The sequence below is a fragment of the Micromonospora sp. NPDC018662 genome, assembly GCF_044391475.1.
Classification (GTDB): domain Bacteria; phylum Actinomycetota; class Actinomycetes; order Mycobacteriales; family Micromonosporaceae; genus Micromonospora.
In genome coordinates this window covers 57,672-115,342 of record NZ_JBISAC010000003.1, presented here as the reverse complement: position 1 = coordinate 115,342, position 57,671 = coordinate 57,672, and the positions used below count along the sequence as shown (strand labels likewise).

44 protein-coding genes and 1 pseudogene (2 of these 45 cut by a window edge) are annotated in these 57,671 nt (G+C 73.7%); 29 read left to right on the top strand and 16 right to left on the bottom strand.

Annotated features, from left to right (window positions below):
• The 6 genes from ACH495_RS10395 to ACH495_RS10370 all read right to left on the bottom strand — a co-directional run.
• Positions 1–7,222, bottom strand: the 5' end (the start) of a protein-coding gene (locus ACH495_RS10395; RefSeq protein ID WP_396857423.1) for an amino acid adenylation domain-containing protein. It extends 7,364 nt beyond the left edge of the window; only the first 7,222 of its 14,586 coding nucleotides appear in the window; the start codon lies at positions 7,220–7,222; the stop codon falls past the left edge of the window.
• Positions 7,219–9,252 (bottom strand): thiamine pyrophosphate-dependent enzyme, encoded by a 2,034-nt coding sequence (locus ACH495_RS10390; RefSeq protein WP_396857422.1) that lies wholly within the window; start codon positions 9,250–9,252, stop codon positions 7,219–7,221. The genes ACH495_RS10395 and ACH495_RS10390 overlap by 4 nt, the downstream gene beginning before the upstream one ends.
• Positions 9,253–9,594: 342 nt before the next feature.
• Positions 9,595–10,425, bottom strand: a complete 831-nt coding sequence (locus tag ACH495_RS10385; RefSeq protein WP_396857421.1) for a BTAD domain-containing putative transcriptional regulator — start codon at positions 10,423–10,425, stop codon at positions 9,595–9,597.
• A 787-nt stretch (positions 10,426–11,212) separates the two neighbouring features.
• Complete coding sequence (locus tag ACH495_RS10380; protein ID WP_396857420.1) at positions 11,213–12,421, bottom strand: cytochrome P450; 1,209 nt, start codon at positions 12,419–12,421, stop codon at positions 11,213–11,215.
• Between the two features lie 467 nt (positions 12,422–12,888).
• Positions 12,889–13,491, bottom strand: coding sequence for a response regulator (locus ACH495_RS10375; protein ID WP_396857419.1), 603 nt, complete (start codon positions 13,489–13,491; stop codon positions 12,889–12,891).
• Entirely contained in the window at positions 13,488–14,642 is a 1,155-nt protein-coding gene (locus ACH495_RS10370; protein WP_396857418.1) for a sensor histidine kinase, read from the bottom strand. The genes ACH495_RS10375 and ACH495_RS10370 overlap by 4 nt, the downstream gene beginning before the upstream one ends.
• A gap of 107 nt (positions 14,643–14,749) precedes the next feature.
• Between ACH495_RS10370 and ACH495_RS10365 the strand changes: the two genes are divergently transcribed.
• From ACH495_RS10365 to ACH495_RS10340, 6 genes are all read left to right on the top strand, one after another.
• The gene (locus ACH495_RS10365; protein WP_396857417.1) at positions 14,750–15,631 is read left to right on the top strand and encodes an ABC transporter ATP-binding protein; all 882 of its coding nucleotides are present in this window, start codon (positions 14,750–14,752) and stop codon (positions 15,629–15,631) included.
• 25 nt (positions 15,632–15,656) lie between these two features.
• On the top strand, positions 15,657–16,376 hold the full coding sequence (locus ACH495_RS10360) for an ABC transporter permease (RefSeq protein ID WP_396857416.1): 720 nt from the start codon (positions 15,657–15,659) through the stop codon (positions 16,374–16,376).
• On the top strand, positions 16,373–17,053 hold the full coding sequence (locus tag ACH495_RS10355; protein ID WP_396857415.1) for a GPP34 family phosphoprotein: 681 nt from the start codon (positions 16,373–16,375) through the stop codon (positions 17,051–17,053). Before ACH495_RS10360 ends, ACH495_RS10355 begins: the two co-directional genes overlap by 4 nt.
• A 72-nt stretch (positions 17,054–17,125) precedes the next feature.
• Positions 17,126–17,494 carry a MerR family transcriptional regulator gene (locus tag ACH495_RS10350; RefSeq protein WP_396858030.1) on the top strand — a complete coding sequence of 123 codons (369 nt, stop codon included), beginning with the start codon at positions 17,126–17,128 and terminating at the stop codon, positions 17,492–17,494.
• Positions 17,495–17,530: 36 nt separating this feature from the next.
• Positions 17,531–17,692, top strand: a complete 162-nt coding sequence (locus ACH495_RS10345) for an SDR family oxidoreductase (RefSeq protein ID WP_396858029.1) — start codon at positions 17,531–17,533, stop codon at positions 17,690–17,692.
• 70 nt (positions 17,693–17,762) lie between these two features.
• On the top strand, positions 17,763–18,854 hold the full coding sequence (locus tag ACH495_RS10340) for an alkene reductase (protein WP_396857414.1): 1,092 nt from the start codon (positions 17,763–17,765) through the stop codon (positions 18,852–18,854).
• 11 nt (positions 18,855–18,865) lie between these two features.
• On the opposite strand, the gene ACH495_RS10335 is transcribed toward ACH495_RS10340, so the two are convergent.
• Positions 18,866–19,378, bottom strand: coding sequence for a MarR family winged helix-turn-helix transcriptional regulator (locus ACH495_RS10335; RefSeq protein ID WP_396857413.1), 513 nt, complete (start codon positions 19,376–19,378; stop codon positions 18,866–18,868).
• Positions 19,379–19,470: 92 nt separating this feature from the next.
• Here ACH495_RS10335 and ACH495_RS10330 point away from each other — a divergent pair, with 92 nt between their 5' ends.
• Complete coding sequence (locus ACH495_RS10330) at positions 19,471–19,890, top strand: Rid family hydrolase (RefSeq protein WP_396857412.1); 420 nt, start codon at positions 19,471–19,473, stop codon at positions 19,888–19,890.
• 357 nt (positions 19,891–20,247) lie between these two features.
• Here the strand turns inward: ACH495_RS10330 and ACH495_RS10325 are convergent.
• Both ACH495_RS10325 and ACH495_RS10320 read right to left on the bottom strand, forming a co-directional pair.
• A pseudogene (locus ACH495_RS10325) lies at positions 20,248–21,273 on the bottom strand (ABC transporter substrate-binding protein); the annotation flags it as partial.
• Between the two features lie 12 nt (positions 21,274–21,285).
• The gene (locus tag ACH495_RS10320) at positions 21,286–21,546 is read right to left on the bottom strand and encodes a hypothetical protein (protein WP_396857411.1); all 261 of its coding nucleotides are present in this window, start codon (positions 21,544–21,546) and stop codon (positions 21,286–21,288) included.
• Positions 21,547–21,803: 257 nt separating this feature from the next.
• Here ACH495_RS10320 and ACH495_RS10315 point away from each other — a divergent pair, with 257 nt between their 5' ends.
• The 4 genes from ACH495_RS10315 to ACH495_RS10300 all read left to right on the top strand — a co-directional run bounded on the left by ACH495_RS10315 (position 21,804) and on the right by ACH495_RS10300 (position 25,496).
• The gene (locus ACH495_RS10315; protein WP_396857410.1) at positions 21,804–22,916 is read left to right on the top strand and encodes a uroporphyrinogen-III synthase; all 1,113 of its coding nucleotides are present in this window, start codon (positions 21,804–21,806) and stop codon (positions 22,914–22,916) included.
• Positions 22,917–22,988: 72 nt separating this feature from the next.
• Positions 22,989–24,011 carry an RICIN domain-containing protein gene (locus ACH495_RS10310; RefSeq protein WP_396857409.1) on the top strand — a complete coding sequence of 341 codons (1,023 nt, stop codon included), beginning with the start codon at positions 22,989–22,991 and terminating at the stop codon, positions 24,009–24,011.
• A 90-nt stretch (positions 24,012–24,101) separates the two neighbouring features.
• A complete protein-coding gene (locus tag ACH495_RS10305; protein ID WP_396857408.1) occupies positions 24,102–24,956 on the top strand; it encodes a chitosanase in 855 nt (284 codons plus the stop codon).
• Positions 24,957–25,181: 225 nt separating this feature from the next.
• Complete coding sequence (locus ACH495_RS10300; protein ID WP_396857407.1) at positions 25,182–25,496, top strand: hypothetical protein; 315 nt, start codon at positions 25,182–25,184, stop codon at positions 25,494–25,496.
• A gap of 53 nt (positions 25,497–25,549) precedes the next feature.
• Here the strand turns inward: ACH495_RS10300 and ACH495_RS10295 are convergent, their stop codons facing one another.
• Positions 25,550–28,393 (bottom strand): AAA family ATPase, encoded by a 2,844-nt coding sequence (locus ACH495_RS10295; RefSeq protein ID WP_396857406.1) that lies wholly within the window; start codon positions 28,391–28,393, stop codon positions 25,550–25,552.
• A gap of 252 nt (positions 28,394–28,645) precedes the next feature.
• On the opposite strand from ACH495_RS10295, the gene ACH495_RS10290 reads away from it, so the two are divergent.
• Together ACH495_RS10290 and ACH495_RS10285 are read left to right on the top strand one after the other, a co-directional pair.
• A complete protein-coding gene (locus tag ACH495_RS10290; RefSeq protein ID WP_396857405.1) occupies positions 28,646–30,148 on the top strand; it encodes a chitosanase in 1,503 nt (500 codons plus the stop codon).
• Between the two features lie 94 nt (positions 30,149–30,242).
• A complete protein-coding gene (locus ACH495_RS10285) occupies positions 30,243–30,767 on the top strand; it encodes a hypothetical protein (protein ID WP_396857404.1) in 525 nt (174 codons plus the stop codon).
• A 20-nt stretch (positions 30,768–30,787) separates the two neighbouring features.
• Here ACH495_RS10285 and ACH495_RS10280 read toward each other — a convergent pair whose 3' ends face one another.
• Together ACH495_RS10280 and ACH495_RS10275 are read right to left on the bottom strand one after the other, a co-directional pair.
• Positions 30,788–31,459: a winged helix-turn-helix domain-containing protein gene (locus ACH495_RS10280; protein WP_396857403.1), complete on the bottom strand. Its 672-nt coding sequence runs from the start codon at positions 31,457–31,459 to the stop codon at positions 30,788–30,790.
• Between the two features lie 116 nt (positions 31,460–31,575).
• Positions 31,576–31,884 carry a hypothetical protein gene (locus ACH495_RS10275; RefSeq protein WP_396857402.1) on the bottom strand — a complete coding sequence of 103 codons (309 nt, stop codon included), beginning with the start codon at positions 31,882–31,884 and terminating at the stop codon, positions 31,576–31,578.
• A gap of 234 nt (positions 31,885–32,118) precedes the next feature.
• On the opposite strand from ACH495_RS10275, the gene ACH495_RS10270 reads away from it, so the two are divergent.
• Both ACH495_RS10270 and ACH495_RS10265 read left to right on the top strand, forming a co-directional pair.
• Positions 32,119–32,829: a zf-HC2 domain-containing protein gene (locus tag ACH495_RS10270; protein ID WP_396857401.1), complete on the top strand. Its 711-nt coding sequence runs from the start codon at positions 32,119–32,121 to the stop codon at positions 32,827–32,829.
• 77 nt (positions 32,830–32,906) lie between these two features.
• Entirely contained in the window at positions 32,907–35,483 is a 2,577-nt protein-coding gene (locus ACH495_RS10265) for a LuxR C-terminal-related transcriptional regulator (protein ID WP_396857400.1), read from the top strand.
• On the opposite strand, the gene ACH495_RS10260 is transcribed toward ACH495_RS10265, so the two are convergent.
• Positions 35,449–38,295 carry an AAA family ATPase gene (locus tag ACH495_RS10260; protein ID WP_396857399.1) on the bottom strand — a complete coding sequence of 949 codons (2,847 nt, stop codon included), beginning with the start codon at positions 38,293–38,295 and terminating at the stop codon, positions 35,449–35,451. The two genes, ACH495_RS10265 and ACH495_RS10260, sit on opposite strands and share 35 nt — an antisense overlap.
• Before the next feature lie 123 nt (positions 38,296–38,418).
• Here ACH495_RS10260 and ACH495_RS10255 point away from each other — a divergent pair, with 123 nt between their 5' ends.
• From ACH495_RS10255 to ACH495_RS10245, 3 genes are all read left to right on the top strand, one after another.
• Positions 38,419–39,357, top strand: coding sequence for an RICIN domain-containing protein (locus tag ACH495_RS10255; RefSeq protein WP_396857398.1), 939 nt, complete (start codon positions 38,419–38,421; stop codon positions 39,355–39,357).
• 100 nt (positions 39,358–39,457) lie between these two features.
• Positions 39,458–39,856 (top strand): WhiB family transcriptional regulator, encoded by a 399-nt coding sequence (locus tag ACH495_RS10250; RefSeq protein ID WP_396857397.1) that lies wholly within the window; start codon positions 39,458–39,460, stop codon positions 39,854–39,856.
• A gap of 103 nt (positions 39,857–39,959) precedes the next feature.
• Entirely contained in the window at positions 39,960–40,934 is a 975-nt protein-coding gene (locus tag ACH495_RS10245; RefSeq protein WP_396857396.1) for an RICIN domain-containing protein, read from the top strand.
• Between the two features lie 42 nt (positions 40,935–40,976).
• Here the strand turns inward: ACH495_RS10245 and ACH495_RS10240 are convergent, their stop codons facing one another.
• The gene (locus tag ACH495_RS10240) at positions 40,977–43,340 is read right to left on the bottom strand and encodes a hypothetical protein (RefSeq protein ID WP_396857395.1); all 2,364 of its coding nucleotides are present in this window, start codon (positions 43,338–43,340) and stop codon (positions 40,977–40,979) included.
• Between the two features lie 16 nt (positions 43,341–43,356).
• Entirely contained in the window at positions 43,357–44,397 is a 1,041-nt protein-coding gene (locus ACH495_RS10235) for a hypothetical protein (protein WP_396857394.1), read from the bottom strand.
• 158 nt (positions 44,398–44,555) lie between these two features.
• On the opposite strand from ACH495_RS10235, the gene ACH495_RS10230 reads away from it, so the two are divergent.
• Entirely contained in the window at positions 44,556–45,152 is a 597-nt protein-coding gene (locus ACH495_RS10230) for a sigma-70 family RNA polymerase sigma factor (RefSeq protein WP_396857393.1), read from the top strand.
• Between the two features lie 9 nt (positions 45,153–45,161).
• Positions 45,162–46,379 carry a S8 family serine peptidase gene (locus ACH495_RS10225; protein ID WP_396857392.1) on the top strand — a complete coding sequence of 406 codons (1,218 nt, stop codon included), beginning with the start codon at positions 45,162–45,164 and terminating at the stop codon, positions 46,377–46,379.
• Here the strand turns inward: ACH495_RS10225 and eccCa are convergent.
• A complete protein-coding gene (gene eccCa / locus ACH495_RS10220) occupies positions 46,376–50,365 on the bottom strand; it encodes a type VII secretion protein EccCa (protein ID WP_396857391.1) in 3,990 nt (1,329 codons plus the stop codon). The genes ACH495_RS10225 and eccCa overlap by 4 nt on opposite strands.
• A 134-nt stretch (positions 50,366–50,499) precedes the next feature.
• On the opposite strand from eccCa, the gene eccD reads away from it, so the two are divergent.
• From eccD to ACH495_RS10175, 9 genes are all read left to right on the top strand, one after another.
• Positions 50,500–51,897, top strand: coding sequence for a type VII secretion integral membrane protein EccD (eccD, locus tag ACH495_RS10215; protein ID WP_396857390.1), 1,398 nt, complete (start codon positions 50,500–50,502; stop codon positions 51,895–51,897).
• A gap of 5 nt (positions 51,898–51,902) precedes the next feature.
• The gene (gene eccB / locus ACH495_RS10210; RefSeq protein WP_396857389.1) at positions 51,903–53,294 is read left to right on the top strand and encodes a type VII secretion protein EccB; all 1,392 of its coding nucleotides are present in this window, start codon (positions 51,903–51,905) and stop codon (positions 53,292–53,294) included.
• 65 nt (positions 53,295–53,359) lie between these two features.
• Positions 53,360–53,659, top strand: coding sequence for a WXG100 family type VII secretion target (locus tag ACH495_RS10205; RefSeq protein ID WP_396857388.1), 300 nt, complete (start codon positions 53,360–53,362; stop codon positions 53,657–53,659).
• A 15-nt stretch (positions 53,660–53,674) separates the two neighbouring features.
• Positions 53,675–53,971 (top strand): WXG100 family type VII secretion target, encoded by a 297-nt coding sequence (locus ACH495_RS10200; protein WP_396857387.1) that lies wholly within the window; start codon positions 53,675–53,677, stop codon positions 53,969–53,971.
• A gap of 11 nt (positions 53,972–53,982) precedes the next feature.
• On the top strand, positions 53,983–54,330 hold the full coding sequence (locus tag ACH495_RS10195; protein WP_396857386.1) for a hypothetical protein: 348 nt from the start codon (positions 53,983–53,985) through the stop codon (positions 54,328–54,330).
• 115 nt (positions 54,331–54,445) lie between these two features.
• Positions 54,446–56,635: a hypothetical protein gene (locus ACH495_RS10190; RefSeq protein ID WP_396857385.1), complete on the top strand. Its 2,190-nt coding sequence runs from the start codon at positions 54,446–54,448 to the stop codon at positions 56,633–56,635.
• Positions 56,636–56,656: 21 nt separating this feature from the next.
• On the top strand, positions 56,657–57,073 hold the full coding sequence (locus ACH495_RS10185; RefSeq protein ID WP_396857384.1) for a YbaB/EbfC family nucleoid-associated protein: 417 nt from the start codon (positions 56,657–56,659) through the stop codon (positions 57,071–57,073).
• A gap of 5 nt (positions 57,074–57,078) precedes the next feature.
• Positions 57,079–57,405 carry a hypothetical protein gene (locus ACH495_RS10180; protein WP_396857383.1) on the top strand — a complete coding sequence of 109 codons (327 nt, stop codon included), beginning with the start codon at positions 57,079–57,081 and terminating at the stop codon, positions 57,403–57,405.
• 48 nt (positions 57,406–57,453) lie between these two features.
• Positions 57,454–57,671, top strand: partial view of a hypothetical protein gene (locus ACH495_RS10175; RefSeq protein WP_396857382.1) — the beginning only. The gene runs 28,732 nt beyond the window's last position; only the first 218 of its 28,950 coding nucleotides appear in the window; its start codon is at positions 57,454–57,456; the stop codon falls past the right edge of the window.

Genomic DNA, 57,671 nt, shown 5'->3' with positions numbered 1-57,671 from the left:
GCGGTCCGGTCCCGGCGCGGCCCGGGATCCACCCGGCGTATCCGGCGGTCTCCAGCGCCTGCCACGCGATTTCGAGGAAGAGCCGCTCCTGCGGGTCCATGAGGGCGGCGTCCCGGGGGGTGATCCGGAACAGCGCCGGGTCGAACCGGTCCCAGTCGTCCAGGAAGCAGCCCCACCGGGCGTAGCCGCCGCCGAGGGTGCGGGCGGCACGCCAGTCCCAGCGGTCGGCCGGCACCTCGCTGACCGGCGTCGTCCCGGCGGAGAGCAGTCGCCAGAAGGCGTCGACGTCGCGGGCCCCGGGGTAACGGCCGGCCAGGCCGATCACGGCGATCGCCGGGCGGGCGCCCGGGTCGCCGTCGACCGGGCGGGGCGACCCGGCCGACGGACCCGTCGGCCTCGCCGTCGCCGCCGCCGGGGCGGCCGTCGCACTCGGTCCGGCCGTCGCCGCCGGCAGCGTGGGTCGGGGCTGGTCGACGGCCGCGGGTTCCGCAGAGCGCCGCGGTTGCGTCTCCGCCAGCCACCGTGCCAGCCGCCGCGGGGTGGGGCACTCGAACAGCACCGTGGACGGGACCTCCCGGGCCGGGAAGCGAGTACGCAGGATCGCGGTGAACTCCACGGTGAGCAGGGAGTCCACCCCCAGGGCGGGAAAGTCGGTGTCCGGGTCGAGCTGCTCCGGTCGCTGCCCCGTCAGGTCCGCCACCAGCGCGGTCAGCTCCGGCAGCAGGTCGGCCGGATCGGCCGCCACGGCGACGCCGTCCGGCGTTTCCGCCGGCTGCGGCGGCTGCCGCCGGTCGTCGGCCGGTGACCGGCAGTCCAGCAGGGCCACGCACCCCGGCGCGTCCCGCTCACCGGTGGTCGCGGCGAGCTCCCAGCCGTGCTCGGTCAACAGCGCCCGCCAGCGCGGCACGTCGAGCAGCGGCCCTCGCGGCAACCGGCGTTCGGCGTCGATGTGGCGCCACCACCCGTCGGTCAGTCCGAAGGTGATCGTGTAGACGGCCGCCGGCGCGACCATCTCGACCAGGAACAGGCGGCCGGCGGGCACCAGCAGCTCGGCCACGTGGGCGAGCGTCTCGGCCAGGTCGCGGGTGGCGTGGAGCACGTTGCTGGCGACCACCAGGTCGTAGTGGTGCGGCGTAAAGCCCTGGGCCTGTGGGCGCTGTTCGATGTTCAACAGGCGGGGCTGCACCCGGTCGGCGAAGCGACGCCGGGCATGGTGCAGGAAGGCCTGGGAGATGTCGGTGTACGTGTACTCCACGTCCGGCCGGCCGTGCCGCTCGATCGCGTCGAGGACCGCAGCGGTGGTGCCGCCCACACCCGCGCCGATCTCGAGGATCCGGGGTGGACGACCGGTCGCGGCTCGGATCTGGACGGCCGCCTCGGCCACCGCCTCGGCGGCCGCGCCGTTCGCCGGGTCGAAGAGCCGGTTTCCCCGGTAGACGGCCTCGACGGCGTCGACCGCACCGCCGGGAAAGAGCACCCCGGTGGCGGGGGTCTCGCCGCGCAGGACCGGACCGTACGCGGCGAGCGCCCGGTCCAGCAGCTCCACGTGACCGCGGAGGTCGGGATAGGCGGTGAGCAGGTGGGCGCGCAGGCCGGTCACCTGGTCGGGGTCGCGCACGGTGCGCCGGTCGTCGGCCGGCAAATCCAGCAGGGCCGCCAGCAGCGGGCGGTGCCCCGGCGCCACACCGAGCGTTGCGGCGGCGGCCGACGGGTCGGCCCCGGCCGGATCGACGCCCAACTCGACCAGCCGCCGGGCCAGCGCCGCACGCGCGTACCGATCGAGGTCGTACGCCGCGTCCCCGTCCGGCACCGTCCGGGTGAACGGCCGCAGCGGCTCGGGATCGCCGCTGACCGCGACGACGTGCGGGGCGCCGCCGGAAACACCCGCCTCCAGGGCCCTCAGCCCCTGCGCGGGAGCGAAGTCGGTCAGGCCGGGATACTGCCGGCGGACGTGCGGGGCGTAGCGCCGGGCGAGGCCGGTGTCGCGCCACAGTCCCCAGTCGAAGGCCCGGACGACCAGACCGTCGTTCCCGTCGGTCGCGGCGGCGTAGTGACCGAGGAACGCGTTGGCCGCCGCGTAGTTGAGGCCGCCCACGCTGCCGAAGAGGCCAGCGACGGACGAGAACAGGACGAGCAGGGCACCGGACCGGCCCCGCAACGCGTCACGCAGGTGCAGCAGGGCGTTCACCTTGGTGTCGAGCAACCGGTCGAGGTCGGCTTCGGTCAGCTCGTGCAGCGGTGCGTCGCTCACCGAGCCGACGCTGTGCAGCACGCCGTCGGGCTCGCCGAAGGCCGCCCGGCACTCGGCCAGCACCGCCCGTACCGCGTCCTCGTCGGCGACGTCCGCGCTGGCGTATCGCGCCCGCGCACCGGCCGTCCGTAGCTCCTCCAGGAAGCCTCTGATCGGGTCGTCCTCCGCCGACCGCCCGACCAGCAGCAGCGCCGCGCGGTACCGGACCGCCAGGTGGCGGGCCACCTCGGCACCGATTCCGGCCGCGCCGCCGAACAGCACGTAGACGCCGCCGGTGCGGAATCCGGGGGTGTCGTCGGCGGGGCCGGACTCGGTGAACACCTGGCGGTAGCGGCGCCCGTCGCGCAGGGCCACGAGCGGGGCGGCCACACCGCAGGGCTCGCTCGCGGCCGCCGCCAGCGCGTCACCGGCCGTCTCCGGCCCGATCGGACCGTCGACGGTCGCGTCGTCCGGCAGGTCGACCGCCGCGACCGTGACCGCCGGAGTCTCTCTCGGCACCGAGCGCAGGGCCCCGAGAAGCGCCCCCTGGAGGGCCGCGCCGGGCGACGGCGCTCCGGCCGGCGGCGCGGTCAGCCCGGTGGTGACCACCCGCAACTCGGCGGGGACCGCGGCCCGGTGCAGGGTCTGTGCCACGGTCAGCAGTGCGGCCAGCCAGCGGCGCAGGCTCGACGCGCCGGACCGGTCCTCGGCCCACCGGGCGCCACCGACGAGGAGCAGCACCGACACCGGGCGGTGTCCGGCGTTCGCCACCGCGTCGGCGAGCCGGCGCCGGTCGAGGCCGCCGGGACCGACCAGGACGCCGTTGCCCGCATCGACGAACGGAGCCGCGAGCGCGGCGGTGTACGGATCGTAGAGCACCACGGTCGGCCTGGGCGGATGGGCCGGCGGCGCGGCCGGGGACGGTGCCACCCACCGCGGCGAGAACAGGCATACCGGTGCGTCGGCGCCGGCCGGCGGCCCCTCGGGCAGAGGCAGCAGACGGAGCCCCCGTACCCGCAGGACATGGCGGCCCCGGTCGTCGACGGCGTCGAGGTCCACGGTGAGGCCCTCGCCGGCGGATTCCGTCCGACGCAGCACGAGGTCCGCCGTGTCGGGCACGGCCCCACTCCAGGACAGCCGTCCGACGATCGCCGCGACGTGCGGGCCGTCGGCGTCGAGCAGGACGCAGGAGGTCTGCAGGGCCGCGTCCAGCCAGCCGACCCGCCGGGTCCGCGCGTCGCCGGCCGGGGCGCCGATCGTGGCGGACGCCGTCGTCCCGGTACGCCGGGCGCCGGTCACCACCCGGTAGGCCGGGCCGACCTCGACACCGTTCCGGGCCAACACCAGTGCGAGGTCCACCGGCCGGCCGGCGTCGCGGTCGAGCGGATCGACGGGCAGGACGGCGGGCGGCTCGGGGTCGACAGCGCCCCGGGCGCACACCCGTCCGTCGTGGGTCACGGTCACGGTGCCGTCGACGTCGGCGACGTGCCGGTCCAGCCGGAGCGGCCCGTCGATCGGCACGCGGTTCGGCAGCCGGATGTCGCGCAGCGCCATCGCTCCGCCGCCGGCCATCGCGTCCAGCAGCAGGGCACCCGCGGCGGTCGTCCGTCCCCCGACCCGGTGCTCGGTGAGGGGGTGCCGCGCGGGTAGCGCCACCTCGTCGGCCGCCGCCGGGTCCGGTCCGGCGGCGGCGTCGGGCCGCGGTGGCGCCGGCAACCAGAAGGCCTCGCCCCGGAACGGGTACGGCGCCAGCGGGATGCGACGGGGCGGCACGCCCGGCCACCGCGCACCCCAGTCCACGACTCCGCCGCGCAGCCACTCCCGCAGGGGCTCGCGTTCCGCCGGATCCGACAGCCGGTCCAGCGCGGCCGGACGCTCCGCGGTCGCCACCGCGGCATCCGGCCGGTCGGCCGCGACGGAACGGGCGGCGGCCACCAGTTCCGTAGTGGTCCGCGAGACGATCAGCATCCGGTGGGGCAGATGCCGACGGCCGTGCTGAAGCGACCAGCCCACCTGCGCGAGGTCCGGCCGGTCCCGCTCGACGACGTCGGCGAGGCCGGTCGCCAGCCGCGCCAACGCCTCGGGGGTCGCCGCGGAGAGCGGGACGATCACCGGGCCGGCTCCGACCCCGGCCGGACCTGGGTCGGGGACGGGTGCCTCCTCCAGCACCGCGTGGGCGTTGCTGCCGCCGAACCCGAACGCGCTCACCGCCGCGCGCCGGGGCGGGGATCCGGGGGCGCGTCGCCAGTCGACGGTGCGGTCCGCGACCGTGAGCGGGGTGCCGGCCAGGTCGATGTGCGGGTTGAGATCCGTGAAGCCCGGGGTGGCCGGTATCCGCCCGTGCCGGAGCACCTGCACCGTCTTGATCAGGCCGGCCATCCCGGCCGCGGCCTCCAGGTGGCCGATGTTGGCCTTGGCCGACCCGATCCAGAGTCGGTCCTGCGGCCCGGCCGCCCGGTCCGGGGCACCGTCGGGCTCGGTGGTCAGCACCTCGCGTAGGGCGTTCAGCTCGATCGGGTCGCCCAGCGGCGTCCCCGTGCCGTGTGCCTCCACGAAGCCGAGGTCGGCGACGCGGATGCCGGCCCGGTCCAGAGCCGTGCGCACCAGGCCCGTCTGCGCGACGGGATTCGGTGCGGTCAGCGCCGCGGCGCGTCCCCCGTGGTTGACCGCGGTGCCGCGGAGAACGGCCAGCACCGGTGTGCCGGCCGCGACCGCGCGGTGAAGCGGGGTGAGCACCACCCAACCGGCGCCCTCGCCCCGGACGAAACCGTCGGCAGCCTGGTCGAAGACGCGACTGCCACCCTGCGGGGACAGCATCCCGGCCCGGTGGAAGGCGGAGTTGTTGAACCCGTTGCTCAACAGGTTCACCGCGCCGACGAGGGCGACCTCGCAGTCACCCGCGCGGATCGCCGACTCGGCGAGCGCGAGGGCCGTCAGCGCCCCGGAGCAGGCCGTGTCGACCGTGATGCTGGGGCCGGTGAAGTCGTAGAAGTGCGAGATCCGGTTGGCCAGGAAGGCGGGGAATGTGCCCACTGTGGCGTACCCGTCGGCGACGTCCCGGGTGACGAGTTGTTCGCGGTAGTCGTAGCTGCACGCCGCGGCGTACACCCCGACCGGCGTCGAGGCCAGCTCGTCGGGGTTCAGTGCCGCGCTCTCCAGCGCCTGCCAACTCAGTTCGAGCAGGATGCGCTGCTGCGGGTCCATCGAGATGGCCTGCCGAGGGGTGATCCCGAAGAAGTCGGCGTCGAAGCGGTCGATCCGGTCCAGGAAACCTCCCCGGAAGCCATCCGGTACCCCGGTGGGGAAACGTCCCGACGGCGCCCCGGTGATCCGGCATCCGGCATCGCGCAGCAGCGCCCAGTACGTCTCCGGGTCGTCCGCACCGGGGAACCGGCACGACATCCCGATGATGGCGAGGGCGTCGTCCGCGGTGGTGTCGCCGGTCGGGGCGGCCGGCCGGGCCGTCGGCGTCACCTCGTCCGTACGGGTGGACGCCGGCAGGAGGCTGAGCATCGCGGTCAGGGTGGGGTGACGCCAGACCGCGGTGGCCGGCACCGCGACCCCGAACTCGTCGCCCACCTCGCGGGCCAGTCGGAGCGCGGCGGCGGAGTGGAAGCCCTGCTCTCCGAGGGGGCGATCCGGATCCACCGGATGTCCCACTATCGACATGGCGATCTCGGCCAACCGGGGCAGCTCCGCCGCGACGCCGTGCGGGCGGGGTCGGGCCGGTGGCGGCGCCCCGGTGCCCGGTGCCGGGTCCGCCGCCGAGAGCGCGTCGCGCAGACCGTCGAGGAACCGGGCGGCCTCCCGTCCGTTCAGGACGGTGTGGTCGAAGGCGAGGACCATCCGGCGCACCGGCTCCGGACGGGTGAGGTCCGGGGCGCCGAGGAAGAGCGTGGCGACGGCCGGCGACACCACCACCGGGACGGCGAACGTCGTCGCCTCGTCTCCGAGGTGGGAGACCATGAGGGTGACTTCTCCGTCCGCCTGCGACTGTCCGGCCAGCGCGCGTTCGACCGCCTCGACGTAGCAGCGGTCGAACTCGGCGTCGTCGAGCTGGTCCGCCTCGCGCACCACGCCGATCGTCAGGTCGTCGTCCTCGGTGGAGCAGGCGATCCCCAGGTTCACGCGGTCGTACACGCGCAGCCGGTCGCCGCCCAACCGGCGGGCGCGCAGCCGGGGGAAGTCCGCGGCCACCCGGGCCGCCAGCCGCGCGAAGAGCTGGAAGGCTGTACTGAAGCCGTCGCTGCCCGGTCGGTGCCGGACCGCCCGGTCGACCAGGTCGGCGGCGACCTCGGTGGCGACGACCGCGGGCACCACGTCACCGCTTCCGGCTCGCAGGGCATGGTTGAGCCGACGCTGCCGGTCGCTCACCGACACGTCGGTGAAGGCCGCCGCCCCCGTGCGGGCCGGCGCCTCACGGTCACCGGTGGCGGCGTCGGCCGAGGGCTCCACGGCTCGCCGCGCCCCGGTCACGTACCGGTCGACGTCGGCGGGTAGCAGGGTGCTGCCGGCCACCGGGATCGACGCCAGCACGGTGTCGTCCAGTCCGAGCCGGCGGGCGTACGCACGGGTTCGGGGCGGGATCCGCACGTCGGCCCCGGCGCCCACGGCGTCCGGCCGGTCGGTGGCGGCGTCCGGCGCCGACCGCGTCGACGCGGGACGGTCGGCGTCCGGCCCGGGGTCGGTCGTGCCCACCGGGTCGTCGGACGAGTCGTCCCCGGCCGGATCCCCGGCGGCCCCGCTCGGCTGGAGTTCGGCGACCGCGCCGCCGATCGGCACGGTCTGTCCCTCCTCGACCAACCAGGCGACCAGCCGTCCGGCCACCGGTGACTCGATCTCCAGCGCCGCCTTGTCGTGCTCCATCTCGTAGAGCAGTTCGTCCTTGGCCACGGTGTCGCCCGGCTGCTTCAGCAGGCACAGGATCCGCACCTCGACGATGCCCTCACCGAGCTGCGGAACGGTCAGCGTGGTCGTCGGGATCCTGGTCATCGCAGCACCGATCGGACGGCCTCGACCACGTCGTCGACCGCGGGCAGCACGGCGCGCTCCAGGTCGGGATGGAAGGGGACGTGCACGTCGTCGCGGGAGACCAGCCGGGGCGGGGCCAGCAGCGAGTAGAAGTCGTCGTCGTGGCCGAGCAGCTCGGCCACGAGGCTGGCGCCGAAGCTGCTGGTCTTGTTGTCCTCCTGGACGACCACCAGCCGACCGGTGCGACGCAGGGAGGCGGAGACCGCCGCGCGGTCCAGTGGCACCAGCCACCGCAGGTCGACCACCTCGACGGCGACCCCGTCGACGGCGAGGACGTCGGCGGCCGCCATCCCGAGTTCCGTGCCGTTGCCCCAGGTGACGACCGTGACATCGGCACCGGTACGCACCAGACGGGCACCGTGGACGGCGACCGGCGCCGACTGCGGCTCGACCGAACGGCGCATCAGGTGCTTCGGCAGCAGCAGCAATGTGGGGTCGGGTGCCTGGAGCGCCTCCAGGAAGATCGCTTCCGTGTCCTCCGGCGTGGCGAGCACCACCACCCGAAGGCCGGGAAGGTGGGTGAAGAGGCTCTCGTTGCTCTGGCTGTGCCAGATGCCGCCTCCGGGCAGGTAGCCACCCCAGGGGGCGTACATCACCACCGGACACCGCCACGCCGAGGCCGTGCGCCACCGCAGCGTGGTCAGTTGCGCGGCGATCTGGTTCCACGCGGGGCCGGCGAAGTCAATGAACTGCAACTCCACCACGGGTCGCATGCCGCTCGCGGCGAGACCGACGGCGGTGCCCACGACCGTGGCCTCCGCCAGCGGTGAGTTGGACAGCCTCCGGCCAGCCAGCGCGCCGAGACCCTTGGTGAAGCCGAAGACACCGCCCTTCGGATCCTCGATGTCCTCCCCGAACAGGACCATCTCGGGAAACCGCTCGAGTCCCGTACGGAGCGCCCGGTTGACCGCTTCGACCATCGTGCCGCCACACGGCTGCGGGGGCGGCGGCGCCGGCCGTTCCGCGGGCCCGGCGAAGAGATGGTCCACCGGGTCCTGGTGATCGCCGGTGGGCTCCGTGGCCACCCGGTCGAAGATCTCCTCGACGCTGCCGGCCAGGCGTTTCCGGGTCCGCTCCACCCAGGCCTCGTCGATCACACCCTGGGCCAGCAGCCGCCGGGTGAAGATCTCGACCGGGTCGCGCAGGGCGGCCAGTTCCTCCGGTGACCGGTAGACACGTTGGTCGTCGGAGGACGTGTGCGAGTCGAGCCGGTCCAGGACGCACCACAGCACCACCGGTCCGTCGCCTCCCCGCACAGCCGGGAACACGCTCCGGGCCGCCGCGTGGACGGCATCCGGATCGGACCCGTCCACCACCCGCGTGATCTTCTCCGGCAGCAGGCCCAGCCGCCAGGCGGAGAGGTGTTCGGTGGAGGTGCTGATGCCGTACCGGTTGTCGGAGACCAGGAACACGACGGGCAGGCACCGCTCAACCGCGAACGCCACCGCTTCGAAGAACTCGCCCTGCCGGGTGGCGGCGTCCCCGACCGAGCACACCACCAACCGCTGCTCACCCCGCATCACCGCCGCCCAGGCGGCGCCGGCGGCCGGTAGGCACTGGCTTCCGGTGGGACTGGCCAGCGAGAAGACGTTGCCCGCGCGATGGCTGAAGTGGGAACTCATGTTGCGGCCGGCCGAATGCGAATCGCGCTTGGCCATCAGGTCGCGGGCCTGACCCTCGACGTCCAGGCCGCGTGCCAGCATCAGCGCCCGATCCCGGTAGTGGGGGAAGAGCAGATCGTCGGGGTCCATCCACTCGCAGACCGCGGCCAGCCCTTCGTGCCCGGCCGAGGAGATGTGGAACCACGCCTTTCCCTGTCGAAGGACTATTCCCGCCCTCCGGTCGCACTCCCGAGAGATCATCATTTGTTCCAGGAATGCGACGCGGCGGTCCTCGGAGACACCCCCGTCGAGGATTTCCGGAGACTCTCCGGTCATCTCGTCCACGCCTTCCGACGTGTGCGTCACGCCCACCGGATCGGCCTCGGACACAATCAGCCTCCACGATCGTCGGAACGTTCGACAGAACTGCCGCCACCCGCAACTCTCGACAACCGGGAAGGATTTCTCAATCGCTCGCGATGACGCTTTTCGAGATGCTGTACCGACTCCGTGGAGGCAGCGTTTCCGCCCGCGCGGAGCGTACGGACCACGTGCCGGGGCGACGGTCTAGTCCCTACGGACGACGGCGATCCGCCACCCTCCTCCCAGGGGGGAGAGCACGGCGACCACCCCTGCCTCCGGCGGAGGACATGCCCACCGAGGAATCGTGCGGGCTGGGGGCGGGCCCGGCTCGGCGTGGCCGCCGGTGGGGAGGGACCGGGGTGTGGACGGTCAGTTCGACGACATCGACCAGTCCACGGTGGCTCGTCCGGGGTCGGCGACCAGGATCGAGTGCTGGAGTCGGCGCAACCGGACCGACGGCTCCAGGCCCAACTCCTGGACGAGGGTGCTGCGCAGCCGCTGGTAGACGCCGAGCGCCTCACCGCGCCGACCTGAATGGTGCAGCGCCACCATGAGTTGCGCGTGCAGCGACTCGTGTGTGCGGTAGCGGTTCACCAGAGCGGTCAGCTCACCGAGCAGTTCCCGGTATCGACCGAGGCGCAGGTCGGCATCGATCCGCTGGTCGACGGCGGAGAGCTTGGCCTCCTCCAGACGCTGCCGTTCGATCGTCAGCAGGCGGCCCGTACGCACGTCGGAGAACGCTGGCCCCTTCCACAACGAGAGCGCACCGCGCAGTCGTCGGGAAGCCCCGGAGAAGTCTCCGGCCGCGACCGCCCGGTAACCGGAGGCGGCACGACGTTCGAACTCCTCGGCGTCCACGGCCCTCTCCCCGACCTGGAACTGGTAGCCACCCGGCAGCGTGGCCAGGATCTTCTTCGCCTCTTGCTGTTCGCCGTGCTTGCGCTGCGCGGCTGTGATCAACTCGCGCAACTGCAGGACGTAGGTCTGGAGGGTGTTGCGTGCACTGCGAGGAGGTTTGGCGCCCCAGAGTTCCTCGATCAGCGTCGACGGCGACACCACCTGGTTGCCGCGCATGGCCAGCAGCGCGAAGACCTGTCGGGGTTTGGGTGCTGTCGGCAGGATGGAGATCCCGGCCATCTGCACGTCGAGCGCGCCCAGCACGCACACGTCGATCGGCGGCTCTTCCGCGCACGTCTCCACTAAATACTCCTCATCAATTCTTCGATTCCCCAGCACATTTCTCAACCGGCCGGCAGACCCGGCGACAATCGGGTGCCGGCAGACATCGACAGGCGGATCGCAGCCCTCGCCCGGCGCACTCGTGCGGTGGCGGTCGCGGATGCGATCGCCACGCGAATGGACGATGACAAGGGGACAATCCGGCCGTGTCTCCCGGTTCGAGCGGGCAAGGCACGGGATTCCCGTCAGAGCAATTATTTCCACGGGACGAACCATAATGGACAATGCGACGATCGCCTGTCACGGCATGTTCCGACCAGTGGCATCACTACCTAACCGACATGACCTTCACCCTTGGCGAAGAGGCGAAGACCGAACCTCGCTCGACGCCGGCCCCGGGCATGCCGGGCCACCGCCCGCCACTACCGCACGAGGCCATCCGACCACTCCGCGCAAAGTCTATCGAACCTCGTCGTGCCCTGCAGCGGCCACGAACGACGGCCGGACGGACCGGACGGTCAGCGCCACGGCACCGACACCCGGGCGGCCGGCACGCAACGGCGACCGCTGCCGTCGAGGTCACCGACGTTGCACACCGGTGGCACCACCGGCCCGGAAGCGTCACATGGCGGTCGGCGGGCACCACCGGTGAACACCGCGGGGCGCGCCCTGATCGACTGGACGGCCCCTGCTCTGACCTGCGCAGACCCCGCGATCATCGTCGGAGCGTGGCATCTTGAGGACAGAAAGTTGCAGCCTGGATGGAGATTGTGGCAAGAAGTTGCCACCCGAGGGGGTCGACGTGGGATCAGTGCCGTCGCACCGTCACCGGCATCCGCCGCGCACCGAAGAGCCCGTCCGGGTGGTACTCGATCCGCGCACCGGGCGTGATCCGCAGGTCAGCGAAGTTGTCGAGCACCGCCTCCAGCGCGATCCGGCCCTCCAACCGGGCCAGCGGGCCGCCCAGGCAGTAGTGGATGCCATGACCGAAGGCGATCTGCTGCTGAAGGCGGCGACGCGGATCGAAGCGTTCAGGGTTCGGGAACTGCCGTTCGTCGTGGTTGGCGGAGACGATCGACCCCATCACCATCCGGTTGGCCGGCACGGTGACGCCACCGATGGCAGTCTCCCGGGTGGTCACCCGGGCCATCACCATGATCGGCGGGCGGTAGCGCAGGACCTCCTCGATCACCTGGGGGATCCGCGAGCGGTCGGCGCGCACCTCGGACCCGATCCGCGGGTTCTCCTCGATGCAGAGCACCGTGTTGCTGAGCAGCAGCGAGGTCGAGATGTGGCCGGCCATCAGCAGCAACCCGCCGAACTCAGTGATCTGGCGGTCGGTCAACCGGTCGCCATCCACCTCCGCGTCGACCAGGCGCGAGATCAGGTCCTCACCGCGCCGCTTCCTACGGTCCTCGACGTGCTGCTGCAGATAGTCGTGCATCTCGCGAAGCGGCGTCCGGACCATCTGCTGGAACTCGTCGCCGGACTCGTCGCCGAACTGCCGCTCCACCGCGTCGTCGACCTGCACCGACAGCATCCGCTCGGACCAACTGCGGAACAGCGACTGGTCCTCGGCGGGAACACCCAGCAGTTCGGCGATCACCACGACGGGAAGCTGGAACGCGAAATCCCGCACCAGGTCGAACTCGTCGCCCGGCACGTCGCGAAGCATCTGGCCGGCGAGTTCCACGATGCGCGGTTCCAATCCGGCCACGGTGCGCGGGGTGAATGCCTGACTGACCAGGCTGCGCAGCTTACGGTGCATCGGCGGATCGATGACCGACAGGATCTCCTCGCTCAACGGGCTGGAATCCGGCCGCAGCCGGCCGAGCTCGGAGGAGAAGACCGTGGGGTCGGAGGCCACCGCCAGCACGTCGGCGTACCGGTAGACGTGCACCACCCCGTAGGCGTCCTCCCGCACCGGCCGCTCGTCGCGCATGGTTCGCAGCCAGGCGAACAGCCGATGTCCACCGTCGACCAGGCTCGGTGGAGTGTCGAGTGCGTCCTGCGTCATCGTCGGCTCCTTCAGCCTGGGCGGACCGCCCGTCGGATCCAGCCGGTGGGCGACCTTGGGGTCGAGTCGGGGACTCGCGGGCTCCGCGACGGCACGACACTCTCCGACAACAGCATCGCCGTCGATCGCGGCACGAGGTGGATCCTGGCCGCTCCGGCTGACACGATGCTGATCGCCACCTGAGGGGACACCCGCGCCGGCGCCGCCCGCATCACCGGCGGACGACGGGAGCCACGGAACGATCAGCCCCGGCCTTCGTCGACGTACACCTGGTGGCGAGCCTCAGCGAACACCACCTCGGCCACGGCGTGGAGAGTCCCACGTCGGTCGTGCTCGGCGCGGCCGAGCTGGTCGGCGCGATCGTCGCCGGATACCTCTGCCTGCCACCAGTCCGAAGGAATACCGCGGTCGGAGCACGGACTGGCCGGATGACGGACCATCTCGTCAGGGCGAGAGGTCGCCGGACGTCAAAGCCAGTCGTGTTCGCGGGCGTACCGGGCCGCGTCGTGGCGGGTCCGGGTCTGGGTCTTGCGCATGGCGTTGGAGAGGTAGTTGCGCACGGTGCCCGGAGCGAGGTGCAGCCGAGCGGCGATGTCGGCGACCGAGTAGCCCTCACCGGTGACCCGCAGCACGTCGACCTCACGGTCGGTCAGCGGGCAGTCCTCGGTGACGGCGAGCGCGGACACGTCCGGGTCGATCCAGCGTCTGCCCGCGTGCAGGGTGGCGATGACCGCTGTGATGTGGGCCGGCTCGGCGGACTTGCTGACGAAGCCCTGCACGCCGAGCCGCAGCGCCTTGCGCAGCACGCCCGGCCGGGCGTGCCGGGTCAGCATGAGGATCACCTGCTCCGGCCGCACGCGGCGGATCTCCGCGACCGCGTCCAGGCCGTCCACGCCCGGCATCTCCAGGTCGATGACCAGCACGTCGGGCTGGTGTCGCAGGGTCGCGGCGATCGCCGTCTCGCCGTCGGTGGCCTCGGCGAGCACGGTGATGTCGCCCTCCATCGGCAGCAGCGCGGCCAGGGCCATCCGCAGCAACGCCTCGTCGTCGGCGAGCACGATGCTCGTCATCGGCCGTCCTCCCTCGCCACCGTGGCGGCCGCGTCGGCGCGGGCGGGCGCGAAGACCGCAGCCGTACGGAACCGCCCGTCCCGCTGTTCCACGGACAGCTCGCCACCGTCGCCCGCCACCCGTTGCCGCAACGCCGCCAGTCCCCGCAGCTCGGGAAGACCCGTGGCGGTCACACCGTCGTTGACGATCGTGATGCCGGTCTCGGCGAGCGTGATCTGCACCTGGGCGGCCTGCGCGTGGCGCAGGATGTTGGTGGTGGTCTCCCGCAGCACCTGGCCGAGCAGTTCGCTGACGCGGGCGTCGACCTCGGCCTCCCGGGTCACCCGGACCCGGATGCCGGCGGCCTCGAAGAGGTTCTTCGCGTTCTCGATCTCCGCGGTGAGGTTGAGCCGCCGCTGGGCGTACGCGAGTTCCTTGGTCTGCGCGATGGTGTCGCTGACCAGCGCGTACGTCTCCCGCAGCTCCTTGGCCGCCCGGGCGGTGTCGCGGTCCAGCAGCCGCTGCGCCAGGGCGATCTTGAGCTTGACCACGTGCAGGGTGTGGCCCTGGATGTCGTGCAGGTCGCTGGCGAACCGGACCCGCTCCCGGACCACGGCCAGCTCCGCCTCGCGCTCCCGGGTCTGTTCGAGTTCCCGGATGAGGTCGTAGAACCGCTCCCCCAGCACCGTCAGGGCCGTCACGACGACGGTGAGGACGGTCGGGATGAGCACGTAGGTCACCAGGACGTCGACGAGGTCGTCCCGCTGCACCAGCAACCGCGTCGCGCCGATCACGGCGACGAAGCAGAACAGCCCGGCCATCACCAGGGCCCGTCGCCGCCGCACCTCGCGCAGCGCGAGCGAACCCACGGCGCAGATCCCCCAGTACGCGTTGGGACTGCCGGTCACCAGCACCCCCAGCGGCCACACCGCTCCCGCGACGACCGCGCAGGGCAGCACGAACCGGGCGAGGCCGCCCGCCGTCCACCGCTCGAAGGCCACCAGGGCCGCCACCGCCCCGGGCGCCAGGACGGCGACGTGCCACCAGGTACGCGCGTCGATGTAGACCAGGATCACGGCGGCGAACACCACCGGCGGCAGCGAGGCCGCGAGGTTGAGCCGGCGCAGCCTCCTCTGCGTCGACGCGGTGAAGCGCGGCGATGGTGCGGTCACCGTCCCAGTATCCGGCTGCTCGCCGTCCCGACCAGTGACACCACGTCACATCCGGTCGTGACACGGCGCCACTGCCACGCCGGGCCCACCCGGGCTGTGATGGGTGCATGTCCACCACACCCGTCATCGAAGTCGACCGGCTGAACCTCACCTACGGTGACTTCCACGCCGTCAAGGACCTCTCCTTCGAGGTACGCCCCGGGGAGCTCTACGCGCTGCTGGGCACCAACGGGGCCGGCAAGACCTCGACGCTGGAGGTCGTCGAGGGACACCGGAGGCAGACCTCCGGCACCGTACTCGTCTTCGGACATCGCCCCGGTGATCGGCGGGCGGTTCGTCCCCGCACGGGTGTGATGCTCCAGGAGAGCGGCTTCTCCCCCGACCTCACGGTCCGCGAGTCCGTCGGTCTGATCGGGCGGCTCAGCGGGCGCCGCGACGACGTCGACCGGGTGCTCGACCTGGTCGACCTCACCGACCGGGCTTCCCGGAAGGTCTCCCAACTGTCCGGCGGCGAGAAGCGGCGGTTGGACTTCGCCACCGCCGTCTACGGCACGCCGGAGCTGATCGTCCTGGACGAGCCGACCACCGGTCTGGACATTCAGTCCCGCGACGCCGTCTGGGCGACCGTCGACCGGCTGCGCGAGGACGGCACCACCATCGTGCTCACCACGCACTACCTGGAGGAGGCGCAGCAGCGCGCCGACCGGATCGGGCTGATGCACCAGGGCACCCTCCACCGCGAGGGCACCGTCTCCGAGCTGACCCGCAGCCTGCCGGCCGTGATCCGCTTCTCCCTCACGGAGCCGGCGCCGATGCTGCCGGTGCAGGCCGCCGTCGACGCCGACGGGAAGGTCGTGATCGAGACCTTCGCCCTGCAGAAGGACCTGCACGCCCTGCTCGGGTGGGCCCAGGACCACGCGGTGGAGCTGCGCGACCTGCACGCCGGGGCGACCCGGCTCGACGACGTCTTCCGCGCCGTCACCCGCTGAACCTTTTCTCGAACCGGAGCGTCCCATGTTGTCCATCGCGTCCAGCGAGCTGATCCAGATCTTCCGGAACCGGCTGGTGCTGATCACCAGCCTGATCATCCCGGTCATTGTCTCCGCCGTCTTCGTCCGCCAGCACGAGATCTTCGCCGACATCGGCAGCCTCGGCTACATCGCGGCGATCGTGCTGTTCACCGTTGCCGCGTTCGGGCTCTACGCCACCGCCGTCACCACGTTGGCCTCCCGACGCCAGAACCTCTTCCTGAAGCGCCTGCGCTCCACCGCCGTCGCCGACTCCACCATCCTGGCCGGCCTGCTGCTGCCGCCCACCGCGATCGCGGTGGTGCAGGTGGCCGCGATCCTGACCGCGCTGGCCATCGTCGCCGGCGGGCCGGCCAACGTCGCCCTGCTGGTGCTGGCGGTCCTGGCGACCCTGGCCATGATGATCGGCCTGGCCCTGGCCACCGCCGGACTGACCAACTCTCCCGAACACGCCCAGGTCACCACCCTGCCGGTCACCCTCGGCGTGATCGCCGTGGCCACCTGGGTGGGCATCTCCGGCACCGAGAACCTCGCCTGGCTCAAGCGGCTGCTGCCCGGCGGCGCCGCCACCGAACTGGCCAGGAACGCCTGGAACGGTGGCGTCGCCGTGACCGACTCCCTGCTCCTGCTCGCGCCCACCCTGGGCTGGGTCGTCGTCGCCGTCGCCCTGGCCACCCGACTCTTCCGCTGGGAGCCCCGCCGATGACCACCGCACCCCGCACGGACCCATCGACTCTGGTGGAGGATCTCCTGCTGCTGCTGTTCCAGCCCCGGTCCGGGACCATCGCGGGCGAGAACACGCTCTTCTACGTCCTCGGTGGTGCCGTCCTCGCGGACCTCACCCTCGGCGAACACGTGACGACGGAGGCCCGGGGCCGGATCAGGAGTGTGGCGGGTAACCCACCGTCGGACGACCTCCTGCGCCCGGCGTGGGACTACCTCTTCGCGAAGCCGAGGGGCGCGCAGACCGCCCTCGCGGCGATCGGCCCCCCGCTGCGCGAGCCGGTGCTGGACAGGCTGATCGCGCGAGGCGACATCGACCAGGAGCCGCGCAAGACACTCGGTCTGTTCCGCACGACAGCCCTCCGGGAGGGTGAGACCGGACGCCGGGCGGGTCTGCTCGCCGACGTCCGACGAGCCCTCTCGGAGGGCGGGCCGCCACCGGCCCGCATCGCCGCGCTCGCGGCACTGCTCTCGGCGAGCGGCACTCTCCCGCAGTTCCACCGCGAGATCCCGTGGACGTCATCGGTGATCACTCGGGCCAAGGAACTCGAGCGCGGCGACTGGGGAGCCGACGCCGCGGCGCAGGCCGTGACCCGCACCATGACGGCCACGGTCGTCAACAGCGTCATCGCGGCCGTCGTCGTGCTTCCGCGCGGCTGATGCGACCGAGCCGATAGGCTGGATCTCACCGGGAGGGTGAGGTAGGAGCAGGGGGCAGCAATGACCGTCACCATCCGGATCGGTGAACTCGCCGCCCGCACCGGGGTCAGCGTGCGCTCCCTGCGCTACTACGAGGAGCAAGGGCTGCTCACCAGCCAACGCAGCCCGAGCGGGCACCGCCGCTACGTCGAGGGTCAGGTCGAGCGGATCCGGTTCATCCAGCGGCTGTTCTCCGCCGGCCTGAGCAGTCGGACGATCGTCGACCTGCTGCCCTGCGTCGAGTCCCCGAATGCGGACACCTCCGAGGCCGCCTTCGAGCGCATGAGCCAGGAGCGGGACCGGCTCGACCGGCACATCGAGGATCTGATCACGACCCGTGCGGCACTGGACGAGCTGATCGCCGCCAATCGCGCGCACCGCACGGAACTCACCAACGCGTGAGCCGCGTCGGCAGCGCGATCGCCAGGCGGCTCGCCGCTGTCGGCCCTGCGGCGGGTCGGCACGCCGGAGGAGGTCGCGGACGTGGTGGCCTTCCTCGCCTCCCCGGCCGGCCGCTGGGTCACCGGTCAGGTGATCGACGCGTCCGGTGGCGCGCATCTCGGCTTCGCCGTCGGCCAGGGGCCGCCGGACGTGACGTGACCGTGTCGTCCGCCACGTCACACCCACAAGGCTTGTATCTCACATCAATGTCAGATTCTACGGTGAGGGCATGGCATCACTCTTCGACAATGTCCTTCTCGGTCGCCTCCGGCTTCCCAACCGGATCGTGATGGCCCCGATGTCGCGGGTACGGTCCAACCCCGAGGGGCTCGCGACCGCGTCGATGGCGACGTACTACGCGCAACGGGCCAGCGCCGGCCTGATCATCACCGAGGGCGTGCACCCCAGCCCGGTCGGACAGTCCAACCCGCGCACGCCGGGGCTGCACACCCCGGCCCAGGTCGACTCCTGGCGACAGGTCACCGCCGCGGTGCACACCAACGGGGGCCGGATCTTCGCGCAGATCATGCACGCGGGTCGGGTCAGCCACCCGGACACGACCGGCCACCAACCGGTCGCGCCCTCCGCGGTCGCCGCCCGCGAGACGTACGTGTTCACCCCGACCGGACCGCAGCTCGTGCCGACGCCGCGGGCGCTGTCGACAGCCGAGGTACCGGGCGAGGTGGAGTCCATCGCGGCAGCGGCACGGAACGCGATCCAGGCCGGCTTCGACGGCGTGGAACTGCACGGCGCGAACGGATACCTGATCGGACAGTTCCTCTCCGGCAACGCCAACCTCCGCACCGACCGCTACGGCGGTTCCGTCTCCGGGCGCATCCGGTTCGCCGTGGAGGCGGTCGCGGCCACCATCGACGCGGTCGGCGCGCACCGCGTCGGGTTGCGGTTGTCGCCCGGCGCCGGCATCGCCGACGCCATCGACACCGACATCGCCGAGGTGTACGGCGCGCTGCTCGCCGAACTCGTCCCGCTCGGACCGGCGTACGTGCACCTGACCGGCACCGACGAGCAGGTGCTGCGCGGACTGCGCCGCGCATGGCCCGGCACGCTCGTCGTCAACCCCTCGGCGGCGAACAATCCGGTGGCGGCGACCCGGGACGACGCCGAGCGTTCGCTGGCCCACGGGGCGGACCTGATCTCGCTCGGCCGCGCGTACCTCGCCAACCCCGACCTGGTCGAGCGGTTCCGGGCGGACCTGCCGCTGGCGGTCGCCGACCCGGACACCTACTACGTCGGCGGCGACGACGGCTACCTCACCTATCCGCCGTACGCCCACCCACGCCCGACCACGACGTCGGTCTGACGTGGCTGCCGCTAGGGACCGGTCGTCTCCTCGGCGAGGTCGACCGGCCGCGCCCTGAGCTTGGTGGCGATCCGCATCAGCGCGCGCCGGTCGGCGGGGGTGAGCGGGTCGAGCACGTACCGCCGTACCGAGCGCACATGTGCGGGCGCGGCGGCGACCACCACCTCGTAGCCGGCGTCGGTGAGGGCGGCGATGGTGTAGCGGCGGTCCGCCGGGTCGGGGAAGCGTTCGACCCAGCCGCGCTGCTCGAACCGCTTGACGACGTTGGAGAGGCGGGACAGCGAGCCGTTGGCCAGGTAGGCGAGTTCACTCATCCGCAGACGTCGGTCGGGCGCGTCGGACATGTGGCTGAGGGTGAGGTAGTCGAAGAGGGTCAGGCCAGCCGCCTGCTGCAGGGGTGCCTCCAGCCGGCCGGGCAGCAGCAGGACCAGCGAGGCCAGGCCGGTCCAGGCGTCCTTCTCCTCCGGCGAGAGCCAGCGTGCCTGGTCGGCGTGGTCGGGACCAGGGGTGGCGGTGGTTGCCATGCCGACACGATACCCAGCAGGCAGCACTTCATGGTTGAAGTTATTTCGTGCTACCTTCACTTCAAGCGTGAAGTCACAGACAGGAGAGGCACATGACTGAGCCCCAGTTCTTCGCCACGCCCGGCTACGGCCCGTGGATGCTGGAGAACCGGCACTACCACCAGGCCGTCCGGATCGGCGACCGGGTCGACATCTCCGGCCAGGGCGGCTGGGACGACCAACTGGCCTTCCCCGAGTCGATCGAGGAGGAGATCGTCCGGGCCTTCGACAACGTCGAGCGCACCCTGGCCACGGCCGGGGCCACCTGGCGGGACGTCGTGTCCGTGGACTCCTTCCACGTCTCGGACTCCCCCGACGTCCTCGGCGAGGTGCACGCCCCGGTCATGATCGAGCAGTTCCGCAAGCGGATGGGTGACCGATCGCCCATCTGGACCATGCTCGGCGTCGCGACACTGGCCGCGCCGAACATGCACGTCGAGATCAAGGTGACCGCCGTCGTCGGCCGCACCTGACCGGTCCCGAGCGACAGGCGACGACGCGGACCGGGTGCGCCGGGCCGGCCAACCGCCGGCCCGGCGCACCATCCAAACGGGCCTCAGCGCTCCTTGACGGCACGGAAGTTCTGCCAGCGGATGCGCGCCGAGGACGCGGCGGTGGCGGTCAGCCAGTACAGCTCGACGTTGTCGAGCATCTCGTCGCGGCTCAGCAGCTTCTCCGGGTCCCCGTCGTGGCCGGTCCACTGCTCGTACTACTCGTAGAACCACGCCGCAAGCTCCCGGCGGAACGGCCCGCGACCAGGAAGCACGCCGAACGGCACGGACCGGCGGGTCGGGCCGGGCGGGAGGCGTCGGCCGAGGAACCTGGGTCCGCTACCCGCTGCCGTACACCTTCTTCGCCGCGTCCTCCAGGCGCTGCGCCACCACCCGTGCGTCCAGCCCCTTGGCGAGGAACTCCTGGAGCAGCACCCAGAGGGCCGCGTTGCTGCCGCCGCCGAAGCGCTGCGGGGTCAGATCGGACAGGTCGAACCGGAGCACGCCGGCGTCGACCACGGCGGCGGCCATCGCCCGGGTGGTCGGATCGGGATAGGCGAGCGGGTCGAGTTTGGCGTTGGCCGAGATGAACCCGCCCTTGCCCACCATCAGCGCGGCGGCCTCCGGTGACGCCAGGAACGTCATCACGGCTCGCGCCCCCGGGGTGTCCTTCAGCTGTACCGCCTGGTCGCCGGCGACGACGACCGCCGGCGCCGAGTCCTTGATCGACGGCCACGGAAAGACCTTCGCGGTCTCCCCCACGTTCGACCGACCGAGCCGGGTGATGTCGGCGGCGACGAAGTCGCCCTCGAAGAGCATGGCGGCCTTGGGCGCGGCGCCGAACACGTCCGCGATCGACTGGGTGAAGGTGATCCGCAGTGCGCCGGCGGGTCCGCCGAGGATCGTCCGCGGCGTGCGCCAGTACGCGCCCAGCAGCGTCAACGTCTCGACGACGGCCGGGTCGGTCCAGGGAATCTCGTGGCGGGCGAGTCGGTCGTACTTCTCCGCCCCGCCGATGCGCAGGAAGGCGTTCTCGAACCAGTCGGTCAGCACCCAGCCGTCACCACCCGCGGCGACCATCGGGGTGGCGCCCGACCGGACCAGGGCGCGCGACACCGCCCTGAGGTCGTCCCAGGTCACCGGCGGCGCCACGTCGGCGGCCCGGAAGGACTCCGTGCGATACCAGATCACCGACTTGTTGGCGACCTTGAAGTAGAAGCCGTACCGGGTGCCGGCGACCGAGCCGAGCCGCTGCCACGCGTCGTTGTAGTTCGCCGTGACGGCGTCCGCGGCCCGGCCGGTGAGGGGCACGAGCGCACCCCGACCGGCGAGCGCGGCGACCACACCCGGCTGGGGGACGAGCGCGACGTCGGGTGGTCACCCGCTCGCGATACGGCTGTTGAGCAGCACCGGCAGGTCGTTGCCGCCGGCCGTGTACCGGACGGTCGCACCGGTCCGCGCGGCGAAGGCGTCCAGCACCGCCTGGAAGTTCTCCCGTTCGGTGCCGGACCAGGTCGCCGCGACCTCGACGGTCGTACCGGCCAGGTCGGGGTCCCGGCGGGGCGGGCCGACGATGTCGTCGCAGGATGCCAGGAGGACCACGATCGCGACGGCGACGAGGACCGATCTTCGTGCCATGGGGGTCTCCAACGCTCCGCGGGTTGCCGGTCCTCCGATCGGGGGGTCACGCACAGACTTGAACGCGGTCGTGCTTCCGGCCAGCGACGCGCCTGTGACGTGATGCAAACGACGAGAACCTCACAAGATCTTCGACGGCGTGAACGCCGACCCGTCACCAGCCGTTGGTCAGGTCGGGATCCGCCGACGTTCCGGGCCGTCCGCCCGAGGCGCGTCACCGGAGCGGGACGTCCGAGTCGTGGTGCGGGGAGGCACGGATGCGGGACCTGGCCGGCTACACGATCGCGGTCGCCGCCGAGCAGCCCGGCAGGTGCGAGTTGGCCGCGCGCCTGCGGGCGGTCGGGGCGCGGCTCGTCGACGTCCGGCCCGTCCGCGCGGTCGGGCCGGCCGATCCCGACGCCGTGGCGGAGGCGACCCGTCGGGCGGTCGCGCGACCCGTGCACGACATCGTCGTGTTCTCCGCCCCCGGGCTTCGGACCTGGCTGCGTGTCGCTCCGGAGTCAGGTCATGGTGACCAGGTCGCGGCGGTGTTCCGCGAGGCCCGGCTCCTCGCGCGCGATGACCGGGCCGCCGGCGTCCTTCGCGAGCTGGGCCTCGCCACGCCCCGGCCGGCCGCCGACCACCCCACCCGGGATCCCGACCGGTGGCTGCTCGATCAGCCGATGGACGGCCGCCGGGTCGTCGCCGTCGTCGGGTCGAATCATCATCGCGAGTGGTGTGCCGCGCTGGGCACGCGCGGCGCCGACGTCGTCGAGGTGGCGACCAGCCGGATCCTGCCGCCCCCGCGCGCCGACGAGCTGCGCCGGTTGCGGACGGGGATCGTCCGCGGCCAGGTCGACGCGGTCGCGTTTACCGATCCGGCCACCGCGGCGAACCTGCTGCACCGGGCCGACGCCGACGGCGTGCTGGACCAGGTGCTCGACGCGATGGCCGACCGCGTGCTGGTGGCCTGCCTCGGCCCGCTCACGGCGGCGCCGCTGCGCGAGCGGGGCCTCACCCCGATGGTCGCGGCGGTTCCGTGTCTGGACAGCCTGCTGGCGGTGTTGGCGGAGCGGGTGCCCGGTCGAGGGCCGACGCTGGACGTCAACGGTCACCGGATGCAGATCCGCAGTCGGTCGGTCGCGATCGACGGCCTCGTGGTGCCCGTGCAGGCCGGACCCATGACGGTCCTGCGGGTGCTCGCCCGCTCGCCCGGGCGGGTGACGTCCTCCGCCGAGATCCGCGGCGCCTCGCCGGCCTGGGCCGGGGTGAACGACCATGCGGTCGAGATGGCGGTGTCGCGGCTGCGGCGCGCGTTCGACGGCACCCCGTTGGCCGGCGTCGACCTGGTGCAGACCGTGGTTCGCGGTGGATACCGGCTGGTCGTCTGACCGGGACCGGCGGGGTTCCCGACGGCGTCGCACGGCCATCGAACCGGGCGCGGGTCTGTCCGTTGTAAAGACATGGACTCGACACGAAGCGGCACGCCGCTCGGCCCCGACGGCTGGCCGGCGGACGGCGCCCTGTTCGGCAATCGGCCACCCGTCCGGTCCCACCGCCGGCCCCGGGACCGGCGCCGGCGACGGCCCCTACGGGTCCTGGTCGGCGGCGCGATGGTCGGCACCATGGTCTGGTCGGCGACGGGTTGGACGACCGACCTGCCGCAACGCCGCGACGGCCTGGCCGCCGTCCAGGATCCGCCGGTCCGCGACCGCGACGCCGGTGCGCCCCCCGAGGCGCCGGATTCGACCGGAGGCGGTTCGCCCGCCGCGGCGCCCCCCGTCGCGCCCCGACCGGCCGGGGGCGGTCCCACCGCGCGGTCGACCCCACCGCCGGTGGTGGCGCCGACCCGTCCGCCGCTGCGCACGGTGGCCGCGGCAGCCGGCGGCACCGCGGCGCCCGCGCCGCCACGGAGCAGGTCCGATGCGCGGCCCGCGCCGGCCGCGCCGACACCGACGACGCGACGGCCGGAACCGCCGGTGGCGACCCGGACCAGCACGCCCGCACCCACCGCGACACCGGCGGCCCCCACCGCCGTGGCGCCGTCGAACGGCAGCACGGTACGGCTGATGAACCCGACGAGCGGACAGTTCGTCGGCGTACGGGACGGCTCGACGTCCAACGGCGCCGGCATCGTCCAGCTCACCGTCACCGGCGAGGCGGCCCGGTGGAAGCTGCTCGCGACCTCCGGCGGGTGCTACCAGCTGGTCAACCTGCGTTCCGGGAAGGCCCTGGACAACCCCGACGGCAGTCACGACGACGGCGCGCCCATGCAGCAGTGGGAGAGGGAGAGCGCCAACCCCAACCAGAGCTGGTGCTTCCGATCGGTCGGCTCGAAGCGGTACTCGATCCGGAATGTGGCCAGCGGCTCCCTGCTCGACCTGCGGGACGGGCGCACCGGAAGCGGGGTGCCGATCCAGCAGTGGGGCGCCGACCCGGCGGCCCCCAACAGCAAGCAGACATGGCAGCTCGTCCGCGTCGACTGACCGGCGGCGCGTGTCCCACCCTGCCCCCGGCGCTCTACTCTGCTCGGTGAGCAGGCGTGGTGTCCCGACTCTCGCGACTGGAGTGGGTGCGTGGGTGACCTGGACGTCCGTCGTCGCCGGCCACGGGTGATCTGGACCGCGCTACCGACCGTCACCGCCGCCGGCCTGGTCGTCGCGCTGCTCGCCGGAGCGCACGAGCCGGTCGGCGTGAACGCCGACCAGCGCCTCGTGATCAGCCAGCTGGAGAGCACCCTGCTGCACGACACCGCGGAGCCGCAGTACGCTCGCGCGGTCCGGCAGTTCGACTCCCGCGGCTACGTGCTCGGCATCGGTGACTTCTCCACGGCCAACGGCGAGGCTTTCGAGGTCGTGCAGAGCTATGCCGCCCAGGTCGGTCCGACCCCGCTGTCGCGGAGATACCTCACCGTGCTGGCCCGGCTCAGCACCGACCAGGACGCCTCCGTCGCCGATCTCGGCGGGCTGCCCGAGGCCTGGGCGAGGGCCAGCACGGACACGCGGTTCCGCCGGGCGCAGGACGACGTGCTCGAGTCACGCTACTTCGCGCCGTCGCTGAGCCTGGCCCGGAAGCTGGACATCCGGACGCAGCTGGGCGTCGCCATCCTCTTCGACTCGATGCTGCAACACGGCAACACCGGCGACGTGGACTCGCTGCCCGCGCTGGTCCGTCGGGCCACCCACCGCGCCGGCGGTCCGCCCGGCACGGTCACCGAACGGGAGTGGTTGTCCGCCTTCCTACGGGAACGGAGGGCGACGCTGACCAGCCCGGCCGACGGAAAGCATCGGGGCACCTGGCCGTACACGGTGGGCCGGGTGGACGTGCTCGCGGCGCTGCTCGACGGCGGCCACGACAAGCTCCGGCCACCCCTGACCGTCGCTCCGTACGGCAACCCGCAGCTGGTCAACCCCCCACTCGACGGGCCGTAGCGACCGGGTCGCGGTGGTGGCGCGACCGACAGCCGGCGCACCCGCCGACGACCGGGCGCCGGTCGGCCAACTTCCGGTCGGCGAGGCTGAACGATCGTCGCCGGGCAACCGTTGTGACGGCGTGCCCGGCGCCGGTTCCCTTCCCGGCGAGCGGATCGGGCACTCCGACGAAAGGGAGGTACCACATTGTTCGGGACTGGACGGTGGCGTCGCGTCGTCGCCCGGGTGGCTGTTCCGCTGATGGCGGCCGGTCTCCTCGCCACGGTGTCCGCCGCGCCGGCTGAAGCGGCGGCGCCCTACCAGCTCCAGCTCTGCTCCCAGGGGCCCTGGACCAACGCGGTCGTCAGCGGACCCAACGGGACCTACTCCACCCGGGGCGTCCCCTCGTACGAATGCGGGTGGTTCAGCCTGCCGTCCGGGATGCTGACCATCTCCTTCATGGCCGGATCGACCTACGTCGGGTCGTTCTGGGTCTCGGGATCCGACGGCGCCTGTGCCGTCGTGTACGGCAACTGGCACGGCGGCTTCTACCGCTGCTGACGGCCGGCGGGGGCGCGGTCGCGCTGCGCCCCCGCGGTCGTCGGCACATGAGGTCAGATCTGGCGGTGGCCGCTCTCGCGGTGGAGCGCCGCGATCTCGGTACGGGATCGGCACCCCAGCTTGGCCAGGATGTGCGACACGTGGGTCTGGACGGTGTTGCGGGAGGTGTACAGCTCGGCCGCGATCTCCGGGTTGGACCGGCCGGCGGCCACCAGCCGGCATACGGTGACCTCGGTCGGGGTGAGGGCCGCCCAGCCGTGGACCGGCCGGCGCCTGCGCGTGCCGCGTCTGCCCCGGCGGACACCGACGTCGCGGAGGCGCGCCTCGGCCCGACGGCTGTTCCAGCGGGCGTCAAGGTCGGCGTACCGGTCGAGTGCCTCGTCGAGGGCAGCCCGGGCCTCGGCCGGCTTGCCGGCCCGGCCCAGCAGCGACGCGGCGTCTTCGAGGGCGGTGGCCTGGAAGTGGGGGTGACTGGCGGCGGCGAACGCGGCCGCCGCCGCGAGGACCTGGGCCGCGTCCTGGTCGAGAAGCCCTCGACAGTGCTCGGCCGCGGCCAGGCTGACCAGGTCACCCCGCTCCTCGGCCTGCGCGACGCAGGCGTTCGTGGCGGCGCTCGCGACCTCGCCGCGTCCCACCTCCAGCGCGAGCCGAACCGCGGTGGCGCTGAACACGCAGCGCTCGGGGGTGAGCCGGGGAAAGCACAGCGTCGATTCCGGGTCGAGCAGCGACAGCCACCGGTCCAACGCCCGCTCCGGGCGACCGTCTCGCTCCTCGATGAGAGCCTGTGCCGCGTGTACGTAGTCGGCCATCCCGGCGGCCTCCAGGGCTGGCGGCTCCGCGCCGGCGGCAGCCAGGTAGCGATCGAGGAGCTCGTCGTCCCCCCGGTTCACCGCGATCAGCGCGCCGACGCCGAACAGCATGACCCGGACCACCGCTCCCCGGTGCAGCAGCTCGGCCGCCGCGTCGAGCTCGGGCAGCGCGTCGTCCCAGCGGCCCATCAGGTAATTGACCTCGGCGGCCTGCACCCGCAGCCAGGCCAACCGCAGCGGTGTGCCGGCCTGCTCGGCCACCGTCAGCGCGCGGCCCAGAGCCCGGGCGCCCTCCTCCGTCCGGTTGAGGTTGTAGAGCGCCGTGACCCGCAGCCCCTGGAACAGCAGGCGCAGCTCCACCGTGGCCGGGTCGTCACCCAGGATCGCCAGGCCGCGCTCCACCTCGGTCAACGAGCCGGCCGAGTCGCCGCGGGCGATGCCGGTCGCCAGTGACCAGGCGAACAACGCCCAGGCGACGGTGATCCGGTCGGGTACCCGCTCCCCGTCGGCCTCGGCCGCACGAGCGACCGTCAACGCCTCGTCGAAGCGCCCGAGCCCGGCCAGCGTGACCGCCTGGATCGCGCGCACGCGGGCCCGCCACCGGGCGTCGAGCTGGTCCGCGGCCAGCGCGGCCAGGGCCAGGTCGAGTGCTTCCACCGGACGGCCCAGGGCCCGCAGGACCACGACGTGACACCAGGTCATCCGCCCGATGACCTCGACGTCGGTCGCCTCCCGCAGCAGCGGGACGACGGCCACGTCCACCGCCTCGTAGTCGCCCAGGCGGAACAGGGCATCGACCAGGTGCATACCCAGCACGGATCGTCGCGGATCGTCGTCGCCGATCTGGGCCATGACCCGCCGCAGCAACTCGGCGGCCAGGCCGGCCGCCCGCGTGGTCACGGACGGGGCGAGCCGCACCAGCCAGTCGACCACCCAGCCGCTGACCGGCCCCGGGCTGGCCTGGAGCTGGGTCACCACCAGTTCGGCGGGTTCCCCCGCCTCGGCCAGCCGCTGCGCCGCCTGCCGGTGGAGCGCGTAGCGCATCGCGGCCGGCATGGACTCGTAGAGCGCGTGCCGGATCAGCGCGTGCCGGAAGGCCAGCTCCGGGTCGGCGTCCGCGAGCACACCGGCCGCGAGGGCCTCCTCGATGACGTCGACCAGTGCCAGCGGGGACTGCTCGACCAGCAGCGCGAGGTGTTCGAGCCGAAAGCCGGCGCCCAGCACCGTCGCGGCCCGCAGGACGCGTATCGCCGGCTCGCACAGGAAGCTGAGTCGGGCGCTGATCGCCGCCGCCAGTGACTGCGGGGCCGACGTGTCACCACCGTCGAGGTCGAGCGCGCCGTCCTCGGCGAGCCGGACCCGGCTGCCCCGGACCAGGGCGTACACCAGCTCCCGCACGTACAGCGGATTGCCGCCGGCCTGCCTGACCAGGGCCCGCAGGCCCGGTCCGGGCGGGGCCGAGGCCACCTGTTCCACCAGACGGTGTACGTCGCGGTCGGCAAGGGGGGCGAGCCGGGTCGGCACCCCGCCGCCGGCCGTCACGGCCCGCCGCAACCGGTCGACCTCCTCCCGGCGGGGAACCGGCCGTGCGGCCGCGACCAGCAGAAGCGGCAGTTGTCGGGTGGCCGCGTCCAGCCTTGCCCACACGGCGAGCGTGGCCCCGTCGGCCCACTGCATGTCGTCGACCACCAGCGAGACGGGTCCGGCCGCGCAGAGCCGGTCGACCAGCACCAACAGCATCTCGGCCGCGGCGGCGACGGTGTTGCCGGTGCGCGGCGTGTCGTCGCTGTCGCGGCCCCACAGCCGGTCGGCGATGGCGGCCCGGTCCGGGTCGGCGCTTCGGGGACCGACCCGCAGAGCGTCCAGCAGCACCCGCAGCGGGAACATGTCCGTCGCCTCGGCCGCCCGGGCCGTGAACACGGCGATTCCGTGCCGGCCCAGTTGGCCACAGACCTCGGTCAGGAGGGCTGTCTTGCCGACGCCCGGCTCGCCGTCGATCCACACGGAACGGCCTCGCCCCGCGGCGAGGTCGACGACGACCTCGTTCATGGCTGACAACTCCGGATCGCGGCCCACCAGGTCCACCATGGCGGACTCCCCTCCCCGGACCGGACGGTGGTGGCTCAGCCCGGCGATCTCCCGGGGCGGCGCACCGGCCACAGCCGACAAGTGTGGCATCCCGCGTACGGCGCCGGTGACACCGTCTTCACGTCGGTAGTCGGTTCTGCCATCATCTCTCGGAGCCGGAGTGGCCGCACCCCGTTCCCACGCCGCACTCCGGCATGGGTAAGCGGCTCCAGCACATGCTGCGGCACCGGCAAGTCGACGTGAGGAGGCGGGGTGCCGCAGGGCCGACCGACCGCGCGATCCCGTTTCCTGCCCGGGCTCCCCACGCTCGCGTGGCCGGCGATCGTCGTGGTGATCGTGGTGGGGTTGCTCGTGGTGTGGGCGATCGAACCCGACAGGCGGCTGACGGTCAGCCCGGACCAGCGGTTGATCATCGAGAAGATCCGCAGCGTCCTCATGCACGACGCGGACGACCCCCAGTACGGGCGGGTGGTGGATCAGGCGGACGGACGGGGCTACGTCGCGGGCACCGGCGACTTCTCGACGGCCGGCGGCGAGATCGTCGAGGTCCTGGACACCTACACCGCCCGGGTCGGGGCCAACCCGCTGTCCCTCGCCTACCTGCCCGTCCTGAAGCGGCTGGCCGACCGGCGGAGCCCGGCGGTCGGTGAGCTGGCCGGGCTGCCCGAGGCGTGGCGCCTGGCCAGCAAGGACCCCCGCTTCCGGCAGGCCCAGGACGACGTGCTGGACGACAGGTACTACCAGCCGGCGATGCGGATCTCCACCGACCTCGGCCTGACCACCCCGCTCGGGCTGGCCATCATCTACGACACGCTCCTGCAACACGGTGACTCGGCCGATCCGGACGCGCTGCCGTCGATCATCTACCGGACCGAGGTCCGCGCCGACGGTCGCCCCCGGAAGGTGCCCGAGCACGACTGGCTCTCGACGTTCCTCGCGGAGCGGAGGGCGACGTTGACCAACCCGTCGAACGAGCGGCGCCGCGCGACGTGGCCGTACACAGTGGGTCGGGTGGATGCCCTCGGGAAGCTGCTGGCCGACCGGGCCGACGACCTCCGACCGCCCCTCACGCTGAGCCCGTACGGTCGCCGGCACGTGCTCGACCTGACGCCGTCGATGCCCACCGTGGCGGACAGCACCACCCACCCGCCCGCCACGCCGTCGCCGTCGCCGTCGCCGTCCGCCGTCCCGCGATCGGCGTCCCCGCCTGCGGCCTTACCCTCGCCCAGGTCAGCGGGATCGCGCCGACCGTCCGCCACGACCAGCCCGGCACCGGCATCGAGCCGCCGCCCGGCCGCGCCGACCGCCACCGCGCCCCGCGACGGGCTGCTGGTGCGGGTGGTCGCCACCGGCGGCAAGTCGATCGGCGTGGCGGACGGGGCGTCCTTCGCCGGAGCGAAGATCGTCCTCAGTGGCGGGACCGGGCCGGCCGAGCGGTGGCGGGTCATCGCGTCGACGTCGGGATGTTTCCACCTGGTCAACGTCAGATCGGGCATGGCACTCGACAACCCGGACGGGACCTGGACCAACGGCGTGCAGATGCGGCAGTGGGAGTACGGCTGGGGCACCAGCAACCAGAGCTGGTGCTTCACCCCCGTCGGCGGCGGCCGGTACTCGATCCGCAACCTGACGAACTACTACCTGCTCGACGTCCGGGACGGCGGCACCAGCGACGGCACCGCCGTCCAGCAGTGGGGCGCCGACGCGGCGGCCCCGAACGCCAACCAGACCTGGCGCCTCGTACCGGCGGGTTGATCACAGGCCGAGCACGGCGACGAACCACACCCACGGTCAGACCGTTGTGACTCCCGAATGATTCCGAGCTACGGCGGCAGGAAGGCGGGCAGCCATGCCAGCGATCAGGGTCAGGACGCGGCCGGGAAGCACACCGGCGCCGGTCCGCAAGCCTGACGGCACGCTCTACCGCTTCGAGTTGACCGAGCCGGGCGACCGCTGGCGGGCGTACGCCGACGAGCCGGCCGACCTGGTCGCCGAGCTTGTCCCCTGGTACGCCGAGCGGTCGGAGGCCGACCGGGCCGACGCCCGCCGGTCGATCGCGCAGCGGCTGCGGGAGGTCTTCCAGTCGCAACTGCTGGCGTTCACCGACGCGCGGGAACACACCCCGGAGCAACTGCTCGCGCTTCGCGGCGCCGCCGACCCGGCGGCGATCACCGTCTGGACCACCGAGACCCCGCTGGTGCTGATCGAGGGCGCGTACGCCCCGACCGGGCACCTGCCGCGTCCGGTGGCCGACCCGCCGGCGGAGATCCTCTGGATCGACCCCGCCAGCGACGAGAGCCTGCTGCGCTCGTTGCACTACCTCGGCGCCCTCGTGCTGGAGGAGCTGGCCGAGCGCTCCGTCACCCGGTCCTGATCCCGTCCGCCCGGACGGGCCTACCGCCCGTCGGTGAGCGCCAGCCGGTAGCCGGCGCCCCGGACCGTCGCGATGACCGTTGGCGCGCCGAGCTTCCGCCGGAGCCGGGCGACGACCACGTCGACCACGTTCGACGTGGGGTCGGCCATCTCGTCCCAGCAGTGCTCGATCAGCTCCGTCCGACTCACCACAGTGGGATGCCGCACCATCAGCCGCTCCAGGACCGCCAACTCCTTCGGGGTCAGGGACAGCAGGACCCGGTCCCGGCGTACCTGGCGTCGGGCCACGTCGAACTCGAGGTCGCCGGTCCGGAGCACGGCGGGTCGAATGGAGCCGCGCCGCCGGCAGAGCGCCCGCACCCGGTGGACCAACTCCGCGGTGGCGACCGGCTTCGCCACGTAGTCGTCCGCGCCCGCCTCGAAGCCGGCCACCCGGTCGCGCACATCGTCCCCCGCGGCCAGCAGCATCGCCGGCACGGCCACCCCTCGACGTCGGAGCAGATGGAGCCGGTCGGCCGAGTCCCCGTCCGCCAGGAACCGGTCGAGCACCAGACAGTCGTACTCGTTGACGGCCAGTCGCAGCTCGGCGTGGCGCCAGCAGTTCGCCACGTCGACGGCGAGCCCCGACGAGCGCAGGGCGCGCACGGCGGCGTCACGGACCGAGCCGCCGTCTTCGACGATCAGGACTCGCATGCGTCTCGCTCCTCACCCCGGCGGCGGATGACCGTCACCTCTGGTGAGGACTACGACGGGCGACGGCACGGGTTCACCCGGCCGGGCGCCTTTTCGGCCGGGCGCTCACGACGCGGTCAGCGCCGCTCCGGCTCGGCGCCGCCCGCGACTCGCCACCCACCACCGCCCGTGACTATCAACTCGCGGCCCAACCGCGCGCGGAGCCGATAGATGATCACTCCGACCTGGTTGACCCGTACCGGCCGCATCACCGGTGGCATGGCACACCAGATCCGCTCGGCGCTGCACGGCAGTCCGCGCGCCTGGACAAGGACGCGTAGCACGACAAATTCCCGCCAACCGAGCCGTACCGCGGACAGCCGGTTCTCGACCCATGCGCGGCGACGAGTCTCGTCGAGCCGAAGGTCGCCGAACGACAACACCATTGCCCCTCCCTCACAGTGCGTGGTCCGCATTGTGGCCCCGGGTCCATGAGGATTTGATGAAGCGCCGAGGACAGGAGACGGACCGATCCGCCCCGCCGGCAACCGGCTCGGGCACGGACCCGGGTCGAGGTTTCGGTCTTGTGAAATTCTGCCCGTCGGTCGAACGAGTGAGCCCTCCCATCCGATGTGAGGGCGAGATCGACGGGTTACCCGTGATGGAGGAGACGCGCCAGCATGCATGCCACCAACGGTCGGGGCGGATCGCACGTCAGCGATCAGATCGACCTGTACCTGACCGGAGCGCTGGACGCGGAGCGCGAACGCCGCTTCGAGGAGCACCTGTTGCGGTGCGCCTCGTGCCGCACCGAGGCGGACGAGGCCAGCGAGGTGGCGCTGGCCGTGGCCACACTGCCGTCCGGGTTCGTCGACGAACTCGAGAACGCGGCCGGGCCGGCGCCCACCGGCGGTGACCGTACGGCCCGCGAGCCGTCCTCCCGACCGGCCGGCCGGGACGGCTCCTCGGACACCCGCCGCCCGGAGTCGCGCCGCCGGTCACGCGCCCGCCCGGTGCTCACCTATCTGGCCACCCTGCTGGTCGGCGCGCTGCTCGGCGGCGGCTGGACGCTCTACCAACACCGGGAACCCGACCCGGTGCCCGCCGCGAACGGCACCGCTACGGGGGCCCAGGGCCAGCTCGCCGTCACCGTCACCCGCAGGGCCGGCGGCGCCGACGTACGCGCGGTGATCGTCGGGCTGCGGCCGGGCGCGCCGTACGACCTGCTCGCCGTCAGCACCGACGGCCGCACCCTGGTGGTGGCCCACGACATCGCCGCCGGCGGTCCGCAGACGATCGTGGGGACCGTCCGGTTGCGCCCCGAACAGTGCCGCTTCTTCGCGGTGATCCAGGGCGCGGGGGACGTCCTGCTGGTGGCCCCCGCCGCATGAGCCCACCGACGCGGACGCACGGCGCCCTGCCCGGCCGACCGACCGTTGTCCCGGACGGCGGACCGGAGCTGCCGCTCGTGGGCCGCGAAGCCGAGCTCACCACCCTCGTCGGCCTCCTGAACCGGCTGAGGGCCGGACACGGCGCGGTGGTCTGGCTGGAGGGCACGGCCGGCCTCGGCAAGACGGCCCTGCTGTCGGCCCTGCTCCGCCGGTGCGGACCGACCGGTTGCACGGTCCGGGCCGGCGCCGGTGACGACACCCGGTCACTGGACGCGGTGTGGGGGCTGACGGACCACCGGCCGGCCAGTCCGCCCGGGATCCCGGAGTCCGTCGACCAGATCGACGCCGCGGTCGGCGCGCTCTGCGCCACCGGCCCGGCGATACTCGCCCTGGACGACCTGCATCGCGCCGACCACGCCACCTTGTTGGCCTGGAACCGGATCAGCCGGTCGGCGTCCCGGCTGCCGCTGCTGCTGGTGAGCAGTTGCCGGCCGACCCCGTACCGGGAGCCGGTCGCGACGCTGCGCGAGCTGGTCGCCCAGAACGGCGGTGAGCTGCTGGTGCTGGGGCCGCTCGGTGACGCCGAGGTCGCCTCGGTGGCGGCCGACCGCCTGGGCGGCCGACCCGGCGTCCGGCTCGGTCGCTACCTGCGGGCCGTCGGCGGCAATCCGGCCCGGGTGCTCGGTCTGCTCGCCGACCTGAACGCGGCGGGCCTGCTGCGCCGCGCCGGCGGGCGGGTCGACCTGCGCGGCGACGACGACCGCGCGGCCGCGACGCTCGACCGGTACGCCTGCGCGGAGATCACCGAGCCGAACCGTCCGATCGTACGGATGGCAGCCCTGCTCGGGCCGCGGTTCGACGCCACCGAGCTGGCCACCGCCGGTGACCTGCCGCTGCCCGTGGTCACCGCCGCGCTGTCGAACGCCGTCGAGAGCGGGGTGCTCGGTGACGACGGCGATCGGTTGTCGTTCCGGCACGACGTGGTGCGCGACGCCGTCGCCCGGTCGTTCCCGGCCGCGGATCGGCGTGCATTCCACCGGGCCGCCACGCGCACGTTGCTCGACACCGGCGCCGAGGCCCGGGTGGTCGCGCGGCACCTGCGCGAATCCGGCGAGCTGACGCCGGCCGCCACCCGCTGGCTGGCCCAGCTACCGGAGTCGACGCTGCTCACCGAGCCGGCGCTGTTCGCCGACGTGCTGGGCCTGGGTCCGGTCGACGCCCGCCGCTGCATGCTCGACCACTGGCTGGGCCGGCACCAGCGGGCGTCCCGGAGCGCGCTCGCACTCGCGGCGACCGCCGGCGGCGCCGCCGCCGCGGACCTGCGCCGGCTCGCCGTCCGCGCCCTGATCCGCGACGGGAGGTTCGTCGACGCCGACGCGCTCTGCGCCGACGCCACCGACCCGCGGCTGGTGGGCTGGCACGCGGTGGCGCTGGCCGGGCTCGGTCAACTGGTCGCGGCCCGAGAACGGGTCCGCGAACCGGCCGGCGCGCCGCAGGACGTACCGACGACCGCCGTGCTGGCGCTCGCGAGGGTCCGCGCCGGCGACGGTCGGCTCGTCGCGGACAGCCTGGCGGCGATCCGGGACGACCTCGACGGTGACAGTGAGTGGACCGAGCTGCGCGGGCTGCTGCACGGCTGTCTGATCGAACTGCTCGTGCAGACCGGTCCACCGGACGCGCTGGAGCGGGCGCTCCTGGCGACCGGGCCGCTGACCGCACGCACCGATCCCGGCCTCGCCGCGTGGCTCCGCGCGACGGCGGCCCGCGCCGGCTATCTGGCCGGCCGGTGGGACCTCGTCGGTGACGCCGAGCCCGCGGTGGCAGCACTGGTCGCCGGGCACCGGTCACCGCCGGAGGCCGCCCCCGCCGGCCGAAGCCCGCGCTCCGGCGGGTGGGAGGACGAACTGGACGCGATGGCCGCCGAGCAGGCGGGCGACCTCACCGGGGCGTTGCGCCTGCGGCAGCGGGCGCTGGCCGCCGCGCTGGAGACCCGACCCGCCCGGCTGCACGGCGCCGAGCACGTGGTCCGGCTCGCCCTGGCCGTCGGCGACGACGTGGCCGACGTCGTCCGCCGCTGCGAGCGGGCGGCGGCCGAGGAGGCGCTGCCGGTGCAACTCGCGATCGCCGCCCTGGTACGCGCGATGGTGGACGACGACCCGCCGGCCCTGAGCCGGGCGGTCGAGCAGCTGGGCCGGCGCGGGGCGCCGCGACAGCACGCGTACGGGCTGGAGGAGCTGGCCGTCGGGCTGGCCCGGGCCGGCGACCGGGCCGGAGCCGGGCGGGCGTTGCGGGAAGCCGTGCGGCACTACGCCTCGGTCGGGTCGGCCTGGGAGGTCGCGCGGGTCGACCAGCGGCTCAGCCGCTACCGGGTTCGCCGTCGGGCACCGGCCGACCAGCCCACCTCCGGCTGGGCCGCCCTGACCCCGGCCGAGTTCCGGGTCGTCCGGCTCCTCGCCCGCGGCCTGTCGAACCGGGACATCGCCGACGAGCTGTTCCTGAGTCAGAACACCGTGCAGACCCACCTGGCCCGGATCCGGTCCAAGCTCGGTCTGCGGTCGCGGCTGGACATCGCCCGCGCCGCGGGGTTCCAGGCCGAGCCGGGCGGCGCGGCCGGGCCGGTCAGGTGCCGTCGGTCCGGGTCCGGGCGGGCCTAGCGACGCCGGTTCGGGGCGGCGGCGCCACGGCCGCGTCGTGGAGCACCACATCGCGGGCGAGTTCGTTGCGGGAGCGCCGACCGAGCTTTCGGAGCACGTTCGACACGTGGGTCTGCACCGTGTTGCGGGACAACATCATGTCCCGGGCGATCTCCGGGTTGGACAGACCCTGCGCGACCAGCCGGCTGATCCGCAGCTCGGTGTCGGTCAGCGACTCCCATCCGTGCCGGGCCGCCCGGGGTGACACCCGGGAGCCGCGGCGGATGCCGTACGGGCGGAACCGGGCCGCGGCCCGACGGAGGTCCCAGTCCGCGCCGACCTGCGCGTACTGCTCGGTCGCCCGCAGGTAGTGGCGACGCGCCGCGTCGACGTCGCCGGCCTCGGCAAGCAGCGCGGCCGCCTCCTCGGCCGCGAACGCGCTGTAGAGCGGCCAGTCACCGGCCAGGAACAGCTCGGCGACCGCGAGTAGACCGGCCGCGTCGCCGTCGAGCAACGCGCGGCAGGTGACGGCGCAGAGCTGCCCGTCCCGGCTCGGCGGTCGGGCGGCGTCCACCGCGGCACCGGCGGCGCGTGCGGTCGCGTCGGCGCCGAGCGCGCGGGCCAGGCGGATCAGGTGGATCGCGTCGGCGCACCGGCCGTCGCGCTGGACGCCCGCCGGCAGGTCCAGGTAGCGCGCCCGGATCAGCAGCGCCTGCCGGTAGTCGCCGGCCGACTCGGCCCGCAACGCGAGCGCCTCGTCCAGGTGCGGCCCGGCGGCGGGCGGCAACTCGTCGGGATCGGGCTCGGGCATGCCGGCGGCCCGCAGGTGACGGTTGCCCTCCTCGGGCTCCCCGCGCCGGTAGGCGATGACCGCGCGCATCCCGTGCAGGTAGCCGAACGCCGGGTGGCGCAGCGCCGCCGCGTCCATCTGCGCGATGTGCACCAGGGCGTCGTCCCACCGGCCCCGCCCGAACAGGAAGCCGGCGGCGTGGGCGTGCACGGTGGAGGTCCGGTACGTGCCGACCCGCTCGGCCGCCACGAGCACCTCGTCGAACGCGGCCTCGGCGTCCGGCGATCCGAGCGCGCCGAGCCGGGCGGCCCGGTTGCCGGCCATCAGCAGCCGCTGGTCCAGCGACTCCGGGTCGTCGCCGAGCACGGCGAGGCCCGCGTCCAGGTGGGCGATCAGCCGGTCGCCGCCGTCGACCACGGCCAGGGCGCTGTGCGCGTAGGCGACACCGAGTGGATCACCGATCGAGGTGGCGAGCGCGAGCGCCTGCTCCGCCACCGCACGGGCCGCCTCCGGCTCGCCGGCGAACGCCTGCGCGTTCGCCGACCAGGCGGCAGCCCGGGCCCGCCACACCGGCGCGGTGGCCGGATCGGCGACCGAGGGCGCGACCACCCGGACCGCCTCGTCGAACCGGCGCAGCCGGGACAGCGAGCGCAGCACCTGGATCCGCAGCCGGGCGGCCAGGTCCGGGGCACCGGCCGAGGTGATCGCCTCCGCGCCGAGCCGGGTCACCGCCTCGTCGTCGCCGACCCAGAACGACACGAGCATCAACTGCCGGACCAGCACCCACCGCAGGGGGGCAGCGGGGCGTACGACGTCCACGGCGCGGCGCAGCAGCCGCGCGTACGCCGCCGGGGCCGCGTACAGCGTCGACTCGGGCCGCTCGGCGAGCCAACCCAGGGCCCAGCCGGGAAGCGGATCGGCCGCGGCCGTGAGGTGCCCCGCGACTTCCCGATCCGCGCGCCCGCCGTCGGCGAGCACCCGGGCGATGTGCCCGTGCAGCCCGGCGTGCAGCGCGGACGGTGTCTGGGTGAGCAGGACCTGCCGGAGCAACTCGTGCCGGAACCGCACCCGGTCACCGGACAGCTCGACCACGCCGGCGGCCACTGCGGCGTCCAACGCGGACCCCGCATCCCGCGCCAGCACCAGGCACAGGTCGTCCCGGGTGAAGTCGTTGCCCAGGAACGCGGCCAGCCGGATCGCCTGCAGGCAGTCCGGGCTCAGCACACCCAGGTGGCGGCCCACCGCCTCGGCCAGGGTGCGGGGCACCAACTCCGCGACACCCAACTCGACGCACCCGTCGGCGAGCGGGACCAGCTCGTCCTGGCCCAGCGTGCACAGGATCTCCCGCAGATAGAACGGGCTGCCGGACGCGGTGTCGAGGAGAGCCGACAGGCGCGGGCCGGGCGGCCCGGTCAGGTGGGCCCGGACGAGCGCCGTCACGTCGGCGGCGCCCAGCGGGGACAGGATCAGCGGGTCGGTCGCGGCCGGGTGCGGGGTGTCGCGTGGCCGGCCCGGCTCGTCCCGCGCCGGGCGGGTGGTCAGCACGAGCAGCAGCGGAATCTGGTCGACCTCCCGGCCGAGCCGCTCGGCGAGCGACACGCTCGCCTCGTCCGCCCAGTGCAGGTCCTCCAGCACCAGGATCAGCGCCTGGTCCGCGCAGAGCTTCTCGACCAGCTCCACCATCCGCTCGGTCGCCGCCAGCACCGGGTCGGCGTACGTCAGCTCGCCCGCCGCCTCGCCGGTGAGCAGCCGGGCGATCTGCGCTCGTACCGGGTCGTCGGACCAGGTCGACACGCCGAGCGCGTAGGCCGCCACGCACAGCGGGAAGGGCTGCGTGAGCTGGTCGGCGTGTCCGATGTGCACCGGGTGGCCCCGGGCGGCCGCCCGCCGGCTGAGCTCGCCCACCAGGTGGGACTTGCCGAGGCCGGGGCCGCCCTCGATCCGGAGGATCCCGCCCCGGCCCGCCACCAGGTCGTCGAGCGCGGCGTCGACCCGGGCCAGCTCGGCGCTCCGGCCGACGGTGAGGCGATCGGCGAACCGCACCGCCTCACCATAACCACCGCGGGTCACGACACAAGTGGCCGACCGTTCGCCGAACCGATCGAACGACTGGCCACCGGTCGACGTTGTGGAGGGCAGGCGTCAGACCTGAGGAGGCGTACACCCGTGAAGCGGCCCGCGAACGAGGACGACAGCTGGGCATCCGACGGCGCGTTGTTCGCGCGACGCGGCCCGATCCGGTCCCACCGGCGGCCCCGCCGCCCGCGGCGGACGGGGATCGTCCGACTGGGCTCCGTCGCCGTGGCCACCACGGTCGCCGGGGCCAGTTGGACCGCCCTGGCCGGGCTGTCCGACCGGCCACCGGCGCCCACGGCCGAACCGCCCCCGCCCGGCGCCGAGGCGCCGGTCGAGCCGGCACCGGACGGGGGGTCGAGCGACCCGCCGGCGTCCCCGCTGCCGTCGGTGGAGCCGCCGCCGCTGAGCCCGCCGGCCGCGGGCCGGTCGCGGCCGGCGGTGCCGCCGGCCGCGTCGATCTCCCGGCAGGCCCCGCCCGCCGCGCCACCGGCGGTCAGCGCCAGGCCCGCCGCACCGTCGGCGACCAGCACCAGGCCCACTCCGCCGACGACCACCACCACCGCCGTCGCGCCGAAGGCGGTGGCACCGGTCGACGGCCTGGTGGTCCAGGTCGTGAGCCGCACCAGCGGGCTCCCCGTCGGGGTACGCCGGGGCTCCACGCTGGACGGTGCCGCCGTCGTGCAGCGGACCACCACCGGCGCGACCGAGCGATGGCGTCTGACGGCTGCCGGCTCGGGCTGCTACCAGTTGGTCAACGTGTCCTCGGGCAAGGCGTTGGACCTCACCGACGGCAGTCACGCCGACGGCACCCCGATGCAGCAGTGGGGTCTGGGCCCGGGAAACATCAACCAGACCTGGTGCTTCCGGTCCCTCGGCGGCGGCTGGTACTCGATCCGCAGCGCCGCCAGCGGAGCGCTGCTGGACCTGCGCGACGGCGGGACGGGCGACGGCGTGACGATCCAGCAGTGGGGCGCCGACCCGGCCGCGCCGAACACGCACCAGACCTGGCGGCTGGTTCCCCCGGTCTGATCATCGGTGAACCACGCCCACCACCATCCGTAGTCAACGATGAGTCTCCGCCGCCGTACCGCCGGTGGGCTGCGGCGGCGGACGAACCGGGAGGTGGGAGATGAGCGAGAGAGCCGTGTCGGCGCCGCCCGACTGGTGGCGGCAGGCCGCCTGCGCCGGCTCGGACGCCAACTGGTGGACCGGCGACTGCCCGGACCGGATCCAGGCGGTCCGGATCTGCCTGGGCTGCCCGGTGCGCGAGGCGTGCCTGGCGGACGGGCTGGCCAACGGCGACACCGGGGTCGTCCGCGGCGGCGTGATGCTGCACCGGTCCCGTCGGCGGACCGAGGTGATCCATCTGGTCTGCGCGCAATGCGGATGCCAGCCGGTGCGGTTCAGCCGCACCTACCAGGGACTGTACTGCGGCCGGCGATGCAGCGCGATCGCCCGCAGCCGGCGGGCCGCCGACCGGCGCGACGGCCCGGTGGCGGGCGATCACCGCCGGCCGGGCTTCCGGTGAACCCGCTCGGCCCGCGGTACGTAGTGCCGGGGATCGGCGTCCCGGTCGGGTGGCACGGACCCGCCAGACCGGTCCCGACAAGGCGGAGGAGGAAGACACGACCGTGAACCGAGAACTCAACGAGGACGAGTGGGACCAGGCGCGGGACTGGGAACGCGTCGCGGACGGCTCCGACCCGGACCAGCCTCAGCGCGAATGGACCGTCTCCGACACCGGTGGCGCGGACGCGGACGCGCCGGCAGACCCCGCGGCGGACCCGGACGCCGCCACCCCGGGGCCACGGGTGGCGCCCACGAAGATCTTCGTCGCCGCCGGCGCCGTCCTGCTCGGGGCGGCGATCGGGTTCGCCGCCGTCACCGACCGATCGGACCCGGTGGCGACACCCTCCGGCCCGGGGCCGCAGGAGCCCGCCGAGTCGCCCGCGCCGGGCTTCACCGAACCGCCGGTGGAGGCGGCCGAGTCACCGAGCCCGCCGGTGCGGCCGACGCCGAGCGGCCCCGCGCCGACGGACACGGACCCGCCCCCGCCCCCGCCCGCGGCGTCGCGGTCCCGCACCGCGGAGCGCACGCCCGCCCCCCGCTCGCCGAAGCCATCGGCGGCCCGGCAGGTCGCGCCGGTCGCGTACAGCACGCCGCGGGCCGGGATCACCGTGCGCCTGGTCAGTCTCGCGAGCGGGAAGTCCGCCGGGGTCAGCCAGGGCTCGGGCGCCGACGGGGCGCGGATCGCGCAGAGCGGTGACGCGGCCGGCCCGGCACAACACTGGCGGATGGTCGCGGGCCGTTCCGGCTGCTATCAATTGATCAACGTTCGGTCCGGCAAGTCGCTCGACAACACCGACGGCACCTCGACCAACGGCATGCAGATGCAGCAGTGGACGTGGTACCAGGCGAGCGCGAACCAGTCCTGGTGTTTCCAGAGTGTCGGCTCGGGCCGGTATTCGATCCGCAACATGACCAGCGGATTCCTGCTCGACATCCGGGACGGCGGCACCGCCGACGGGGTCGCGGTCCAACAGTGGAACGCCGATCCGGCCGCCCCCAACGCCAACCAGACCTGGTTGCTCGCCCGAGTCTCCTGACGGCCACGCGGGCCCCGGTCCGGCGCCGATCGGCGCCGGGCGTCACGCGGGCCGGACGAACGGGCGACCGGAGTCGGCGAATCCGATCGGTGCGATCATCGGGACGTCCCCGCCCGGCCTGTCGGGGGCGTCCCGGCGCAGCCGGGCGAGCAGCACGTCCGGGTCGGCCGTCCGGCCGGCACCGAGATCCGCGAGGTAGACCCGTGACCGCTCACCCACCGGCTCGACGGCGAGCACCTCGAACCGGCTGCCGGGGGCGAACACCGCGACCGGGGCTCCGTCGAGGAAGATGCCGTCCAGCCGCCGGGCCGTCGTCGACCAGATGACGTACTCGACCGACGCGGCCGGGTTGACCCCGGGGGTCAACCGGGCGTCGACGAATCCGGGTTCGACGAGACGCTGGCCGGGTGCGCCGGCCACCGGCACGCCGGCGGCGGCGAAGACCGAGCCGAACACCAGCGGCGACCGCCGCAACGCCGCCACCACGCCGGTCGCGACGACCGCCGGGCGCGACGCGGATCCCTCGCCCACCACCTCCCGGCCGGGCGCCGACGCCGCTCGCAGGTAGGCGTTGACGTCGGCCCGGTCACCCGTGCCGTAGGCCCGCAACGCCACCAGCTCGGGGTCCGGTTCCTCGGTCCGGGTGACCCCGGCCCGGCGACGCGCCTCGGTCAACTCGGCGGCGTACCGATGAAAGTCCGGACCCAGCGCGCAGATCAGGCCGGTCGTCGGGTCCGACGCCGGGCCGTCGTCGACGGCCGCCGGGGGTTCGGGCCGGGGTCGGTCCGGCCCGACCGGGTCGGGCGCCGCGCCGCCGTCACCGGTGCGGGGCCGGACCGCCGCGACCAGCGCGGCGCCCAGCCGCCGGGTGAGCCCCGCGGCGCTGGTCGGCGTCCGCCCGGTCGCCGCGCCGGCGGCGGTCGGCTCGTCGACGCGGACGGCCGCGGCGGACGGCCGCACCGGCCGTGGTGGGGTGGCGGGCGTCGATCGGGCGGCCAGGTCGTCCAGCCCGGCGCCGGTGGCCGGCAGGGTCGAGCCGACCGGGCGGGACGACGCGCCGGGCGGGTGGGCGCGGAACCCGGCCGAGGCCAGCAGCACCCCGGTCGCGGTGAGCGCCACCGGACCGGCCGAGGTGAAGACCGTGGCTCCCCAGGCCGAGGCCAGGTCCGCGACGATCGCCGTGGGCCGGCCGGCGTCCGACCCGGTCAGGACCAACGGTCCCGCGCCGGGTCCGAGAACCGCGCCGAGCAGGTCGGCGAAGTCCGCCGCGCCGATCGCCCGGTCCCGGATGAGGAATCCCCTCGGGTCGGTGTCGACCTCGACCACCGTCGCGGCGGCGGCGGGTGCGACGCCGAGGACGTCGGCACCCGCCAGGAACGACCACCCCGCGGCGGTGGCGCGGCCGGCGACCGGCCGGCGACCGGTGGTGTAGGGACCGGTACGCGGCGGCGGGTCAGCCGGATCCGGCCGGATGGTGGTGACCGCCGGACCGGCGCCGGCCGTCGCCCCGGGGCCGTCGGCCGTCGGCGTCCCCTCGACGGCCGGGATCACCATCCCGCCGGGGGTGACCGGAGCCAGCCGCCAGCCCGCCCGGGTCAGCGCGGGCACCGCCGCGCGCAGCCGCACCGGCAGGTCGTGCAGCCGGTCCGCCGGGGTGCCCGCCGGCACGGCGCCGGGAAGCAGCACCAGCCGGGACGCCGGATCGGGCCGCAGCGCCGCCACCGCCCGGGACAGTTCCTCGACGGCCACCGGCGCACCGCACCCGCCGACGAGGATGGTGGCGGCGTCCGGCTCCCGGGCAATGCTGCCGCCCACCCCGCCCGGGCGGACGTCCGGCGGGACCAGCCACAGCCCGGCGGGCACCGGCCGGGCGACCAGGCCCGGCCCGGTCCACCGCCGCGGCGCGGGCAGCGTCGGCCAGGACGGCGCTGGTGACCAGGGCGGTTCCTGCCACCCCTCGGCCGGCCCGGAGCCGCCGACGGCGTACCAGCCGCCCTGGTCTCCCGGGCGCTCCGGCCCGCGACGGCCGGGATCGCCCGGCTCGGCCACCGACACGCAACTGCCGTCCGGCGCGACCGTGACCGGGCCGAGCGAGACGGTGACCGGTCGTCCGAACCGATGGGCGACCAGCCGGGCGCCCTCCTCGCGGGCCGCCCGGCCCGGCCCACGGCCGAGCAGGACGAGCCGGATCCGGTCCCCGGACCGTGCCGCGCCGGCCAGGGCGTCGGTGACGAGGTCGAAGAGTCCGTCCCGGCCGGTCACCGCGGGCGCGGTCACCAGCACCGTCTCCGGGTGCGCCCGTCCGAGGGCGGCGGTGGCCGCCCGCAACGCCCCCACCGGGCCGACGCCGGTCCGCAGCAGCAGCGCGGCGCCGAACGCCTCGACCCGGACGGCCGCCGCGCTCACCGGCCGCCCCCGGCCGTCACCACGGGGCCTCCGCCCCCGACTCGGCCAGCGCCCGCGTCGCACGGTGGGTGGCGACCATGTCCGGCGGCTCCGCGCGGTATCCGGCCGCCCGGATGTGCCGGAGGAACTCGTCCTCCGGCGCCACCCCGTGGGTGCGCAGGTAGTAGGCGACGCCGTCCGACCACACCCACACCCCGTCCGACCGGCACGTCATCGGCACCAGGGCCCGCCCGCCACCGACGACGTCGTCCATCGCCGCCGTGCTGGCCAGGATCGGCACGCCGCCGGCCAGGAACGCCAGCACCCGGTCCCGCTCCGGGCCGGCGAGCTCCTCCCGGCCGGGCGCGATGCCGGGCTGCACGCCCGGATCGAGCAGCCGCGCGACCCGTGGCCGGACCGCCACGACCGGGTCCGTCCCGGTCCCGTCGGCGGTCCAGATCAGCGCCGCGCCGGCGAGCGCGGCCCGCTGGTACGGCGGCAGGTCGTCCGCCTCGGCGAAGACCTCGACCTGCGGGTCCGCCTCGCCGGCGTGCTCCAGCACCTCCTGCAACCGGGCCGCGACCAGGGCGAGCAGGTCCCCGTCGGCGGCGACCCGGACGAGGTACACCCGCCTGGGCGGTGGCCACGTTGTCGGCCGGTCCGGCGAGCGCCACGCCCGCCAGACCGCGTTCGCCGTCTCCTCGGACTCCAACCCGACCGCCTCGACGCACACGCGGTCGACCTGGTCGAGCTCGTCGGCCGCCGGCTGGTCCGGGTCCACGTCCGGGTCCGGGTTGTGGTTCGGGGCAGCCGGCCGCCGCCGGCTGAAGACAACCGGCGGAAGGACGGGCCGCGCACCGGCGCGTACCACGGTCGGCGCCGCACCGAGCGCATCAGCGAGCAGCTCCACGTCCCGGTCGACCAGGGGAAACCGCCCGGTCGCGGCGGCGTACCCGACCATCTCGGCGACGTCGCCGGTCACCCCCCGGACGAGACTGTCCCGGGCGACGCTGACCAACTCGTCGGGCACCCAGCCGGCGACCCGGAGCAGCAGGTGGTGGAACGCGGCGACCGTCACAGACGCCTCCTCGAGACCGGCCGGGCAGTGGTTCGTCACCGCTACTTCGTCACACCGGCGCGAAACGTTCACGCGCGGGCAAGAAATCACTGGGCTCAACGATGTCTCGCCGGCCGGATCACGGGAGCGTCATGGCAGTGACGACAACGGAGGGTCCGATGACCGCGATGGCCGATCACCCCGCCTTGAACCCGCCCCGCGGGCGATCGGACGCGACGCCGCCGCGTACGCCGGCGGCCGCAGCCGCCACCCCCACGACCGCGGCCGAGGCCCGGCTCACCAGGCTGCACGAGCTGCACAGCAAGCAACTACTGAACTACGTGGTCAAGCTCACCCTGGGTGACCGCCGGCTGGCCGAGGACATCCTGCAGGAGACGTTCGTCCGCGCCTGGCGCCACCTGTCCAAGAACGGCGACACCGACCTGGACGCCTTCCGGCCGTGGCTGTACACAGTGGCCCGACGGCTGGTCGTGGACATGCTCCGGTCGCGCCGGTCCCGACCGTCCGAGGTGATGATGGACGATCTCACCCGGTTGTCGGTGACCGAGGACACCATCGGCGACCTCGTGTCCGCCCGGGCGGTCCGCGAGGCGCTGCTGCGGCTGCGGCCGGACCAGCGCACCGTGCTGATCGAGCTCTACTTCCACGGTCGTACCCCGAGCGAGGTCGCGGAGCGGCTGAACGTCCCGGTCGGCACGATCAAGTCCCGGGCCCACTACGCCAAGAACGCGTTGCGTACGCATCTCCACCAGTAGGGAGCGTCGATGCCCGTCCCACCCCGGCATCCGGCCCGTGCTGGGGCGGCGTGCGCCGCCGCGGCGCTGGTGACCGGCTTGCACCTGGTCACCCCGGTCACCCCGGCCGCGGCCGACGACGGACCGCCCGCCCTGCCCAGCGCGGTCAGCGGCTGCGTCGGCCCGTCCCCCACCCGGTACGGCGAGCGCGTCCCGTGGCCGGTCGCGCGCATGGCGCCGTACCTGACCCGGTCGCTGAGCCAGGGCCGGGGCGTGCGGGTGGCGGTCCTCGACTCCGGCGTCAGCGGCGCCGCCGCCGGCCTCGGCGCCGCCGTCGCGCCCGGTCGCGACGTCGTCTCCGGCGGCCCGGCCCGGTCGGACTGCCTGGGTCGGGGTACGGCGTTGGCGGCGATCGTGGCCGCCCGGCCCACCCCCGGCACGGGCGTGGTCGGGATGGCCCCGGAGGCCACCGTGCTGCCGATCCGGATCATCGGCCCCCGGCACCGGTTGACGCCCACGTCCCTCGCGGACGGCATCGACGCCGCGGTGGACGCGGGCGCGGGCGTGGTGCTGCTCGGCACCGGCCAGGTGGCCGACACCCCCGCGCTGCGCGCCGCCGTGATCCGGGCCGCCGAGCGGAACGTCCTCGTGGTCGCGCCGGTCGACGACGGGCCCGCGGCCACGCCGGGGCGACCGCCGCCGGTGTGGTACCCCGCCGCGTACCCGCAGGTCCTGGCGGTGGGCGGGGTCGACGCGAACGGCCGGAGCACGGTGCCGGCGCCCCCCGCGAGCGGTCTCGACCTGCTGGCACCGGGGAAGGACGCGATCGCGCCCGGCCCGACCGGCGCCGGCCACTACGTGGTCGACGGGACGGCGGTGGCCGCCGCCCACGTCGCCGGCACCGCCGCGCTGGTCCGCGGGTACCACCCCGAGCTCACCGCCGAGCAGGTACGGGACCGGCTGGTCCGCACCGCCGAGCGGGCGCCGTTCGCGGCGGCCGGCACCGTCGACCCGTACGCCGCGCTGACGACACTCGACCCCGACGCGGCGGCCCGTCCGGTCCGGCTCGACGCGGAGCCCGTCTCGGTTGCCACCGCGCCGCCGGCCGATCCGGCGATCGCCCGCGCCGGGCTGGTCGCCGCCGTGGTCACGGTGGCGGCACTGCTGATCAGCGCCGGGGTCTGGATCCGTCGGGGCCGCCGCCGTCCCGCGAACCGGTGGAGCGCCGATACCGGCCGACGGCGCTAGCGGCCGGCCGGCTCGGTGGCCGGGCTGGCCGACGTCTCGGGGTCCAGGTACGGCGTCTGGATCACCCTCGCGCCCCGGCGGGTGCAGAGCAGCGCGCGGCCCGGCGGCAGGATCTTCGGCTTGGTGTTGCCGAGCAGCGGACCCTCACCCGGCGGGCAGGACAGCACCACGTCCGGGCTGTTCGTCTCCTGCAACCGGCGGACCAGCGGATCCATGGACATCCGCATCGCGCCGGCGGCTGCCCGGGTCAACACCATGTGGAACCCGATGTCGGTGCCCTGCGCCAGGTACGGGACCAACCGCAGCAGCGGGCTCTCGTGCCCGCCCATCATGTCGTAGTCGTCGACGAGCAGGTACAGCCGGGGACCCGACCACCAGTCCCGGGCCCGCAGCTGCTCCGGCGTGACGTCGGTGCCCGGCATCCGGTGCTTCAGACCCTCGATCGCCTCGGCCACGGTGGCCTTGGTCGAGTCGACGGAGACCGAGTAACCGAGCCGGTACGGTTCGGGGATCCGGTCGAACAGCGCCCGCCGGAAGTCCACCGCCATGATCCGCACCTCCCGCGGCGGGTAGCGCCGGACCAGCGCGTCCGCCACGTACCGGAGCAGGCTGGTCTTGCCGCTCTGCGCGTCGCCGAGGACGGTGAGGTGCGGCAGCTCCTCGAAGTCGTGCCACACCGGCCGCAGCCGCTCCTCGTCGATGCCGATCGGCAACCGGAGGTCCCCCTCGGCCGCCGGCAGCTCACCGGCCGGGAGCACCGCCGGCAGGGTCCGTACCCGGGGCGCGTCCGGGCCGTCCCAGAAGTCGCGGACCGCCGTGGCGAGCGCCCGGGTGCCGTCGGCCGCGCCGGCCGGGTCGGCGACGCCGTCGATCCGGGGCAGGCCGGCCAGGAAGTGGGCCTTCTGCGCGGTCAGCCCGCGCCCGGGGACGTGCGGGACGGTGGCCGCCGCCCGCAGGTCGATCGCCGAGTCGACCGGGTCGCCGAGCCGCAACTCGAGCCGATTGCCGATCAGGTCCCGCATCCCGTGGTGCACCTCCGACCACCGGGACGCGGTGAGCAGCAGGTGGACGCCGAAGTTGAGGCCCCGGGCGACGATCTGCCGTACGGCCGTGTCCGCCGCCTCGAACTCCTGCCGCAGCGTGAACCAGCCGTCGACCACGAGGAACACGTCGCCGTACGGGTCGTCGGCCAGCCCGGCGGCCCGGCGGGCCCGGTAGGCGGCCATGCTGTCCACGCCCTCGGCGGCGAACCGCCGTTCCCGCTCCGCGATCAGCGTGCTCACCTCGGCGATGGTGCGGGTGACCCGGTCGGCGTCGAGCCGGCTGGCGACGCTGCCGACGTGTGGCAGGTCGGCGAGGGTGCCGAGCGTCCCACCACCGAAGTCCAGGCAGTAGAACTGCACCTCGCGTGGGCTGTGGGTGAGCGCCAGCGCGCAGATCAGCGTGCGCAGCAGGGTGGACTTCCCGCTCTGCGCGCCGCCGGCGATGCCCAGGTGGCCACCGGTGCCGGACAGGTCCGCGACGAGGAGCTCGCGGGCCTGCTCGAAGGGCTTGTCCACGAAGCCCACCGGCACCACGAGCATGCTGTTGCCCGGCCAACCCACCGCCCGCAGCCCGGCCTCCGGGTCCGGGGCCAACGCCGGCAGCAACTGGTCCAGGGTCGGCGGTTGGTGCAGCGGCGGCAGCCAGACCTGATGTGCGGGTGGTCCCTGGTCGACCAGTTGGTCCACGACCACCTCGAGCACGCTCGGTCCACGTTCGTCGGCCGGTTCGGCCGGATCGGCCGCCGCCGGCTGGTCCGGCTGCTCGGTGTCCGCGACCGGGATGTGCCCGAGCCGGTACACCACCACCTGCCGCTGCACCACCGCGAGGTCGAGCCGCTTGTGCTTCGGCCGGTGCGCCCCGGACACGTAGGCCGCCTTGAACCGGAGCAGCGACGACACGTCGGCCCGCAGGAAGCCGTTGCCGGGCTGGGTCGGCAGCTCGTGCGCGTCGGGTACGCCGATGGCGGTGCGGGACTCGATGGCCGAGAAGGTGCGCAGGCCGATCCGGTACGACAGGTGCGTCTCCAACGCGGCGATCCGGCCGTCGTCCAGGCGCTGGCTGGCCAGCAGCAGGTGGACCGCGAGCGATCGACCGAGCCGACCGATCATCACGAAGGTGTCGATGAAGTCCCGGTGCGTGGCCAGCAGCTCGCTGAACTCGTCCACCACCACGAACAGGGTCGGCAACGCGTCCAGCGGCTGCCCCTGGGCCCGGGCCCGTTCGTACTCCAACACCGAGGTGAACCCGCCGGCCTGACGCAGCAGCTCCTGGCGGCGGATCAGCTCGCCGTGCAGCGCCTCGCGCATCCGGCCGACCAGCGCGGCCTCGTCGGCGAGGTTGGTGATGACGGCGGAGGTGTGCGGCAGCCGGTCCAGGCCGAGGAAGGTGGCGCCACCCTTGAAGTCGACGAGCACGAAGTTGAGGATCTCCGACGAGTGGGTCATCGCCAGGCCCAGCACGATCGTGCGCAGCAGCTCGCTCTTGCCGGAGCCGGTGGCGCCGATGAGCATGCCGTGCGGGCCCATGCCGTCCAGCGCCGACTCCTTGATGTCCAGCTCGACCGGCTCGCCCTCGGCGTCGATCCCGATCGGGATCCGTAGCCGGCGGGCGGCCGGGCGGGCGGCCCAGGCCCGGTCCAGGTCCAGGTGGCTCAGGTCGGCGACGCCCAGCAGCGTACCGAGGTCGAAGTCGGTGGTCAGCGCCTCCGCGGCCGGCTCGGTGGTGATGCTCAGCCGGTACGGCGAGAGGATCCGGGCGAGGCTGCGGGCCTCGGTCATGGCGAGTTCGTCCGGGCGGGCCAGGTTGGACCGGACCTCCCGGCCGACCTGGTCGTGCTTGACCTGTTCCAGCCCGGAGTCGGTGAGGTCGGCCCAGAGCAGGCCGCGGGGCACCGAGGTCGGTGGCGTGCCCAGGTCGATCAGCACCGCGTTGCGGTAACCGCCGGACAGCAGGCGGGAGCCGGCCGGGATCCGGCCACCGTCGCAGACCATCAACACGAACGGCTCGTCCCGGCTCGGCGTGGCGCCCGGCTCCCACCGGGGACGGGCCAGGAAGTCCTCCCCCAGCAGCCGCTCCACGGCATCCGTGCTGCCGGCGGCCAACCGGGCCGGACCGGCGGCGTCCTGCTCGGTCGGGTGTTGCAGGTGCGGCAGCCACTTCGCCCACTCCCACGCCGCGACGGCGTCGTCGGACGCGCAGATCGCGATCATGACCTCCTCGGGCGCGTGGAACGTGGCGGCCTGCGCGACCAGCGCCCGGGCCACCGCGCGACACCGCTCGGTGTCACCGGTGATCCGGACCTGGTGGAAGCCGGGCAGGAACAACGCCACCGGCAGGTCGGCGACCGTGTTGTAGGCGTTGATGAACCGCCGGAGCGACTTCGCCGCCAGCGGCTCCAGGTCCTCGATCGGCTTGGTCTGCAACGGCGCCATCCTGGTCGCCAGCCGCTGCCGGCCGGTGCCCACCCGGACCTCCAGGAAATCCGGATGGCTGGGCCGCCGTTCCCACCGCCGGGTGGTGAGCGCCACCGACCAGAGCGCGGACGGATCGGGGTGCCGCCAGTCGGACGCCTCCCGCTGCTGGTCGATGGACCTGCGGACGCGCCTGCGCTGCTGGGACAGGTAGCGCAGGTAGTCGCGGCGGTCGCCGCTCATCCGGTGCTTGCGTTCCCCGGCGCTCATCGCCAACTGGCCGACCAGCATGCCGATCATGGCGATGCCCATCATGCCGGCCATCACCCAGGTGAGCACCCCACGGCCGCCGCCGAGGAACATCATCGCCATCACGCCGGACATCAGCATCATCGGCAGGATCGTCATGACGCTGCGCAGACCACCGGGCGTGACCTCGGGCAGCACCGGTGGCTCCTGCAGGCTGATCTCGCCCGTGGGCGTCTCCGGCCCGGTCCGCCGCGCCGGGCGCCGGAACACGACGGTGCTCACCGTTCACCTCCGATGCCGGCGGTACGGGGTCGCCGGCACGGACTACAACGCACGATCCGACGCCCGAGGGTCAGCCGGACCAGATTTTTTCGCCGCCGGATGAACTCGGCCGGCATCCATCCGTTGAATCGGCCATGACCGTCTCGGCCACCGGTGAGATGTGCCGCCTCACCATCTGCGGGCCCACCCGCCAGGTGGAGGTGGCCGTACCGGCGCACGTGGTGGTGTCCGACCTGCTGCCGGTGCTGGTCGAGCACCTGGGCGAGAACCTGGTCGAGACCGGCCTGCTGCACGGTGGCTGGGTGCTGCAACGCCTCGGCGCCGCGCCGTTCGACCAGGGGTCCACCGTCGCCACGCTGGGCCTGCACGACGGCGACCTGGTCCATCTGCGCCCCCGGTCGGAGCAGATCCCGCCCGCCGACTTCGACGACCTGGTCGACGGCATCGCCACCGGGATGAAGCAGCGGCCGGGTCGCTGGACGCCGGCGCTGAGCCGGTGGGCCGCCCTGGCGGCGACCGTCCTGCTGTTGGGCACCGGCATCGCCGCGCTCGCGCTGCCCGGCCACGCCGGCCACCGCGCGGCTGCGGCCGGCGTGCTCGCGCTGGCCTGCTTCGTCGGGTCGCTGGTGGCCACGTTCGCCGTCGGTGACCGGCCGTTCGGGGTCGCCCTCGTCGGCGCCGCCGCCGGGTACGCCGGCCTCGCCGGGCTGCTCGTGGTCGACCCGCGGGTCGGGGTGGTGGGTCTCCGGCTGGACGGGCCGGGGTTGTTCGCCGGATCGGTGGCCGTCCTGGCCGTCGCCGGCATCGCCGTACCGGTGCTCGCCCACGCCCGGCCGGCGCTGCTCGCCGTGTTCGTGGCCGACCTGCTCGTCACGGGGGCGACCGCCCTCACCGCCTTCGCCGGCCTGACCGCGGTGGAGGCCGCCGGCGCGCTGCTGGTGGCGGCCACCCTGGCCACGATGGTCGTGCCGCTGCTCGCCTTCCGGCTCGCCGGCCTGCGGATGGCGCCGCTGCCGACGCAGCCCGAGCATCTCCAGGAGGACCTCGATCCGATCCCGAGCGGCACGCTGCTGCCCCGGGCGGCGGTCGCCGACCGGCTGATGACCGCGTTGCACGCCGGACTCGCCGCCCCGACGGCGGTGGCCGTCGTCCTGGTCGGCGCCGCCCCGGGCTGGGCGCCGGCCACCCTGGTCGGCCTGGTCGCGCTGGTCCGTTGCCTGGCCGCCCGCACGATGACGAGCGGATGGCACCGCCTGGCCCACCTGACGCCCGCCGCGGTCGGCGGGGTCACCCTCGCCCTCGGACTCGTGGCGTCCAGCGGCCCGTTGGCCCGGGTCGCGGGTCCGGTGCTCGCCGTGTCGCTCGGCTCCGCGCTGCTGCTGCTGGTCGCGCGGACCATGCCCGATCGTCGGCTCACCCCGTACTGGGGTCGGATCGGGGACCTGCTCCAGACGCTCGCCGCCACCGCGATCCTGCCGGTGCTCCTCGCCGTGCTGGACGTGTACCGGTTCGCCCGTGGGATCGGGGGCTGACCGAGGTGCAGTCGAGACGCGACCAGGTGCAGGCCCAGTCGTACATGACCGGCCGGCTCACCGCCGCCCTGGTGACGGCCGAGCCGGAGGCGCTGGAGAACCCGCACCGACGGATGCTCACCGGGATGATCGCCGGGCTGCTGGTCGGCTGCCTCGTGGTCGCCGGCTTCGTCGTCTTCGGCCTGCTCAAACCGGGTGGCGCCACGCGCTGGCGGGAGCCGGGAACACTGATCGTCGAGAAGGAGTCGGGCGGCCGGTTCGTGCTGGTCGGCGGACGGCTCCGGCCGGTGCACAACTACACGTCGGCGGCCCTGGTCTTCGGCCGGCGGCCACCCCTCGTGACCGTCTCCGGGGCGTCGCTGACGTCCGTACCCCGGGGGATGCCGATCGGCATCGTCGGCGCGCCCGACTCGCTGCCGGCGGCGACGGCGCTGGCCCGGGTCGAGTGGAGTGTCTGCGCACTGGGCGGGACGGACCGAACCGGGACCGCGCGCACCGGCACCCTGCTGAGCCTCACCCCGGGCGCCGGCGGGACGCCGCTCGGGCCCGACGACGGCTTCGTCGTGACCTCGCCCGGCGGGCAACTGTTCCTGATCTGGAACGGTCAACGGTTCGCCCTGACCCGGTCGTGGATCCCCCGGGTGCTCGGCTACACCACGGCGCCCGGGGTCACCGCGAACTGGCTCAACCAGCTTCCACCCGGCCCCGACATCACCCCCGTCGCGGTGACCGGCCGGGGTGCGGCCGGACCGGTCGTCGACGGTCTGCGGACCCGGGTCGGGCAGGTCTTCGTGGCCCGGGTCGTCGGCACCGCCGACCGCTACTTCCTGCTGCAGCGCGACGGGTTGAGCCCGATCGCCGAGACCGCGCTCGCGCTGGTGCTCGGTGACCCGGCGACCGCCGCCGCCTATCCGGGTGCGGTGGCACGACCGGTGGACCTCACCGCGGGGGCGCTCGGCCGGCTGCCGATGTCGAAACAGCAGCCGCTGCCGGCCGGTCTCCCCCCGCGGCCGCCCGTCCAGGCGAGCCCGGCGGCCGACGACACGTGGTGCGTGCAGTGGTCCAGCACTGACGGCCCGGCACGGGTGACCGCACGGGCGGTCCCGACGGTCACCGCGGCCGGGGACGCGCCGGGGGTGGGCCGGACCGAGCAGACCGCGACCGCGGTGCTGGTGACCCCCGGTGTGGGTGGGCTGGTCCGGCAGGGCCGGGCCGGGCAACTGAACGGGACGAGCTACTTCCTGGTCACCGACGCGGGCGTGAAGTTCCCCGTCGCCGGCGACGACGTGCTGCGCGCGCTGGGCTATCCCGTCGAGGCGGCCCGGGTCGTGCCCGCCAGCCTCCTGTCCCTGCTGCCGACCGGCCCGGTCCTGGACTCGGCGGCGGCGAGGAGGTGACGCACTGACCATCCGGCCGGGCCGACCGGCAGCGCTGTCCCCAACACCCCCGAAGGAGGAAACCCATGACCTCTCCAGTGAACCAGGTGGATCAGGCCACCATCACCCAGACCCTCAGCGCGTTCGAGACCACCATGGCCGACGTCAACGCCGCGGACCAGTCGGTCGACGCGGTCAGCTCGTCGGTGCCGTGGAGCGGCGAGGCCGCGACCCAGTACCGCAACTCGCTCACCGAGTGGCGCGCGGGCCTGAACGACGTCCGGCGAGGACTCGAGATGCTGCGCACCGCGATGACCCAGCACCTGAACATCTCGTCGAACGTCGAGGACGAGGCCGCCCAGCACGCCCGCTGGTACACCAACTGACCGCAGGAGACGCAGATGGCAACCTTCTCGCTGAACCCGAACGGCCTGCTCGACTCCGGTGAGGAGTTGCGCGGGGTCACCAGGGCGATCGACAACTCGCTGACCACCCTCGAGGGATACGTCAACCAGTTCATCGCCAACAACGCGGGCGGCGCCGCCACGGCGTACCAGCAGGCGCAGCAGACCTGGCATCAGGGCCTGCTGAAGATGCAGGGCTCGCTGAGCGGCGGCGCCACCGCCATCGACAACATCCGGGAGAACTACCACGTCGCCGACAGCCAGGGCGCGGCGTTGTTCGGCGGCAACGTCTAGGAGGCACCGCCATGCCCATCACCACCGACGACGCTTATCTCACCCGCGCGGCGAGTTCCAACACCCTGATCTCGGAGGAGGTCACGGCCTCGCCGATGGGTGACATCGCCGCGATCAGCCTCAAGCCCGGGCACAGCAGTTTCTCGCTGGGCAACCGGGTCCAGGCGGCGGTCTCCGGTGTCGGCGCGAACCTGAACACCCGGCTCACCGAGATCCGCGACACGGCCAGCAACCGGGCCGCCCAGTTGACCAACTTCATGGCGATCACTGACGACACCGAGGGCATGAACGGCCACGAGGCGCGGGAGTTCCTCGCCAACGCGCCCGCCTGGAACACCTCGCCGACGCCGGCCAGGTAACCAGCTCTCCCGCCGGCACCGCCGTACCAGCACGAGAACGCGTTCGGGACGGCGGTGCCCGGCCGCGGGCCACCACCCGGAGGTACGCCCCGAGGGGCGGAGTTGAGGGGATCAGATGACACAGCCGATGGACTGGGACGAGTCGATGCGGGTCGTTCTCGGCTCGGACAAGGACATCGACTCGTCCCGGGTCAGCGATCCCGGCTGGCTCGGCCTCGACATGTCGTTCTGGGAGACCTCGGCGGCCACCGAGGACGACTACCAGCGACCGTGGGAGCACTGGATGCCCAACGGGTCCGACTGGAACAAGATCACGATCTACCGGTACCGCTCCTACAACGACCTCTCCAACTTCCAGCTCATCCGGGCCACGGTCTACTTCTACGAAGGCGGCGACCAGTCGCCGGCGAACCAGGCGAAGGCGCTCATCGACGCGAGCCGGTCGATCGTCGACGGCATCGACACGAACCAGTACCTGGATCCGGCGATGTTCCGCGACGTGGCCACCCGCTTCCGCAACGTGCACACCTATCTGACCGGCGACGGCCAGTCCCGGCTCCGCGCCATGTACAACGAGGTCCACGCGGGCGGCTCGTTCGACGGCTCGGCGGCGGACGTCTTCGCCTGGGCGATGCGGGACATGGCACTCGGCATGCAACGCCTGGCCGAGAACATCAGCGGCCGATTCGAGATCAACTACAACCACTACGTGAACACCGGTTGGCCGTACGTGCTCGACCAGACGGCGACGGAGATCGACCGGTTCCGGCAGCGCCTCAAGGACGCCTGGACCGCGTACACGGCCTGGCAGCACCACGACCCGAACACCCTGGTCGACGCGCTGCTCAAGGAGATGGAACGGCAGGTCGACGCCAACGACGCGAACGTCGACAGGTCGGCGGCGACCGGCGACCGGCAGGAAGCCTGGACCTTCAACTTCGGTTCGATCCTCGGCAAGGCCAGCAACGCCACCTACGACGTCATCCAACAGTCCGAGTGGGTACGGCTGAACAACGACCTGAAGCGTGAGTGGCAGAGCCGCTACGACGAGCTCGACACCGCCTCGCAGACGGCGACCCGGCTGCTCATCAAGAGCTACAACGACCTGCTGGCGGCGTTCGGGCGCGGCGTCGTCGCACTGCCGCACGCGCCGTACCCGACGTCGAACAACGGCAACCCCCCACCACCCGGCTTCAACGGCTCCCCGCCGCCGGGCTTCGACGGCGCCACCCCACCGCCCGGGGGAAGCGGCGGATTCGACGGCGCCACCCCACCCGGCGGGGGCGGCGGCAGCGGGACGCAGTTCGGTGGCGGCGCGGGTGGCTTCGGCGGTGGGTCCGGTGGTTTCGACGGCGCGGGCGGCCCCGACGGCGCCGGCCGCTTCGGCGGTGGGTCCGGCGGCTTCGACGGAACCGGCGGCCCCGACGGCGCGGGCGGCTTCGCCGGTGGCGGCCCCGACGGCGCGGGCGGGATCGGCGCGTCCGGCGGCGAGACCGGCGGCGGCACGGGCGTTCCTGGTCTGATCGGGGCCGGCATGGGAACCGGCGCCGGCATGGGCACCGGAGCCGGCATGGGCACCGGGGCCGGCCTGCCGGGCAGGTCGGGCGTCGGCGGTGGTTCCGGGAGCGGCGCCGGCGCCTCGGGCTCCGGCTTCGACGACGAGAACGTCGGGGGCGGGGTCTCCGGGGGTACGCCGTCCACTGTCGATCCCGGTGACCTGGGCTCCGGCGGCTTCAACTCCGGTGGCCTCGGCGCCGGCGGTTCCAGCGGCTCCGACCTCGGCGGCCCGGGCTCGGGCGGCGGTTCGGAGCTGGGCGGCTTCGGCGCCAACGGCGGACTGACCCCGGGCCAGCCGTCCGGCTTCGCGCTCGGTCCGCTGGGGACACCGCCGGCGGGCTACGCCCCGGCCGGAGTGGGCAGCCTGCCACCGGGGGCGATGGGCTCCGGCGCGGTGGCGTCCGGCGGCGAGAACCTCGGCGCGTTGCCCGGCGCCGCCGCGTACGCCGCGCCGGGCGCGGACGGCACGACCGGCGCCGGGATGGGTGGCATGGGTGGCATGCCGTTCATGCCGCCGATGGGTGGCATGGGCGGCGGCGGTGGCAACCAGAACGACAAGGAGCGCGAACGCACCACCTGGCTGGCCGAGGAGGAAGAGGTCTGGGGCACCGACCCGGACGTCACCGTCGCCGTCATCGGGCGGGATGAGCTCGAACCCGAGCCCGCCGGCCGGCCCACCCGCACGCCCACCCCACCCCGCACGCCGCAGCCCGGCTACGAGCCGTCGCGCGGGCGCGGAAACCGATAGCCGAGACGAGAGGCGGACAGCATGTCCACGGCATGGCATGACGAGATCGAACGGGCCTACACCGAGCTGGAGCAGAGCCAGCAGGCGATCGCCCAGGTACAGCACGACATGGCCGGCCGGACGACCACGGTCAGGTCCAAGAACCGGGCCCTCTCCGTCGTCGTCGACGCGCAGGGTGAGGTCGTCGAAATCAAGTTCCACTCGCGCGGCTACCGGTCGATGCCCGCGCCCGAGCTGAGCGCCCTGTTGGTCGAGACGATCGCCGAGGCACGCCGGCAGGCGATCGCCGAGGTCGCGTCGATGTTCTCGGCGGTCCTTCCCCCCAGCATGCCCATCATGGACATGCTCAGCGGCACGGCCGACATCGACGAGATGATCAGCGAGGCGATGCGGCAGATCCCTGACCTGCCCGGCACGCCGGGCGCGGAACGGGGCTGACCGGCATGCCGACCCCGCCCCTGCACGCCGACACCGACCTGCTACGAGGCGAGTCGTTCGCGCCGTTCGTGGCGCACATGCAGAGTGTGATCGACAACCTCAACGCCGCAGTCGACGACTGCCTGCCGGTCGCGACGACGATCCGCGACAAGTCGGACCAGGTCCTCAACGAGGGTCTGGCCGCACAGGTCGAACACATCCGCATGCTGCTGTTCGGTCTGCGCGACCTGTCCGCCGGCGACGCCGAACAGCTGGCCGTCCTCAACCGACTGATGGGCACCGTCGAGGAACTCAACACCGACGTCGCCAACTTCGGCGGCACGCGGCCATGACGGCCGGCGTCACCTCGACGCCGGCCCCGATCGACGGAGGCGCCGGCCGTGGAGATTGAGATCCCGGACCGGCTCGCCTCCTTTCTCTACTGGCTGACCGACCAGAAGTTCCCCGGCGCCAGCGTGGAGAAGATGCGCCGGCTGGCCCGGGAGCTGAAGGCGGCGGCCGACCTCGTCGAGGCCGCCGAGCCGAAGCTGGCCGGAGCCGTACGCCGGGTCCAGGAGGGCGTGGGTGGCAACACCCAGCGGGCCTTCGTCGCCAGCAT

Excerpts from the sequence above, each read along its gene's own strand:
- ACH495_RS10380 (WP_396857420.1), bottom strand. The coding sequence starts at position 12,421 with ATGACGCAGGACGCACTCGACACTCCACCGAGCCTGGTCGACGGTGGA.
- ACH495_RS10375 (WP_396857419.1), bottom strand. The coding sequence starts at position 13,491 with ATGACGAGCATCGTGCTCGCCGACGACGAGGCGTTGCTGCGGATGGCC.
- ACH495_RS10365 (WP_396857417.1), top strand. The coding sequence starts at position 14,750 with ATGTCCACCACACCCGTCATCGAAGTCGACCGGCTGAACCTCACCTAC.
- ACH495_RS10360 (WP_396857416.1), top strand. The coding sequence starts at position 15,657 with ATGTTGTCCATCGCGTCCAGCGAGCTGATCCAGATCTTCCGGAACCGG.
- ACH495_RS10355 (WP_396857415.1), top strand. The coding sequence starts at position 16,373 with ATGACCACCGCACCCCGCACGGACCCATCGACTCTGGTGGAGGATCTC.
- ACH495_RS10340 (WP_396857414.1), top strand. The coding sequence starts at position 17,763 with ATGGCATCACTCTTCGACAATGTCCTTCTCGGTCGCCTCCGGCTTCCC.
- ACH495_RS10335 (WP_396857413.1), bottom strand. The coding sequence starts at position 19,378 with ATGGCAACCACCGCCACCCCTGGTCCCGACCACGCCGACCAGGCACGC.
- ACH495_RS10330 (WP_396857412.1), top strand. The coding sequence starts at position 19,471 with ATGACTGAGCCCCAGTTCTTCGCCACGCCCGGCTACGGCCCGTGGATG.
- ACH495_RS10320 (WP_396857411.1), bottom strand. The coding sequence starts at position 21,546 with ATGGCACGAAGATCGGTCCTCGTCGCCGTCGCGATCGTGGTCCTCCTG.
- ACH495_RS10315 (WP_396857410.1), top strand. The coding sequence starts at position 21,804 with ATGCGGGACCTGGCCGGCTACACGATCGCGGTCGCCGCCGAGCAGCCC.
- ACH495_RS10310 (WP_396857409.1), top strand. The coding sequence starts at position 22,989 with ATGGACTCGACACGAAGCGGCACGCCGCTCGGCCCCGACGGCTGGCCG.
- ACH495_RS10295 (WP_396857406.1), bottom strand. The coding sequence starts at position 28,393 with ATGGTGGACCTGGTGGGCCGCGATCCGGAGTTGTCAGCCATGAACGAG.
- ACH495_RS10285 (WP_396857404.1), top strand. The coding sequence starts at position 30,243 with ATGCCAGCGATCAGGGTCAGGACGCGGCCGGGAAGCACACCGGCGCCG.
- ACH495_RS10280 (WP_396857403.1), bottom strand. The coding sequence starts at position 31,459 with ATGCGAGTCCTGATCGTCGAAGACGGCGGCTCGGTCCGTGACGCCGCC.
- ACH495_RS10275 (WP_396857402.1), bottom strand. The coding sequence starts at position 31,884 with ATGGTGTTGTCGTTCGGCGACCTTCGGCTCGACGAGACTCGTCGCCGC.
- ACH495_RS10270 (WP_396857401.1), top strand. The coding sequence starts at position 32,119 with ATGCATGCCACCAACGGTCGGGGCGGATCGCACGTCAGCGATCAGATC.
- ACH495_RS10250 (WP_396857397.1), top strand. The coding sequence starts at position 39,458 with ATGAGCGAGAGAGCCGTGTCGGCGCCGCCCGACTGGTGGCGGCAGGCC.
- ACH495_RS10230 (WP_396857393.1), top strand. The coding sequence starts at position 44,556 with ATGACCGCGATGGCCGATCACCCCGCCTTGAACCCGCCCCGCGGGCGA.
- ACH495_RS10225 (WP_396857392.1), top strand. The coding sequence starts at position 45,162 with ATGCCCGTCCCACCCCGGCATCCGGCCCGTGCTGGGGCGGCGTGCGCC.
- eccD (WP_396857390.1), top strand. The coding sequence starts at position 50,500 with ATGACCGTCTCGGCCACCGGTGAGATGTGCCGCCTCACCATCTGCGGG.
- ACH495_RS10205 (WP_396857388.1), top strand. The coding sequence starts at position 53,360 with ATGACCTCTCCAGTGAACCAGGTGGATCAGGCCACCATCACCCAGACC.
- ACH495_RS10200 (WP_396857387.1), top strand. The coding sequence starts at position 53,675 with ATGGCAACCTTCTCGCTGAACCCGAACGGCCTGCTCGACTCCGGTGAG.
- ACH495_RS10195 (WP_396857386.1), top strand. The coding sequence starts at position 53,983 with ATGCCCATCACCACCGACGACGCTTATCTCACCCGCGCGGCGAGTTCC.
- ACH495_RS10190 (WP_396857385.1), top strand. The coding sequence starts at position 54,446 with ATGACACAGCCGATGGACTGGGACGAGTCGATGCGGGTCGTTCTCGGC.
- ACH495_RS10185 (WP_396857384.1), top strand. The coding sequence starts at position 56,657 with ATGTCCACGGCATGGCATGACGAGATCGAACGGGCCTACACCGAGCTG.
- ACH495_RS10180 (WP_396857383.1), top strand. The coding sequence starts at position 57,079 with ATGCCGACCCCGCCCCTGCACGCCGACACCGACCTGCTACGAGGCGAG.